Annotated in this window: 54 protein-coding genes and 1 tRNA gene (1 of these 55 running past the window's edge); 21 read left to right on the top strand and 34 right to left on the bottom strand. The window is 60.1% G+C overall.

Annotation, left to right across the window (positions count from 1 at the left end):
- Positions 1 to 903, bottom strand: the 5' portion of a protein-coding gene (locus ABID12_RS04845; protein ID WP_354433344.1) for a pseudouridine synthase. 582 nt of this gene lie to the left of the window's left edge; the window shows 903 of its 1,485 coding nt (coding positions 1-903); its start codon is at positions 901 to 903; its stop codon lies off the left edge, out of view.
- 100 nt (positions 904 to 1,003) lie between these two features.
- Here ABID12_RS04845 and ABID12_RS04840 point away from each other — a divergent pair, with 100 nt between their 5' ends.
- The gene (locus ABID12_RS04840; protein ID WP_354433343.1) at positions 1,004 to 1,453 is read left to right on the top strand and encodes a nucleoside deaminase; all 450 of its coding nucleotides are present in this window, start codon (positions 1,004 to 1,006) and stop codon (positions 1,451 to 1,453) included.
- A 4-nt stretch (positions 1,454 to 1,457) separates the two neighbouring features.
- On the opposite strand, the gene ABID12_RS04835 is transcribed toward ABID12_RS04840, so the two are convergent.
- From ABID12_RS04835 to chrA, 8 genes are all read right to left on the bottom strand, one after another.
- Entirely contained in the window at positions 1,458 to 1,937 is a 480-nt protein-coding gene (locus ABID12_RS04835) for a GNAT family N-acetyltransferase (RefSeq protein ID WP_354433342.1), read from the bottom strand.
- 23 nt (positions 1,938 to 1,960) lie between these two features.
- Positions 1,961 to 2,626 (bottom strand): hypothetical protein, encoded by a 666-nt coding sequence (locus tag ABID12_RS04830; RefSeq protein ID WP_354433341.1) that lies wholly within the window; start codon positions 2,624 to 2,626, stop codon positions 1,961 to 1,963.
- 185 nt (positions 2,627 to 2,811) lie between these two features.
- Positions 2,812 to 5,694, bottom strand: coding sequence for an isoleucine--tRNA ligase (gene ileS / locus ABID12_RS04825; RefSeq protein WP_354433340.1), 2,883 nt, complete (start codon positions 5,692 to 5,694; stop codon positions 2,812 to 2,814).
- Positions 5,695 to 5,954: 260 nt separating this feature from the next.
- A complete protein-coding gene (locus tag ABID12_RS04820; protein ID WP_354433339.1) occupies positions 5,955 to 6,410 on the bottom strand; it encodes a DUF6691 family protein in 456 nt (151 codons plus the stop codon).
- 12 nt (positions 6,411 to 6,422) lie between these two features.
- Positions 6,423 to 6,839: a YeeE/YedE family protein gene (locus ABID12_RS04815; protein ID WP_354433338.1), complete on the bottom strand. Its 417-nt coding sequence runs from the start codon at positions 6,837 to 6,839 to the stop codon at positions 6,423 to 6,425.
- A gap of 189 nt (positions 6,840 to 7,028) precedes the next feature.
- Positions 7,029 to 8,009, bottom strand: coding sequence for a bifunctional riboflavin kinase/FAD synthetase (locus ABID12_RS04810; RefSeq protein ID WP_106310217.1), 981 nt, complete (start codon positions 8,007 to 8,009; stop codon positions 7,029 to 7,031).
- Positions 8,010 to 8,041: 32 nt separating this feature from the next.
- Positions 8,042 to 8,890 carry a TIGR01459 family HAD-type hydrolase gene (locus ABID12_RS04805; RefSeq protein ID WP_354433337.1) on the bottom strand — a complete coding sequence of 283 codons (849 nt, stop codon included), beginning with the start codon at positions 8,888 to 8,890 and terminating at the stop codon, positions 8,042 to 8,044.
- Between the two features lie 54 nt (positions 8,891 to 8,944).
- Positions 8,945 to 10,255: a chromate efflux transporter gene (chrA, locus tag ABID12_RS04800; RefSeq protein WP_354433336.1), complete on the bottom strand. Its 1,311-nt coding sequence runs from the start codon at positions 10,253 to 10,255 to the stop codon at positions 8,945 to 8,947.
- Between the two features lie 256 nt (positions 10,256 to 10,511).
- Between chrA and groES the strand changes: the two genes are divergently transcribed.
- Positions 10,512 to 10,808, top strand: a complete 297-nt coding sequence (groES, locus tag ABID12_RS04795) for a co-chaperone GroES (RefSeq protein ID WP_106310208.1) — start codon at positions 10,512 to 10,514, stop codon at positions 10,806 to 10,808.
- 81 nt (positions 10,809 to 10,889) lie between these two features.
- Positions 10,890 to 12,542 (top strand): chaperonin GroEL, encoded by a 1,653-nt coding sequence (gene groL / locus ABID12_RS04790; RefSeq protein WP_354433335.1) that lies wholly within the window; start codon positions 10,890 to 10,892, stop codon positions 12,540 to 12,542.
- A 251-nt stretch (positions 12,543 to 12,793) separates the two neighbouring features.
- Here the strand turns inward: groL and ABID12_RS04785 are convergent, their stop codons facing one another.
- The 5 genes from ABID12_RS04785 to hisS form a co-directional block, all read right to left on the bottom strand.
- A complete protein-coding gene (locus tag ABID12_RS04785) occupies positions 12,794 to 13,501 on the bottom strand; it encodes a glutathione S-transferase C-terminal domain-containing protein (protein WP_354433334.1) in 708 nt (235 codons plus the stop codon).
- Positions 13,502 to 13,700: 199 nt separating this feature from the next.
- Entirely contained in the window at positions 13,701 to 14,390 is a 690-nt protein-coding gene (hisG, locus tag ABID12_RS04780; protein ID WP_354433333.1) for an ATP phosphoribosyltransferase, read from the bottom strand.
- Positions 14,387 to 15,514 carry an ATP phosphoribosyltransferase regulatory subunit gene (locus ABID12_RS04775; RefSeq protein WP_354433332.1) on the bottom strand — a complete coding sequence of 376 codons (1,128 nt, stop codon included), beginning with the start codon at positions 15,512 to 15,514 and terminating at the stop codon, positions 14,387 to 14,389. Before ABID12_RS04775 ends, hisG begins: the two co-directional genes overlap by 4 nt.
- 76 nt (positions 15,515 to 15,590) lie before the next feature.
- Positions 15,591 to 15,956, bottom strand: coding sequence for a VOC family protein (locus ABID12_RS04770; protein WP_354433331.1), 366 nt, complete (start codon positions 15,954 to 15,956; stop codon positions 15,591 to 15,593).
- 512 nt (positions 15,957 to 16,468) lie between these two features.
- Positions 16,469 to 18,082 carry a histidine--tRNA ligase gene (hisS, locus tag ABID12_RS04765; protein ID WP_354433330.1) on the bottom strand — a complete coding sequence of 538 codons (1,614 nt, stop codon included), beginning with the start codon at positions 18,080 to 18,082 and terminating at the stop codon, positions 16,469 to 16,471.
- Between the two features lie 155 nt (positions 18,083 to 18,237).
- On the opposite strand from hisS, the gene ABID12_RS04760 reads away from it, so the two are divergent.
- The gene (locus tag ABID12_RS04760) at positions 18,238 to 18,906 is read left to right on the top strand and encodes a DNA-3-methyladenine glycosylase I (RefSeq protein ID WP_354433329.1); all 669 of its coding nucleotides are present in this window, start codon (positions 18,238 to 18,240) and stop codon (positions 18,904 to 18,906) included.
- 4 nt (positions 18,907 to 18,910) lie between these two features.
- Here ABID12_RS04760 and ABID12_RS04755 read toward each other — a convergent pair whose 3' ends face one another.
- Positions 18,911 to 19,798 carry a LysR substrate-binding domain-containing protein gene (locus tag ABID12_RS04755; protein ID WP_354433328.1) on the bottom strand — a complete coding sequence of 296 codons (888 nt, stop codon included), beginning with the start codon at positions 19,796 to 19,798 and terminating at the stop codon, positions 18,911 to 18,913.
- Positions 19,799 to 19,895: 97 nt separating this feature from the next.
- Between ABID12_RS04755 and ABID12_RS04750 the strand changes: the two genes are divergently transcribed.
- Complete coding sequence (locus ABID12_RS04750; protein WP_354433327.1) at positions 19,896 to 20,945, top strand: YeiH family protein; 1,050 nt, start codon at positions 19,896 to 19,898, stop codon at positions 20,943 to 20,945.
- Here the strand turns inward: ABID12_RS04750 and ABID12_RS04745 are convergent.
- Entirely contained in the window at positions 20,942 to 21,589 is a 648-nt protein-coding gene (locus tag ABID12_RS04745; RefSeq protein ID WP_354433326.1) for a DNA-3-methyladenine glycosylase I, read from the bottom strand. The genes ABID12_RS04750 and ABID12_RS04745 overlap by 4 nt on opposite strands.
- Positions 21,590 to 21,776: 187 nt before the next feature.
- Between ABID12_RS04745 and ABID12_RS04740 the strand changes: the two genes are divergently transcribed.
- A complete protein-coding gene (locus ABID12_RS04740; protein ID WP_354433325.1) occupies positions 21,777 to 22,448 on the top strand; it encodes an outer membrane protein in 672 nt (223 codons plus the stop codon).
- A 2-nt stretch (positions 22,449 to 22,450) separates the two neighbouring features.
- Here the strand turns inward: ABID12_RS04740 and ABID12_RS04735 are convergent, their stop codons facing one another.
- Positions 22,451 to 23,776 (bottom strand): hypothetical protein, encoded by a 1,326-nt coding sequence (locus ABID12_RS04735; protein ID WP_354433324.1) that lies wholly within the window; start codon positions 23,774 to 23,776, stop codon positions 22,451 to 22,453.
- A 111-nt stretch (positions 23,777 to 23,887) separates the two neighbouring features.
- Positions 23,888 to 24,799, bottom strand: a complete 912-nt coding sequence (locus ABID12_RS04730; RefSeq protein WP_354433323.1) for a hydrogen peroxide-inducible genes activator — start codon at positions 24,797 to 24,799, stop codon at positions 23,888 to 23,890.
- A gap of 148 nt (positions 24,800 to 24,947) precedes the next feature.
- Here ABID12_RS04730 and ABID12_RS04725 point away from each other — a divergent pair, with 148 nt between their 5' ends.
- Complete coding sequence (locus tag ABID12_RS04725; protein WP_354433322.1) at positions 24,948 to 26,447, top strand: catalase; 1,500 nt, start codon at positions 24,948 to 24,950, stop codon at positions 26,445 to 26,447.
- Between the two features lie 75 nt (positions 26,448 to 26,522).
- On the opposite strand, the gene ABID12_RS04720 is transcribed toward ABID12_RS04725, so the two are convergent.
- Entirely contained in the window at positions 26,523 to 27,473 is a 951-nt protein-coding gene (locus ABID12_RS04720) for a LysR substrate-binding domain-containing protein (RefSeq protein WP_106310357.1), read from the bottom strand.
- A gap of 271 nt (positions 27,474 to 27,744) precedes the next feature.
- Between ABID12_RS04720 and ABID12_RS04715 the strand changes: the two genes are divergently transcribed.
- On the top strand, positions 27,745 to 28,020 hold the full coding sequence (locus tag ABID12_RS04715) for a DUF1127 domain-containing protein (RefSeq protein ID WP_354433321.1): 276 nt from the start codon (positions 27,745 to 27,747) through the stop codon (positions 28,018 to 28,020).
- 188 nt (positions 28,021 to 28,208) lie between these two features.
- On the opposite strand, the gene ABID12_RS04710 is transcribed toward ABID12_RS04715, so the two are convergent.
- From ABID12_RS04710 to ABID12_RS04695, 4 genes are all read right to left on the bottom strand, one after another.
- Positions 28,209 to 28,400 carry a VOC family protein gene (locus ABID12_RS04710; protein WP_354433320.1) on the bottom strand — a complete coding sequence of 64 codons (192 nt, stop codon included), beginning with the start codon at positions 28,398 to 28,400 and terminating at the stop codon, positions 28,209 to 28,211.
- A 313-nt stretch (positions 28,401 to 28,713) separates the two neighbouring features.
- Entirely contained in the window at positions 28,714 to 30,087 is a 1,374-nt protein-coding gene (locus ABID12_RS04705) for a glutamate--cysteine ligase (protein WP_354433319.1), read from the bottom strand.
- 138 nt (positions 30,088 to 30,225) lie between these two features.
- Entirely contained in the window at positions 30,226 to 30,963 is a 738-nt protein-coding gene (locus tag ABID12_RS04700) for a 16S rRNA (uracil(1498)-N(3))-methyltransferase (protein WP_354433318.1), read from the bottom strand.
- A 76-nt stretch (positions 30,964 to 31,039) separates the two neighbouring features.
- Positions 31,040 to 31,510 carry an NUDIX hydrolase gene (locus ABID12_RS04695; protein ID WP_106310152.1) on the bottom strand — a complete coding sequence of 157 codons (471 nt, stop codon included), beginning with the start codon at positions 31,508 to 31,510 and terminating at the stop codon, positions 31,040 to 31,042.
- Positions 31,511 to 31,759: 249 nt separating this feature from the next.
- Between ABID12_RS04695 and ABID12_RS04690 the strand changes: the two genes are divergently transcribed.
- On the top strand, positions 31,760 to 31,924 hold the full coding sequence (locus ABID12_RS04690; RefSeq protein WP_106310149.1) for a DUF1328 family protein: 165 nt from the start codon (positions 31,760 to 31,762) through the stop codon (positions 31,922 to 31,924).
- Positions 31,925 to 31,933: 9 nt separating this feature from the next.
- Here the strand turns inward: ABID12_RS04690 and ABID12_RS04685 are convergent, their stop codons facing one another.
- Positions 31,934 to 32,833, bottom strand: a complete 900-nt coding sequence (locus tag ABID12_RS04685) for a LysR family transcriptional regulator (RefSeq protein ID WP_106310146.1) — start codon at positions 32,831 to 32,833, stop codon at positions 31,934 to 31,936.
- A gap of 126 nt (positions 32,834 to 32,959) precedes the next feature.
- On the opposite strand from ABID12_RS04685, the gene ABID12_RS04680 reads away from it, so the two are divergent.
- From ABID12_RS04680 to glcF, 4 genes are read left to right on the top strand one after another with little or no spacing between them, the layout of a single operon-like run.
- Entirely contained in the window at positions 32,960 to 34,393 is a 1,434-nt protein-coding gene (locus ABID12_RS04680) for an FAD-linked oxidase C-terminal domain-containing protein (RefSeq protein WP_354433317.1), read from the top strand.
- Positions 34,390 to 35,613 carry a glycolate oxidase subunit GlcE gene (gene glcE, locus ABID12_RS04675; RefSeq protein WP_354433316.1) on the top strand — a complete coding sequence of 408 codons (1,224 nt, stop codon included), beginning with the start codon at positions 34,390 to 34,392 and terminating at the stop codon, positions 35,611 to 35,613. The genes ABID12_RS04680 and glcE overlap by 4 nt, the downstream gene beginning before the upstream one ends.
- Positions 35,610 to 35,987 (top strand): DUF4870 family protein, encoded by a 378-nt coding sequence (locus tag ABID12_RS04670; protein WP_354433315.1) that lies wholly within the window; start codon positions 35,610 to 35,612, stop codon positions 35,985 to 35,987. Before glcE ends, ABID12_RS04670 begins: the two co-directional genes overlap by 4 nt.
- A 9-nt stretch (positions 35,988 to 35,996) precedes the next feature.
- Positions 35,997 to 37,313 (top strand): glycolate oxidase subunit GlcF, encoded by a 1,317-nt coding sequence (glcF, locus tag ABID12_RS04665; protein WP_354433314.1) that lies wholly within the window; start codon positions 35,997 to 35,999, stop codon positions 37,311 to 37,313.
- 11 nt (positions 37,314 to 37,324) lie between these two features.
- On the opposite strand, the gene ABID12_RS04660 is transcribed toward glcF, so the two are convergent.
- Entirely contained in the window at positions 37,325 to 37,696 is a 372-nt protein-coding gene (locus ABID12_RS04660) for a DUF4186 domain-containing protein (RefSeq protein ID WP_354433313.1), read from the bottom strand.
- An 8-nt stretch (positions 37,697 to 37,704) separates the two neighbouring features.
- Entirely contained in the window at positions 37,705 to 38,772 is a 1,068-nt protein-coding gene (locus ABID12_RS04655; RefSeq protein WP_354433312.1) for an ABC transporter ATP-binding protein, read from the bottom strand.
- A 368-nt stretch (positions 38,773 to 39,140) separates the two neighbouring features.
- Here ABID12_RS04655 and ABID12_RS04650 point away from each other — a divergent pair, with 368 nt between their 5' ends.
- Positions 39,141 to 40,166 carry a LacI family DNA-binding transcriptional regulator gene (locus ABID12_RS04650; protein ID WP_354433311.1) on the top strand — a complete coding sequence of 342 codons (1,026 nt, stop codon included), beginning with the start codon at positions 39,141 to 39,143 and terminating at the stop codon, positions 40,164 to 40,166.
- A gap of 447 nt (positions 40,167 to 40,613) precedes the next feature.
- Here the strand turns inward: ABID12_RS04650 and mmsB are convergent, their stop codons facing one another.
- From mmsB to chvE (ABID12_RS04630), 4 genes are all read right to left on the bottom strand, one after another.
- Positions 40,614 to 41,807, bottom strand: a complete 1,194-nt coding sequence (mmsB, locus tag ABID12_RS04645; protein ID WP_106310345.1) for a multiple monosaccharide ABC transporter permease — start codon at positions 41,805 to 41,807, stop codon at positions 40,614 to 40,616.
- A 12-nt stretch (positions 41,808 to 41,819) separates the two neighbouring features.
- Entirely contained in the window at positions 41,820 to 43,340 is a 1,521-nt protein-coding gene (gene mmsA, locus ABID12_RS04640; protein WP_354433310.1) for a multiple monosaccharide ABC transporter ATP-binding protein, read from the bottom strand.
- Positions 43,341 to 43,418: 78 nt separating this feature from the next.
- Positions 43,419 to 44,492, bottom strand: coding sequence for a multiple monosaccharide ABC transporter substrate-binding protein (chvE, locus tag ABID12_RS04635; protein ID WP_106310122.1), 1,074 nt, complete (start codon positions 44,490 to 44,492; stop codon positions 43,419 to 43,421).
- Positions 44,493 to 44,895: 403 nt separating this feature from the next.
- Positions 44,896 to 45,969, bottom strand: a complete 1,074-nt coding sequence (gene chvE / locus ABID12_RS04630; protein ID WP_354433309.1) for a multiple monosaccharide ABC transporter substrate-binding protein — start codon at positions 45,967 to 45,969, stop codon at positions 44,896 to 44,898.
- Between the two features lie 431 nt (positions 45,970 to 46,400).
- Between chvE (ABID12_RS04630) and ABID12_RS04625 the strand changes: the two genes are divergently transcribed.
- Positions 46,401 to 46,477 (top strand) — tRNA-Arg (locus tag ABID12_RS04625).
- A 192-nt stretch (positions 46,478 to 46,669) separates the two neighbouring features.
- Here the strand turns inward: ABID12_RS04625 and ABID12_RS04620 are convergent.
- Positions 46,670 to 47,785, bottom strand: coding sequence for an MBL fold metallo-hydrolase (locus ABID12_RS04620; RefSeq protein WP_354433308.1), 1,116 nt, complete (start codon positions 47,783 to 47,785; stop codon positions 46,670 to 46,672).
- A 138-nt stretch (positions 47,786 to 47,923) separates the two neighbouring features.
- Between ABID12_RS04620 and ABID12_RS04615 the strand changes: the two genes are divergently transcribed.
- The gene (locus tag ABID12_RS04615) at positions 47,924 to 48,796 is read left to right on the top strand and encodes a LysR family transcriptional regulator (protein WP_354433307.1); all 873 of its coding nucleotides are present in this window, start codon (positions 47,924 to 47,926) and stop codon (positions 48,794 to 48,796) included.
- Between the two features lie 253 nt (positions 48,797 to 49,049).
- Here the strand turns inward: ABID12_RS04615 and ABID12_RS04610 are convergent, their stop codons facing one another.
- On the bottom strand, positions 49,050 to 49,952 hold the full coding sequence (locus ABID12_RS04610) for a LysR substrate-binding domain-containing protein (RefSeq protein ID WP_354433306.1): 903 nt from the start codon (positions 49,950 to 49,952) through the stop codon (positions 49,050 to 49,052).
- A gap of 105 nt (positions 49,953 to 50,057) precedes the next feature.
- On the opposite strand from ABID12_RS04610, the gene ABID12_RS04605 reads away from it, so the two are divergent.
- The 4 genes from ABID12_RS04605 (at position 50,058) to ABID12_RS04590 (ending at position 52,725) form a co-directional block, all read left to right on the top strand.
- Entirely contained in the window at positions 50,058 to 50,459 is a 402-nt protein-coding gene (locus tag ABID12_RS04605; protein ID WP_354433305.1) for a tautomerase family protein, read from the top strand.
- Complete coding sequence (locus ABID12_RS04600; RefSeq protein WP_354433304.1) at positions 50,456 to 50,761, top strand: cupin domain-containing protein; 306 nt, start codon at positions 50,456 to 50,458, stop codon at positions 50,759 to 50,761. The genes ABID12_RS04605 and ABID12_RS04600 overlap by 4 nt, the downstream gene beginning before the upstream one ends.
- Positions 50,758 to 51,318 (top strand): DUF4865 family protein, encoded by a 561-nt coding sequence (locus ABID12_RS04595; RefSeq protein WP_354433303.1) that lies wholly within the window; start codon positions 50,758 to 50,760, stop codon positions 51,316 to 51,318. Before ABID12_RS04600 ends, ABID12_RS04595 begins: the two co-directional genes overlap by 4 nt.
- Before the next feature lie 339 nt (positions 51,319 to 51,657).
- Complete coding sequence (locus ABID12_RS04590; RefSeq protein WP_354433595.1) at positions 51,658 to 52,725, top strand: PQQ-dependent sugar dehydrogenase; 1,068 nt, start codon at positions 51,658 to 51,660, stop codon at positions 52,723 to 52,725.
- Positions 52,726 to 53,016: 291 nt separating this feature from the next.
- Here ABID12_RS04590 and ABID12_RS04585 read toward each other — a convergent pair whose 3' ends face one another.
- On the bottom strand, positions 53,017 to 54,129 hold the full coding sequence (locus ABID12_RS04585; protein WP_354433302.1) for a DUF1176 domain-containing protein: 1,113 nt from the start codon (positions 54,127 to 54,129) through the stop codon (positions 53,017 to 53,019).
- Positions 54,130 to 54,707: 578 nt separating this feature from the next.
- Here ABID12_RS04585 and ABID12_RS04580 point away from each other — a divergent pair.
- Positions 54,708 to 54,923 carry a cold-shock protein gene (locus ABID12_RS04580; RefSeq protein ID WP_024708202.1) on the top strand — a complete coding sequence of 72 codons (216 nt, stop codon included), beginning with the start codon at positions 54,708 to 54,710 and terminating at the stop codon, positions 54,921 to 54,923.
- A gap of 769 nt (positions 54,924 to 55,692) precedes the next feature.
- On the opposite strand, the gene ABID12_RS04575 is transcribed toward ABID12_RS04580, so the two are convergent.
- Positions 55,693 to 55,910, bottom strand: a 218-nt coding sequence (locus ABID12_RS04575; protein ID WP_354433301.1) for an ATP-binding protein, incomplete at its 5' end; no start/stop codon positions are given.

Below are 55,910 nucleotides of genomic sequence, written 5' to 3'. Positions count from 1 at the left end.
CGCCTGTTGTTCGGGCTTTGCAACCGCCGCCTCGCCGTCGTGATAAAGCGGCGCGTCGAAATTGGCACCGGCCTCCTCGATCAGACGGGGACCAAGCTGGTCGCGCAGCGTGCGGCCGCGCACTTCCAGCGCCTGCCCCTCTGCCAGCTCCCCGAGCTGGAACGGCCCGTAGGAAATGCGGATCAGACGCGAAACCTCAAGACCGAGCGCGCCGAGCACGTTCTTGATCTCCCGGTTCTTGCCTTCGCGAAGGCCCATGGTGATCCACACATTGGAGCCCTGCTCGCGGTCGAGCGTCGCATCGATGGCGCCGTACAACACACCGTCAACGGCGATGCCGTCTTTCAGCTTGTCGAGATCGTCCTGCTTGATATTGCCATGGGCGCGCACCCGGTAGCGGCGCAGCCAGCCGGTTGCCGGCAGTTCCAGCACGCGCGCAAGCCCGCCATCATTGGTCAAAAGCAGCAGGCCTTCGGTATTGATGTCGAGACGGCCGATCGAGATCACCCGCGGCAGATCCTTCGGCAGGTTTTCAAACACCGTCGGCCGGCCTTCCGGATCGGAATTGGTGGTCACCAGACCGGCGGGCTTGTGGTAGATCCACAACCGCGTGCGCTCGATCCCGCGAATTTCCGCGCCATCGACCTCGATACGGTCGGCAAGCGTGACGTTCAGCGCCGGCGTGTCGAGCGTCTTGCCGTTGACCTTCACGCGTCCATCAAGGATCATCCGCTCCACATCGCGCCTGGAGGCGACGCCGGCACGGGCCAGCAGCTTGGCAATCCGCTCAGGCGTCTGCCCTTCCGCCTCGACCTTCGGTGCGTCCTGGGCCGGAGCGGGCTTGCGGTCAGGCCTGGCTTTCGGCTTTCCGCCACGCTTGGGGAATTTGTCTTTCTGGTTCATTTCGCTTCGCCTGTTGATCCCTGTCCGCCGGAACGCTTCATTTTAGGATTGAAACGCTCTAACAGGACAGGGCGAATTGGTTAAGAGGAAACTTGTCAAAATGGCTGAGCGCCGCGATTTCATGGCACTGGCACTGGAAGAAGCCGAAAAGGCGGGCGCGCGCGGCGAAGTGCCGATCGGCGCCGTCATCACCCATGAAGGATCGGTCATCGCCTCGGCGGGAAACCGCACGCGCGAACTGAACGACCCGACGGCCCATGCCGAAGTGCTGGCAATCCGCGCGGCCTGCGAAAAGAATGGCTCCGAACGCCTGAACGGTGCCCATCTCTACGTCACGCTCGAACCCTGCGCCATGTGTGCGGCGGCAATCTCCTTCGCCCGCATCGAACGGCTCTATTACGGCGCGGCCGATCCAAAGGGCGGCGGCGTCGACCACGGCGGACGCTTTTTCGACCAGGACACCTGCCACCACCGTCCCGATGTCTATTCCGGTTTTTCCGAAACCCGCGCGGCTGCCCTTCTCAGGGACTTCTTCAACGAACGCCGGTAAAACCTCAACGCCCGGCAAAGGCCATCAGCGTCTCGTCTTCCAGCCGGTAGCGGATCCATTCGCTCTGCGGCTTGCCGCCGACGGCATCATAGACGCGGATCGCACCGACATTCCAGTCCAGTACGCTCCATTCCATCCGCCCGCAATTCCTTGAAACCGCAACATCGGCGACCGCGCGCATCAGCGCCTTGCCAAGCCCCGCGCCGCGAAATTCCGGCGAGACATAGAGGTCTTCCAGATAGATGCCGTTGCGGCCCTGCCAGGTTGAAAAGGTGAAGTAATAGACGGCAAAGCCTGCCGGCTTGCCATCGATCTCGGCAATCAGCCCTTCGGTGACGGAGCCATCGCCGAAGATCGCCTCGGCGAGGCCCTCTTCGGTGGTTTCAACCTTGTCCAGCGCCTTTTCGAATTCGGCAAGCTCGCAGACAAAACGATAGATGGTGGCGGCGTCGGCACGCACCGCCGGACGGATCGAATACGTCATGATATCCCCGGTATGAAACGCGCTTACTGACCGGCGTTCTTGGACGATTCGAGGAAGTCTTCCGTCTTGCCGCTCTTGCAGTTCAGGAACAGGAAGCAGCGATCGGGGTTCTTGCCCTCGGCCAGTTTCTGGCGGCGACGCTCCTTGGCGCGCTCCGGCTGACCGAGATCGTTCAACGCTTCCGGACTGGACGGCTGACGATACTGTTCCGGCGGATCGATCAGGTAACGGCTTTGGGTGATGTCGATCGTATTGGCTTCGGCGCGCGCCTTGCGGAAAGCTTCAAGCTGTTCCTTCTCGGTCATGTTGTCGCGGTTCTTGCCCACCAGAAGCGGCGATTCGTAGAACGGATTGTCCTTGTTGTCCTCGGCTTCCTGGTAGACCCGTTCGCGCTGTTCTTCCGGCGATTCGATCCAGTTGGGATTATCAGCCGAAGCCACCGATTTCTGCGGCGGTATCAAGGTTCGGCCCGCCACGTTCTTACCGGGCTTCACCAGCTCAGGCCGCGCCTCATAGGTGATGTCGGGATCATCGGGATTGATCACCAGAACAGCCTCGCCAAGGTCCTCGACAAGCTGGGTGGTGGCGGATTTGCCAGTGCCATAGGTCGGGCCGCTGACACAGGATGCGAGCGCGGACACGCCCAAAAGAGCGATTGCAATTTTCATCGAACGGGTAACAAAAGTCATGCGCTCTATAACCACTCCTCGGCGTCGCTGGCGCCACTCACACTACGCCATCTGCCATATTTCGGCGATAAATCCGGCGAAAACGCGACATTCCTACCGTAGAACTGTCCTTTTCGCAATTATTCTCAGGGAGAATAACGGGCTTGGGGCAGCCGGGCAATGATGCGCCCGGCTGCCATTATCGATCAGGCCCCGGCTGCAAGCTCCCTGAGGGCTGCAGCGTCGCGCGCGGAGACATCCGGATAATCGGGATCAGAGCCGACATCATCGGTGATTTTCCACGAGCGGGCACATTTGGTGCCGCTTGCCAGTTCGGGCACGACGGCAACGCCGGCGACGTCAGGCAGGCGGAAGGCATCCTCCGGGCCGTCGCCTTCCTTCACCGTGATGGCCGAGGTGATGCAGATTTCCTCGAAATCACGGCCTCCCAACGCTTCGAGCAATGCCTTGTCGCTGACATAGACCACGGGTGCGGCCTCCAGCGAGGAGCCGATGCGCTTTTCGCGGCGCTCGATTTCCAGCGCGCCGGTGACGACCTTGCGGACTTCGCGGATCTTGGCCCAGCGAGCGGCAAGCGCCTCGTCCTTCCAGTCTGCCGAGACATCCGGGAACTGTGCCAGATGGACGGAAACCGCCTCCGGATTGCGCGAAAGCCAGGCCTCTTCCATGGTAAAGGGCAGCATCGGCGCAAGCCATGTCACCAGGCAATCGAACAGCTTGCGGATGACGACGAGGGCCGAACGGCGGCGCATGCTCGATGGCGCATCACAGTAAAGCGCATCCTTGCGGACATCGAAATAGAAGGCCGACAGCTCGATATTGGCGAAATCCGTCAGCGCGCGGGCGATCTTCTTGAAATCGAAGTCGTCATAGCCCTTGCGGACCAGCGCATCCAGTTCGGCCAGGCGATGCAGCATCAGCCGTTCCAGCTCCGGCATGTCGGCGGCAGCGATATCCTCGCCCTCGTCATGGGCCAGCGTGCCGAGCATCCAGCGCAGCGAGTTCCTGAGCTTGCGATAGGTATCGACATTCGTCTTGATAACCGTGTCGCCCAGACGCTGATCTTCCCAGTAATCGGTGGTCATCACCCACAGACGCAGGATATCGGCGCCGGATTTTGCCATCACGTCCTGCGGGAAGACCTGGTTGCCCAGCGATTTCGACTGTTTGCGGCCCTTTTCGTCCATGGTGAAGCCATGGGTCACAACGGCGTTGTAAGGCGCACGACCGCGCGTGACGCAGCCTTCCAGCAGCGAGGAATGGAACCAGCCGCGATGCTGGTCGGAGCCTTCGAGATAGACATCGGCCGGCCATTTCAGGTCCGGACGGTCTTCCAGAACGAAGGTGTGCGTCGAGCCTGAGTCGAACCAGACATCGAGAATGTCGGTGACCTGTTCCCAGTCTTCCGATGCACGCTCGCCAAGGAAACGCTCGCGCGCGCCTTCGGCAAACCAGGCATCGGCCCCTTCCGCCTCGAAGGCTTCGAGGATGCGGGCATTGACGGCCTCATCGACGAGCACTTCGCCCTTCGCATCGCAGAAGATGCTGATCGGCACGCCCCATGCGCGCTGACGCGAAAGCACCCAGTCGGGCCGGGTCTCGATCATGCCGCGCAGGCGGTTCTTGCCGGCGGCGGGCACGAAACGGGTGTCATCGATGGCCGACAGCGCCCGCGAGCGCAGCGTCGACGCATCGCCGAGGTCGCGGTCCATGTAGACGAACCACTGCGGCGTGTTGCGGAAGATCACCGGTTTTTTCGAACGCCATGAATGCGGATAATCATGCTTGATGCGGCCACGGGCAAACAGGCGGTCAGCGGCGATCAGCGCCTTGATGACACGCTCATTGGCATCGCCCTTCTTGCCGTTGTCATCCATGACGCGCGCGCCCTCGAAGCCCGGCGCCTCGTCGGTGTAAAAGCCGTCATCGCCGACAGTGAACGGGATTTTTGAGGAGATGCCGCGCGCTTCCAGATCGCGCGCCTGTTCCATCCATGCGTCAAAGTCCTCACGGCCATGACCGGGCGCGGTGTGGACGAAACCGGTACCGGCATCATCGGTGACGTGATCGCCATCGAGCAGCGGGACCTTGAAGTCATAGCCAAGGTCGATCAGCGGATGGGCGCAGATAACGCCGGAAAGTTCGGTCGCATCGAGATCACGCACAAGCTTCATTGTCAGCTTGGCCTTATCGGCGCATTCATCAGCCAGGTTCTTTGCAAACAGCACGCGTTCGCCCGGCTGCGGACCGAAATCATTGGCCGCTTCGGTGATCTCGTAGAGCCCGTAGGCAAAACGCGACGAAAACGACACGGCGCGGTTGCCGGGGATGGTCCAGGGCGTGGTCGTCCAGATGACGACGAAGGTTCCAAGAAGATCATCGGGGCCTTCGACAACCGGGAATTTCGCCCAGATCGTGTCCGACTGAACCTCGTGATATTCGACTTCCGCTTCCGCCAGCGCCGTGCGTTCAACCACGGACCACATCACCGGCTTGGAGCCGCGGTAAAGCTGGCCCGACTTGGCGATTTTCAGCAATTCGCCGGCGATGCGTGCTTCGGCGTGGAAGGCCATGGTGGTGTATGGCTTTTCGAAATCGCCCTCGATGCCGAGACGCTTGAATTCGCCCGTCTGCACGTCGATCCAGTGCTGCGCGAACTCGCGGCATTCGCGACGAAATTCGTTGATCGGCACCTCGTCCTTGTTCTGGCCCTTGGCGCGATAGGCTTCCTCGATCTTCCATTCGATCGGCAGGCCGTGGCAATCCCAGCCGGGAACGTAGTTGGAATCGAAGCCGCGCATCTGGAACGAACGGGTGATGACGTCCTTCAGGATCTTGTTCAGCGCATGGCCGATATGGATATTGCCGTTGGCATAGGGCGGGCCGTCATGCAGCACGAATTTCTCGCGGCCCGCAGCGTCTTCGCGCAGCTTCTTGTAGAGCCCCATTTCCTCCCAGCGGGCAACGATTTCGGGTTCCTTCTTGGGAAGGCCCGCTCGCATGGGGAAATCGGTTTTCGGCAGATAAAGGGTTTCGGAATAGTCGACGGTATCGTTTTTGTCGGTCATCTCTTGTGCATTCCTGCTGGGCAGCGCCACCATAAAGGCAGCGCGCAACTGTTCAGGTAAAACTGGTAAAATGCATCCTTCTCGGACGCCAAAATCCCGGACCCTCGGGCATGCTCAACACGAGCGCCTCAAAGGGCCGGGCTCATAATTCGGAAAATGACGACCAGAACTTTTTTCAGCATAGCGGCGGTTGTTTAAGCGGTTTTGCCGCAAATGGAAAGAGGGCGGGCGCCAAGAATCTGCCCGCGCCCTCACATGTTTTACGGCTTGTGCGGCAAAGGCCTGGCCGAAGAGGATGGCAGCTTGAAGTTTTGCAGCAATCGGGCAATGAAAATCCCGGCCAGAAGCGCAACGACGAAGATGACCGTCGACGTGTGGCCAAGCCCCAGTGTCGGAATGGCCGCCCCCGGGCAGAAACCGGCAATCCCCCAGCCGATACCGAAGACCGCAGAGCCTGCGACCAGTTTCGCATCGATCTTCCGTGTTCCGGGAAGACGGAATTCATGATCGAAGACCGGCTTGTTGCGGGATCTGAAAATCAGGAAATAGCCGGGAACGGCAACGCAGAGAGCGCCCGCCAGAACGAAAGCAAGGCTCGGGTCGAACGTGCCGAACAGATCGAAGAAATTAAGCACCTTGGCGGGGTCGGCCATGCCCGAGATGACGATCCCGAGACCGAAGATCGCGCCGATGACGGCTGCAACCAGATAACGCATCACGATTTCCATTCACAGAAGATGGCGGATAACAAACACGGTCAGAAAGGCGAAGCTCATGAAAGAGAGCACCGCCACGGCCGAACGACGGGAGAAGCGGGCAAGCCCGCACACGCCATGCCCCGATGTGCAGCCCGAACCGTAGGTCACGCCGATACCGGTGATCACGCCGCCGACAATGATCGCCGCCGTGGAGACCGGCATAGTATAGGCAACCGCGCCGCCGAACAGACGGAACAGCAAAGCGGCGACAATGGCGCCCGCGATGAAGCAGGACTTCCAGGCAAGGTCACGGTTGAACGGCGGCAGCAGGCCGCCGAGAATGCCCGTCATTCCGGCAATCCGGCCCCATGAAAACATGAGCAACACAGCCGACAGCCCGATCAGCAGACCGCCGGAAAATGACATGAGAGGGGTGAATTCAGTCATGGGAGGACCTCGAAACTTTCGCAATCAATGCACGACCGGTCTAAACCGGTTCGCATTGCCAGCCTGGATATAGGTCAAACAACGCACATTCAAACAGACAAATTTTCGCATTTATGAAGATATAATGAGAAAATCCAACTACTGCCGAGGCATCGGCAGGCAAGCAGGGCAAACCCATGCCGGATTTGGCTAAAACGCGATCTTCGCATCCAGCGGCGAGAATGGCTGGACAGACGACAGCAGCGCCTTGGCCTGGTCGGCATCGCGGTGCATCTGGGCGACGAGGGCCTCGAGACCATCGAATTTCAACTCGTCGCGCAGCCGGCCGAACAGGGATACCGCGCCGGTTTCGCCGTAAAGATCGCCCTTGAAGTCGAAAATATAGGTCTCAAGCAGCGGGCGCCCGTCCTCGACAACGGTCGGCCGGCGACCAAAGCTTGCAACGCCGTCATGCAGCGTGCCGCATGGCCGGCGATAGCGGACCGCGTAAATGCCGGGCCGCAGCTTGGCATGCGGGTCGAAGGCCATGTTGGCCGTGGGGAAGCCCAGCGTCCGGCCAAGTTTTTCGCCGTGAATGACTTCGCCGCTCACCGTATAGCGATAGCCCAGAAGGCCGGAGGCCTCGACCACCTCGCCGCGGCTCAACAGGTCGCGGATACGGCTCGAGGAGACGACATCGGCATTTTCGTCGCGAAAGGCATCCATCAGCGTGACGCCGAAATCGAAGCGTTTTCCCGCCTGCATCAGATAGGCCGGACCGCCTTCGCGGTTGCGGCCGAAATGGAAGTCGAAACCGGTCACCACTTCGCTTGCCCCCAGCCAGTCGACGAGGACCGTGGTGACGAATTCTTCCGGCGAGCGCTGCGAAAACGTCTTGTCGAAGGGATATTCGATCACGGCGTGATAGCCCATCGCTTCCAGCAGCTTCGCCTTCATCGGCGCGGGCGTCAGGCGGAAAACCGGCGCCTGCGGATTGAACACCGTGCGCGGATGCGGCTCGAATGTCAGCACCAGCGCCGGCACGCCGCGCTCGGTTGCGATATCCCGCGCCCGCTCCAGCACGCTCTGGTGTCCGCGATGGACACCGTCGAAATTGCCGATGGCGACAACGCCCCCCTTCAGTTCGGAAGGGAGGGGTTCCAGAAATTCGTTACGATGAAATACCGTCATTGCTCAGGTCCAGATGGATGTCGATGGCCGTCTCAGGCCAGATCCGGCATCCAGTATTTCGGGGTTGCGCCCTTGTCCGTCAAGAAGCGTTTCAGCAACGCTTCGTCAACGGTGCCCTCCCTGGTATAGTCGGCGGCATGAATGCCCTCGGCGATATAAAGCAGGTCGAGGCCGTAATTCATGGCACCCAGAACGTCGGTCGGCATGCCGTCGCCAATGGCCAGAATGCGGGCCTTGTCGACAGCGCCGAGAAGCGTACGGGCCTTTTCCAGCGCCGCGTCATAAATCGGCTGATGCGGTTTTCCGGCAATCAGCGTGGTGCCGCCAAGCTCCTCATAAAGCGCGGCAAGAGCGCCTGCGCAGGGAATAAGGCGATCGCCGCGTGTGACGATCAGGTCCGGATTGGCGCAGACGAGCGGCAGGCCGCGCGCGGCAAACCCGGTCAGCATGTCGCGGTAATCCTCCGGCGTTTCCGTCTCGTCGTCGAAAAGGCCGGTGCAGAGGATGCTTTCCGCCTCTTGCGCCTCAACCAGTTCAACGCCGGTCTCGCTGACAAGACCGATATCGCGCTCCGGCCCGAGGAAGAAAAGCTTGCGCGGCCCTTCACTGACGATCTTCTTGGTCACATCGCCGGATGTGACAATACCGTCATAGGCGGCATCCGTGACGCCAAGATTGACCAGCTGTTTTGAAACCGCAGGGGAAAGACGCGGCGAATTGGTCAGCAGAATGACGGTCTTGCCTGCGGCCCGGGCATCAGCCAGCGCTTTCTTCGCCGCATCGAAAGAGGCAACGCCATTGTGCAAAACGCCCCAGACATCGCACAGAATGACGTCATAGGCATCGTAAACGGCGCTGAGCGCGGGAATGGATCGGGCCATGAATATCCTCATTGATCAGAATGCAGTCGGGCGGGCGCGCACAAAAGGTCACAATCACGCGCCGATGGCAAGCCCCGCAACGCCCGCCGCCACAAGCAGCGGGATGACGCCAAGGCGAAACCGGAAAACGCCAACACCGCCGGCAACGGCGATTGCCAGCGATGACAGGCTGAGGCTTTGCCACTGAGGCCATACCAGCGCGGCATCGAGGAACGGATGAAAAGCAAATAATTCAATACGGCCAACGGACGGGAAAAGGACGTGAAGGGCAAACCAGAACGTTAGATTGGCAATGACGCCGACCGTAGCGGCGCCGATGCCGGCAAGCGCACCGGATAAAGCCGGTTTCTTCCGCACGCTTTCGACATAGGGAGCGCCGGCGAAGATGAAGACGAAGCTCGGCACGAAAATCGCCCACGCCGTCAAAAGCGCCCCGAGAATACCGGAAAGGACGGCACTGCCGAAAACCGGCGCGCCGAAGGCCGCAAGAAAGCCGACGAAAGAAAGCACCAGCACCAGCGGCCCTGGCGTCGTTTCCGCCAGCGCCAGCCCGTCCAGCATTTCAGCCGGGGTCAACCAGTGATAGGTGTTGACCGCTTCCTGCGCCACATAGGACAGAACCGCATAGGCGCCACCGAAGGAAAAGACGGCGATTTTCACAAAGAATGTGAAGATTTCGGCCAGAGTGCCGCCGCCGAAAACCATGAAAAGGCCCAGCGGCGCAAGCCAGACGAGCACCCAGACGACCACGCTTGCAAGGGCGCGCCACCCGTGACCGCCATCGTGCGGGGCCACCGCATCTTCATCATCGGCGTCCGCGATTTCAGCCTGCAGCAGCAGATACCCGCCAAGCGCGGCAAACAGGATGACCAACGGAAACGGAATGCCGAAAACGAACAGCGCCAGAAACGCCAGACATGCGAAACCGGCATAGCGCGGCCCCTTCAGCGACTTTTTCGCCATGCGCCACAATGCCTGCGCGACAATGGCCAGCACGGCAGCCTTGAGACCCAGAAAAACGGATTGAAGCCAGCCGGTATCGGCAAAAAAGGCATAGGCCAGCGCCAGGGCGATGATGACGACAAGCCCGGGCACCACAAACAGAATACCGGCGACAACGCCGCCACGGACGCCAAAAAGCAGCCAGCCGAGATAGGTCGCGAGTTGCTGGGCCTCCGGGCCGGGCAACAGCATGCAGTAGTTGAGCGCATGCAGATACCGGCTTTCGCCGATCCAGCGTTTTTCATCGACCACGATGCGGTGCATCAACGCGATCTGGCCGGCAGGCCCGCCGAACGACAGCATGCCGATGCGGAAAAACACCGCGAGAAATTCACGAAAGGAGGGGCCGGTTACATTCGCCATGCCACGTGCCACAATATCCCCGCATTACAGATAGAGGTTTCGTTGCATCTATCGCGATGATACGAAGGCTTTGTGAAAACGACGTGCCGCCCTCCTTCACCGGTACTGGCAAAAAATCTTTCGCCAATTTCTTGACACTCAGTCACCCCCTGCCTAAATGTCCGCCATTAGCACTCAATAGAGGAGAGTGCTAACACCATATCCAGGCCGCCGGCACATGCCGGCTGCGAGTGTCATTTGATCGAGGGTATAGACAATGGCAAGCATTTCTTTCCGCCCCCTGCACGACCGCGTTGTCGTACGTCGTGTTGAGTCCGAAGAAAAGACCAAGGGCGGCATCATCATTCCCGACACCGCCAAGGAAAAGCCGCAGGAAGGCGAAATCGTCGCCGTCGGTTCCGGCGCCCGTGACGACAGCGGCAAGGTTGTCGCGCTCGACGTCAAGGTCGGCGACCGCGTTCTGTTCGGCAAATGGTCGGGTACTGAAGTCAAGCTCGACGGCGAAGACCTTCTGATCATGAAGGAAGCCGATATCATGGGTGTTGTCGCCTGATCGGCGGTCATCCCTGACGCTTACCATTCCATTCAGCCGGGCTTTAAGCCCATCAAGGTTTGAGAAACCAGGAGTTTTCAAATGGCTGCCAAAGAAGTCAAATTCGGCCGTACGGCGCGTGAAAAGATGCTCGACGGCGTCGACATTCTCGCCAACGCTGTGAAGGTCACGCTCGGCCCCAAGGGTCGTAACGTTGTTATCGAAAAGTCCTTCGGCGCTCCGCGCATCACCAAGGACGGTGTTTCGGTCGCCAAGGAAATCGAACTCGAAGACAAGTTCGAAAACATGGGCGCCCAGATGGTCCGCGAAGTTGCTTCGAAGACCAACGACACCGCCGGTGACGGCACCACCACGGCGACCGTTCTGGCCCAGGCCATCGTCAAGGAAGGTTCGAAGGCTGTTGCAGCCGGCATGAACCCGATGGACGTCAAGCGCGGTATCGACCTCGCTGTTGCCGAAGTTGCCAAGGAACTCGTTGCCAAGGCAAAGAAGATCAACACCTCTGCTGAAGTCGCTCAGGTTGGCACCATCTCCGCCAACGGCGAAAAGCAGATCGGTGAAGACATTGCCCACGCCATGCAGAAGGTCGGCAATGAGGGCGTGATCACGGTTGAAGAAGCCAAGACCGCCGAAACCGAGCTGGAAGTCGTTGAAGGCATGCAGTTCGACCGCGGCTACCTGTCGCCGTACTTCGTCACCAACTCGGAAAAGATGATTGCCGAGCTGGAAGACGCCTACATCCTGCTGCACGAAAAGAAGCTTTCCAACCTGCAGGCCATGCTGCCGGTTCTGGAATCGGTCGTTCAGTCCAACAAGCCGCTCATCATCATTGCTGAAGACGTCGAAGGCGAAGCTCTTGCAACGCTCGTCGTCAACAAGCTGCGTGGCGGCCTGAAGATTGCTGCCGTCAAGGCACCGGGCTTCGGCGATCGCCGCAAGGCCATGCTGGAAGACATCGCCATCCTGACGGGCGGCACTGTCATCTCCGAAGATCTCGGCATCAAGCTCGAAAATGTCACGCTCGACATGCTCGGCACGGCCAAGAAGGTCTCGATCACCAAGGAAAACACCACGATCGTCGACGGCGCCGGCCAGAAGGCCGACATCGAGGCACGTGTTGCCCAGATCAAGGCTCAGATCGAGGAAACCACGTCCGACTACGACCGCGAAAAGCTGCAGGAACGCCTTGCGAAGCTCGCCGGCGGTGTTGCCGTGATCCGCGTTGGCGGCTCCACGGAAGTCGAAGTGAAGGAAAAGAAGGACCGCGTCGACGACGCTCTGAACGCAACCCGCGCGGCCGTTCAGGAAGGCATCGTTCCCGGTGGTGGTCTTGCTCTCCTGCGTTGCTCGGCTGCCGTTACGGTCAAGGGTGAAAACGAAGACCAGGATGCCGGTATCGCCATCGTTCGCCGCGCTCTGCAGGCTCCGGCCCGCCAGATCGTCACGAACGCCGGTGACGAAGCTTCCATCGTTGTTGGCAAGGTTCTTGAAAACAACGACTTCAACTTCGGCTGGAACGCCCAGACCGGTGAATATGGCGACATGATCACCATGGGTATCGTTGACCCGGTCAAGGTTGTCCGCACCGCTCTGCAGGACGCAGCCTCGGTTGCTTCGCTCCTGATCACCACCGAAGCCATGGTTGCCGAACTTCCGAAGAAGGAAGCTGCCGGCGGCGGCATGCCCGACATGGGCGGCATGGGTGGAATGGGCGGCATGGGCGGCATGATGTAATCAGGCGAAAGCCTGATTGCGTAGAGCCCAGCTCGACCATTCGAAATTTCAGAAAGGCGCTCCTTCGGGGCGCCTTTTTTTTGTTACATACAGATCTCGATGGCCCGGGTATTCAGGCTCTGCACTGCGCCCTCAGATACCGATACCCCCTTCCCTTTTATGGGCCCCGCCTCCCAAGACATGATCCTGCCAATAAAAAAGCGCGGCCGCCCGGCCACGCCTTTTATCGTTTGTACTGTCCTGAGACCGGCTCAGTTCTTCGCCGGAACCGTCAGACCTTTGACACTGGCCGGACGCTCGGAACAGCGCTTGACCCAGGCATTGACGACCTTGAAATCGGAAAGCCGCAGGGTTTCCTCTGCATCATAGCCGTTAGACAGGCCACGCACCCAGGGGAAGATCGCGATATCGGCAATCGTATACTCATCGCCCATGATGAACTGACGGTCGAGCAGTCGGCCTTCCAGAACACCCAGCAGACGGCGCGCTTCCTTGGTGTAGCGCTCCACCGGATAGGAATTGTTGGCAACCTTGTCGGCGGCATATTTGTAGAAATGGCCGAACTGACCGAACATCGGGCCCACGCCCCCAACCTGGAACATCACCCACTGGATCGTCTCATAGCGCCCGATCGGGTCATTGGGGATCAGCCGACCGGCCTTTTCGGCGAGGTAAAGCAGGATGGCGCCGGATTCGAACAGGCCGATGGGCGTATCGTCCGGCCCGTGCGGGTCGATAATCGCCGGGATCTTGTTGTTCGGATTGAGCGACAGAAACTCGGGCGACATCTGATCATCGGTATCAAAGGACACACGATGCGCCTCATACGGCAGTTCCAGCTCTTCCAGAGCGATAGAAACCTTCACGCCATTCGGAGTGGGAAGAGAATAGAGCTGAATGACGTCGGGGTTTTGTGCTGGCCATTTCTGGGTGATCGGAAATGCGGACAAGCGTGGCATGGATGTTCCTGAAAAGTTATAGGGATAGGTGCGAGATGTGCAGTGCAAAAAGGAATCGCAAGCCCACACTTGTCACTTTATTGGCAAAACGGTGTCACAACGCCAAAAAAATGACGTTTTTCCGGAAACATCACTTAAAATTTACGCACCGCCTGCCTCACCGCAGGAAAAACGACACGGGTATTGGCCTGCGTGCCCCTCAGCTGCGCATCGCCGTGAGGATTTCATCAACCACCGGGTCGCCCTCATGCGCGGCCTTGCGGGCGCGCACGAAACAGGCCTCTGACTTCAGGATCACGCCATCGGAGAGGATCTTCAGGTGGTTGGCCGCAAGCGTCGAACCGGTGGAGGTGATATCGACGATGATATCGGCCTGGCCGGCCATCGGCGCGCCTTCGGTGGCGCCCAGGCTTTCGACGATCCGATAGAGCTGGATGCCGTGCTTGGCGGTGAAGAACTGCTGCGTCAGCCGCCAGAATTTTGTCGCGATTGCCAGCCTGCGGCCATGACGGCTGCGGAATTCGGAGGCCACATCGTTGAGATCGGCCATGGTGTCGACATCGAGCCAGATTTCCGGCACGGCGACGACTACATCGGCCTGACCGAAACCGAGACGGGAGATAAACTCGACGCGGGCATCGGCTTGGGCTACGTTTTCGCGCACCACATCCTCGCCGGTGACGCCGAAATCAACTGCGCCGTTGCCGACTTCACGGGAAATCTCCGAGGCCGACAGAAAGGCAATCTCGATATCCGGGCGTCCGCGCACCTGGCCGCGATAGGAGCGGTCATTGCCATTGGTCTCGACCGGGAACCCGGCCTTTTCAAGGGCCTTTTCCGCGCCTTCCTTGATGCGCCCCTTGGAGGGCAGTGCGATGGTGACGGTCATTGTTGTTCTCCGGCGCGTTCGATCCGGTCGAGCCACAGCGAAAAGCCGACGGCGGGAATATGATCGCTGGCGCCAAGCAGCGTCAGCAGGCGGTCATAGCGTCCGCCACCGGCCAGCAGCGCACCGCGCGCGCCGGTCTCCGCGATCTCGAACACCAGGCCGGTATAATAATCGAGCGGACGGCCGAAGGCAGCGCGGTAGGTGATCGCCGCAACGTCAACATCGGCGGCCCGCAACGCGGCGATGCGCCGCTCGAACACGCCGATGGCCGCACCGATATCGAGACCGAATTTCTCCGAAAAGGCAGCCAGTTCGGACGATGCGGCATCAAGGCCGACTTCAAGCGACAGGAATGTTTTCAGCGCTTCCAGCGCCTCGCGGTCGAGACTGGTGACCGACAGCGCCAGTTTCTCCTTCAGCCGCCGGGCAATTTCCTTCGGGCTGCGGCTGGCATTGGTGGAATAGCCGGTTTGCTGCATGGTCCGGTCGATATGATCGATCAGCCCCGCCTCGTCGCCATCGGCGAGAAAGGCGGCCACGCGGCGGTCGAGCCCGGAAACCGGCTGCGGGCGGGCCAGCGCCTCCAGAAGGGCTGCAAGACGGGCATGGTTGCCGAAAGCCTGGATCAGCCGCTTCTGCCAGCCGCCGGGAAGCCCGAGTGCTTGCACCACGGCCTCGAAGATCGCCTGATCGCCCAGCGTCACGGAAAAACGCGCACCCGGCAGGCAGGCGCCGAGCGTGCTCCACGCATCGGCGATGGCGCGTGCATCGGCGGCGGCCACATCCACCGTGCCGAGGTCTTCGATACCGGCCTGAAAGAACTCGTCCGCGCCGTCCTCGCGCGCCTGACGGAACACCATGCCGCAATAGGCATAGCGCTTCGGCGTTCCGGCATTGTCGGTGATATGGTGGCGACAGACGGGAATGGTGAATTCGGGGCGCAGGCACAGGCTTTCGCCGGTCTCGCTCTCGGTCATGAAGATACGGCGGCGCAGCGCCTCGCCGGTCATGTCCAGAAACGGCGCGGCGGGCTGGATCACCGGTGTATCGGTCAGGACCGTGTCGCGCGCGGAAAAAGCGGCAAGGATGGCGCCGGCGCAATCCGGCAGGCTGGTGGAGGGCATCGTTGTCCCATCGTCATTCGAGTTTCCGCATCCGATGACCATCCTTTGCGGCAAAAGTCAACGATTGCGGCCAGCTTCAGCCCAAAACCTGCATCAGTTCGATCCGGTTACCGAAGGGATCGTAAACATAGGTCCGCAAAAAGCCCTCAAGCGACGCGTCCGGCTTCACCACATAACCGGCCTTTCCCACCGCCGCCGCAACCGCCGCGACATCATCGACCAGAAACGCCGGATGCGCCTTTTTCGCGGGCCGGAAATCCTTCTCGACGCCCAGATGGATGCGCAGGCCATCCGCCTCGAACCAGCACCCACCGCGCGCCTTCAGATTGTCAGGCTTTTCCACCTCCGGCACGCCAAGCACGCCGAAATAAAACGCCCGCGCCTCATCTTCCCGGCCCTCGGGCATGGCAAGCTGGATGTGATGGATGGATTTGAGAAACATAAAGCAATGTGGTCGGAACAAGACGATGCCGTCCGTTACACAATCCTCAATGGTTATGACGGGCACGCCAAAGCTGGAAGCCAAGCATTCCCAATGCCGGGACCAGCAGGATCAGCGGTATCGTGATATAGACCTGTTCAAAACTCATGGCTTACCTCATCGATAGGATTGTCATCCTAGCCGCTATATGTAGCACGATTGCCGGAAAATCGCGACGAACGCCGAGGCCACCATTCTCACCCTTGAAGGAACGGCCATCGAGATGACTTTGCCGCACAGCCCCCAAATCTTCTCGCCCCGGAGGGGAGAGATGTCGCGACAGCGACAGTGAGGGGGAACGTATCTACACGGACGCCTTCACGATTTTGAAACGCTGCTTCACCCTCACTGCCCCTTTCGGGGCATCTCTCCCGCAAGCGGGAGAGAGTATTGGGAGCGAGATCCAAAGCCATCTGCGATAGCCCTGCCCTCACGAGGGGGAGGTTGCGAGAGCCGACGCCTCCCCCGCTGCATCATCCGGCCCGACGCCGGTCTTCCGCCTGCGCTTCCAGCATCTGGCGCACCTTTTCGACCAGATCGCCTTCCGGCACGGTTTCCTGCGCCACGCGGGCCTCGCGCCATTCGGCATTGTCCTCGATTTCGCCGGACAAGCGCTTGCCCTCGATCAGGTCCTTGATCTGGACGACGCCCTCGGCGCGCTCATCGCCGCCCTGAATGATGGCGATGGGGCAGCCGCGACGGTCGGCATATTTGAGCTGGTTGCCGAATTTCTTCCAGTTGCCCTGATACATCTCGGCGCGGATGCCGGCGGCGCGCAGTTCCTGCGTCATCTTCTGATAACGGCCCATGGCCTCGGCATCGCCATCCATGACGGTGACCAGCACCGGCTCGACCACCTCGGAGGCGCCGAGCTTGCCGAGGTTCTTCAGCGCCGTCATCAGCCGCGACACGCCGATGGAAAAGCCCGTTGCCGGCACCGGCTGGCCCATGAAGCGCGACACCAGCCCGTCATACCGCCCGCCGCCGCCGACCGAACCGAACACCACCTTTTCACCCTTTTCATTGGTGACGTCGAAGGTGAGTTCGGCTTCGTAGACAGGGCCGGTGTAGTATTCGAGACCTCGGACGCACGATGGATCAATTGCGATGCGGTCGTCATATCCTGCTGAAGAAATCAACGCAGAAATCTGCTGTAATTCCTCAATCCCTAACCGCGTCGCCTTATGCCAACCAAATGCAATATCCAAAGCCCGAATCCGTGACGAATTCGTTGACGACACCTGAGCCATCCGATTTTCGTTGGTCTCGGTTCGCTCACTCCACTCCACCGGAAAACCATCTCCAACTTGCTTGGACGCAATTGTTGTATTTGTCCAATCAACAAGTTTTATCACCTGTTCGATCTGCTCCCCACTCAACCCAGCTCCTTTGGTGAAGTCGCCACTCTCATCCTTACGCCCCTCACCCAGCAGCAGCTTCACACCTTCGACGCCAAACTTGTCCAGCTTGTCGATCGCCCGCAGCACCGTCAGCCGCTGTCCGGCATTCTCCTCACCACCGAGGCCGATCGCCTCCAGCACGCCATCCAGCACCTTGCGGTTATTCACCCGGATCACATAATCTCCGCGCGGAATGCCGAGGGCTTCCATGGTGTCGGCCATCATCATGCACATTTCGGCATCCGTCTGGACGCCCGGCGCGCCGACGACGTCGGCGTCGAACTGCATGAACTGGCGGAAGCGGCCGGGGCCCGGCTTTTCGTTGCGGAACACGTAGCCCGCGCGATAGGTGCGGTAGGGCAGCTGGATGTCGTTGAAATTTTCCGCGACATGACGGGCGAGCGGAGCCGTCAGGTCGTAGCGCAGGCTCATCCACTGGTCGTCGTCATCGGTCAGCGAAAACACGCCCTCGTTCGGGCGGTCCTGATCGGGCAGGAATTTTCCCAGCGCATCGGTATATTCGAACAGCGGCGTTTCCACCGGATCGAAGCCGTAATTCTCGTAGACCGCCTTGATCTTCGCCACCATCTCTTCCGTCGCGCGGATATCGGCGGCCGAGCGGTCGACAAAGCCACGCGGCAGGCGGGCCTTCAGTTTCTGCGGTTTCTTTTTCTTCTTGTCGCTCATGGGATCCGTATCTCTCGGTCAAAATCTGGCGGCAGTCTTAGAAGATGCACGCCCGTGCGGCAAGGCTTTGGAACCGGAAGTCCGGCCGAAGATCAGCTTTCCAAATGCCGCGAAAGCCGTATTCTGCCCGCAACGACACCCAAGGACGGAAAGATATGCGCTCATTCGACGAAATCCATGCCATCGCAGAGACCCGCAAGGGCGGCGCGGAAGCGGTGGAAGCGGTGCTGCAGCGCCCCTCCCCCGCAGATGAAATCCGCGCGCGGCCGGATGACCGCTATCTGTCGCTGATGACGCGCTGCATTTTCAATGCCGGTTTCAACTGGAAGGTCGTCGAGGCCATGTGGCCGGGTTTCGAGGCGGCTTTTTCCGGTTTCGATATCGGCCATTGCCTGATGCTGCATGACGAGGATTTCGAGCGGCTGGTCTCCGACACCCGCATCGTCCGCCACGGCCAAAAAATCCGCGCCGTGCAGGAAAATGCCCGGTTCATCGCAACCCTTGCAGAAGAACACGGGTCCGCGGGCGCATTCTTCGCCGATTGGCCGGCGGAGGACTATGTCGGCCTTCTGGACGTTTTGAAAAAGCGGGGAAGCCGGCTTGGCGGCAACACCGGGCAGTATTTCCTGCGGTTTTCCGGCGTCGACAGCTTCGTGCTGTCGGCCAGCGTGATTAACCGGCTGATCGCCGAAGGCGTGGTCGACAAGGCGCCGTCTTCAAAATCCGCCATGGCGGCGGTGCAGACCGCGTTCAACACATGGCGGGCGCAATCCGGCCGCTCGCTCACCGAAATCTCCCGCGTCCTGGCGGTCAGCATCGACTGAACGCTCAGGCATCGAGCGAGAAGGCCACCAGTTCGTTTGCCGCCTTGCTCAGGTGCCGTTCCTTGTGGCTCAGAAGCTGGAAAGCGCGCGACGGCAGGTCGAAATTGACCCGTTTCAGCTCGCCCGAGGCCAGCCAGGGGGCGGCGACGGCGCCCGAAATCGCCGTTGCCGCATGGCCGGAACGCACAGCCGACAACACCGCCTCGTTCGACGGCAGCACCATGACCACATTGAGATCGGCCGTGGAAATGCCGAAATCGGCCATGGCATGCTCGAACTCAAAGCGCGTGCCGGAGCCTTCCTCGCGCAGCACGAAGGCGACGTTGCGGGCGAGTTCGCCGGGGGTGACCGGCCTGCCATCGGCCAGCGGATGGGTGGGGGCCACCCCCACCATCAGCGCGTCGTCGGTGAGGTGCCGTTTGGCCAGAAGCGGATTGTCGAGCGTGCCCTCGATATAGCCAAGCTCCGCCTCGCCATGGGCCACCGCATCGGCCACCCGCATGGTGTTGCCGATCGACAGTTTCAGCTCGATGCCGGGATAGCGCGCGTGAAAGCGCATCAACACCTGCGGCAGCCAGTAGCTGGCGATGGTCTGGCTGGCGAACACCGAAAGCGCGCCGCGTTCCAGCCCGCCAAGCTCGCCCAACACGCGTTCGGCGGCGCGAACCCGCGCCAGTGTTGCCCGCGCCTCGTCCAGAAAGGCCCTGCCCTCCGCCGTCAGCACGATTCCGCGCCCGACACGATCGAACAGGGTGACGGAATAAAAATCCTCCAGCTTGCGGATGGCGCTGGAGACCGCCGACGGCGTCAGATGCAGGCTTTCGGCCGCCCGCGTCAGATGCTCACGCTCGGCGACCGCCACGAACACCACGATTTGCTCAAGCGTCATCATGGCAAAACATTCGCCTTAATCGAACGAAACGTCAATTATTATTCGATGGAAGGTTATATTTGAGCATGACATGCTTTGCGTAACACAGGATTTTCCGATGCGCATTGCTCTTCAAAACGAAAACACCCATCCATGGGCCGCCCCCTTTCTGTCGCTGGCGCCCGGCATCGTGCTGTCATGCATCGTCGCGCTGGCAGCCTTCGGGCTGGAGGCGGTCGAAGTGCATCTAACCGAACATCGCTTCGTTGAAAACCTGGTGCTCGCCATCCTGATCGGCACGGCGATCCGCTCGCTCATCAACCTGCCGGCAGCATTCACGCCCGGGATTCGCTTCTGCGAGAAATTCGTGCTCGAAGTCGCCATTGTGCTGCTTGGCGCGTCGATCAGCATGCAGGCGCTGAAGGCAGCCGGCCCGGCGCTGGTGCTGGGCATCGTGTTTACCGTGGTTGCGGCCATCGCGATTTCCTACGGGATCGGCCGAGGCCTCGGGCTGAAACACAAGCTGGCCACGCTGGTGGCCTGCGGCAACTCCATCTGCGGCAATTCGGCAATTGCCGCTGCCGCCCCGGTCATCGATGCGGAGCCGGAGGATATCGCTTCGGCCATCGCGTTTACCGCCGTGCTCGGCGTCGTCATGGTGCTGGCGCTGCCGCTGGCGCTTGTCGGGTTCGGGCTGACCGGGCCGCAATATGGCGTGCTGTCGGGACTCACCGTCTATGCCGTGCCGCAGGTGCTGGCCGCCGCCCAGCCGGGCGGCGTGATCGCCGTGCAGACCGGCACACTGGTCAAGCTCATCCGGGTGATGATGCTCGGCCCCGTGCTGTTCACGCTTGGCATGAGCGCACGCGCCGCCTCCAACGGCGCCGGGGCAAAGGTGAGGCTCAGGCATGTCGCCCCGTGGTTCATCATCGGCTTTGCGCTGATGATGGCGCTGCGTTCGGCCGGCGCCATTCCCGAGGCTGTTGTGCCGTCGTTGGCCCATACGTCGAATGCGCTCACCGTGCTTGCCATGGCCGCCCTCGGGCTTGCGGTCGATGTCCGCTCGCTCGGCCGTGCCGGCGGCCGGGTGATCGCCACCGCGATCCTCTCCATCCTCGTGCTGACGGCGATCGCGCTTGGCCTGATCTTCGTATTGCAGATCGGCTAAGCCGATCTGATCGCCGGGCGGACCAGTTCCGCCCTCAGCCTTTCCACCTCGCCCCGGCAGCAGCAGCCTTCGAGGTGGTCGTTGACCAACCCCATGGCCTGCATGAAGGCATAGACGGTTGTGGGGCCGACGAATTTCCAGCCACGCTTTTTCAGTTCCTTCGAAATCTTCACGGAAACCGGCGTCGTCGGATTGGCGACAAGCGTCTGGCGGTCGACGGTCTCGGGCCGTTCGTCCGGGCCCGGCTCCCGCGCCCAGAACCAGGCGGCAAGCGAGCCGAATTCGCGCTCCATCTCGATGGCGCGGCCGGCATTGTTGATCGTCGCCTCGATCTTGCCGCGATGGCGGATGATCCCGGCATTGCCCAGAAGCCGCTCGACATCGGCTTCGGAATAGCGGGCGACCTTGTGAAAATCGAAACCGTCAAAAGCGTCACGGAAGTTTTCGCGCTTGCGCAAAATGGTCAGCCAGGAAAGCCCCGACTGAAACCCTTCAAGGCAGATTTTCTCGAACAGCCGAAAATCATCGGTGACGGGACGGCCCCATTCCTCATCGTGATAACGCAGATAATCCGGCAGATTGCCATGCCAGAAACAGCGAAGCTTGCCATCTTCGCTCGCGATCAGACCCGGTTTATCCGTCACGTATCTCTCCTGATTCCACCAAGAACAAAACAGAAACATGTTTTCGGATCATTCGCAAGGCCGCGTTTGGGCGCACGCTAGAGAAGTGTGGATAACACAATTCTGAATTGCATTTTAAGGCAATTTTAAACATACTATATTCAGGTTGCATGCAGTATAAAATCCTCTCCCAAGAGTACCGTTGCCAATGCTTTCTCCATTTTTGCAAAGAGCTTCCCTCATCTCCCTCGCTTTTGCCGCGATGGCGGGATCGGCGGGTTCTGCCGCGGCGGAGATGGCGCTTTCGCTTTACGGCGGCTATCAGTCCGCCCCGTATTCGGAAATCGATATCGATGGCGTGCGCGCATTTACCGCCGGCTGGGAAGGACGTTCCTTTACGTGGCCCGTCTACTGGGGCGCGCGCGGGACGCTGTGGCTGGATGACTATCAGATGCCCAATCTCGGCATCGCGCTCGATTTCAGTCACACCAAGGTCTATGCCGATGATGAAACGCTGGCGAAAGCAGGCTGGAGCCATTTCGAATACTCCGATGGCCTCAACCTGCTGACGCTGAACGCGCTCTACCGCTTTCCGCTGAATGACAGCAAATGGACGCCCTATGTCGGCCTTGGCGCCGGCATCAACGTGCCGCATGTCGAGGTCACCCGGCCTTCGGGCAGAACCTACGGCTATCAGTTCGGCGGGCCGACCCTTCAGGCCCAGGCCGGCCTCGCCTACAGCTTCGCCCGAAACTGGGACGCCTTCCTTGAATACAAGGCCAACTATTCCTGGGTCGATGTCAATATCGACAGCGGCGACAGCATGAAGAGTAATATCTGGACCAACGCCGTCAATCTCGGCGTCAGTTTCAGCTTCTGACGTTACGGCTGTCCAGCCGGCCCCTCGCCGTTCTCGCGCGCCGGGGCACCTTGCGGCTCGATGTTCTCCGGCGCGGTCGCGGCCGGACCATCCTTTCGCGAGAGCATCCGCCGGCCGCAGACGGCAGCCAGCGCGCCAAGCCCCATCAGAACCACGGCGAGATTGATGATCCAGCCGAAGAACCAGAGGTAGTGTGTCATCGACAAAAGAACGATACCCGCAGCCGTCGCCAGCAGCTTGTTGGTCAGCGATGGGGATATCGGTTTGATCCGCGACAGGATCGCCCAGGCAAAGGCATAGGCTGCCACCAGATAGGCCAGCACGCAGCCAACGAAGATCGCCAGCACCACAAAGGGAATGAAGACGATGCCGACAATCGTGATCGCCGCAACCGGCACCGCGCCCACCAGCATGGACAGCGCCAGAAAGCCGTAGCACAGCGACGCAAGCGGCTTTGCCATCAGGCGCGCGCGGGTCGCCTCTGTGCGTATGGGCACAAAGTTGAAGAAGATCGCAGCGACGATAACGTAGGCGATCAGCGTCACCAGAAAACCAGCCAGCAGCGCCCAGAAACCGTCGTCGTGGCCGAAGGTCTTTTCCCCGGCGATCTTCACCGCTTCCTTGCCTGCGGCAATTTCGGCTGCCGTGCGCACGGTGCCGTTTTCGCGCAGGTCATGCAGCGCTTCGCCCGCCGCCGTCATCTGCGCCAGCGAGGAGAGCGCCGCACCGGCAACCCGCCGGTGGATGACGCGATCGGCCGCGATCACGCTTTCGGGGATTTCGATATTCTGCGGCCCGACATAGGACAGCAGTCCTGCAATCTTCGCATCGGGTCCGAAGGTCAGATTGTCGACCGCCAGCATCACATCGCCGGTGATCGTACCGTTGATGGTGACATCCTGCGCCACCGCCAGCAGGCTGCCGGCAAGATCGGAGTCAATCTCGACCGAGCGGGCAGCGATCCGGCTGTTGCCGCCGACCGTGGCTTTCGTTTCGACCGCGACCGAATAGGCCGAGACCGACAGATCACCGCCGACCGGACCATCGACCGCAACCCAGACACCGGCCGCATAGAGGTCGCCGGAAACGGGCGCATCGACGCTGACATGACCGCCGGCGATATGGGCGTCCTTGGCCACCGGGCCGTCAAGGGAGGCTGAAAAACCCGAGACGAAAGCGCTGCGCGGGCTGTCCGTATCGAGGTTGGACATTTTCCCGCTGGCATAGGTATCGCCGCCAAAGACCATGACATCATCATCGGCAAACACCACCGATGGTATCAGTGCCAACAATGCTGCAGTGAGCAGCCGTTTTGCCGTATCGATCATGATGTCCCTCTCCTGAATGCGGGGGCGACGCCAAGCCCCCGGCGCCCGTCACCGCAATCATGCCGTGTCTGTAGAGAAATAGCTATCTCTGTTGACACCCCGGTGACACGATCAACGCGTTTTATGCGGCGGTGACGGCTGTCGGCAGGCCATAATGGCCTCTGTAAGCGCGGTCATGTCGCCTTTGCGCGCATCCGAACGCCGCCAGGCAAGGCCGATGGAGCGCGCCGGCATCGGGTCCGCAAAGGGCAATATCGAAAGCGCGGTGCGCGCGGTTTCCGCCGCAATGGCCATCTCCGGTATCAGCGTCATGCCCATGTCGTTTGCAACCATCTGCAGCAGCGTCGTCATCGAGGTGGCGCCGACATTGACAATGGCCCGCCGCGGCGTGCGGGTGCAAAGCGCCAGCGCCTGATCGCGCAGGCAGTGCCCCTCCTCCAGCAGCAGCAGCCGTTCGGGCGCAATACTCGCCTGTGTCAGCGGAGAGGCCAGCACGGTCGTGTCATTGCGCGCGACGGCCATGAAGAACCGGTCCTCGAACAGCTTTACGGTTGAAAGCCCGTCGCGCTCCAGCGGCAGCGCGGCAATCACCACATCAAGCGTTCCCGCCTCAAGATCATCAAGCAGCCGGTCGGTGACCGCCTCCCTCAGGGAGACCTCGGCATCGGGAAAATGCGTGTTCAGATAGGGTACGAGCCCGGGGATCAGATAGGGCGCAACGGTGGGAATGAGGCCAATGGCGAGAGGGCCCGAAAGCGGCGTGACGGACGGCTTTGCCGCACGCTCCAGCGCAGCCATCGCCGCAAGCACCGTGCCCGCATGGCCAAGCACGCGCTTGCCCTCCGGCGTCAGCAGAACCTGTCGGCGGCCGCGCTCGACAAGCCGCACACCCAGATCGGCCTCCATCTCCATGATCTGCGCGGAAAGTGCGGGCTGGCTGACATTCACCGTCTCGGCGGCATGGCCAAAATGGCGTTCGCGCGCCAGCGCTTCGAAATAGCGGAGTTGTTTGAGCGTTACCATAGGTTTTTCTTATCTAAAAATACAGAAATCACAATTGGAAATTATTCCAAACCAATGCGATGATTTTACTGCGTCCCCAAGTTTGCGGCACACGCCGTGAAAATGCCGTGTTTTCGGCATGACAATATGTCCAGAGAAGGAGGAAACCATGACCGACAAGAAACCGACATTGACGACGACGGCCGGCGCTGCGCTGCCGGACAACCAGAACTCGATCACCGCCGGCCCGCGCGGCGGCGTGATGATCCAGGATTATCAGCTGATCGAAAAGCTCGCCCACCAGAACCGTGAGCGCATCCCCGAGCGCGTGGTGCATGCCAAGGGCTGGGGCGCGTTCGGCACGCTGAAAATCACCGGCGACATTTCGCAATACACCAAGGCCAAGTGTCTCCAGCCGGGGGCGGAAACGCCGATGCTCGCGCGTTTTTCCACCGTCGCCGGCGAACTGGGTGCGGCAGATGCCGAGCGCGATGTGCGCGGCTTTGCCCTGAAATTCTACACCGAAGACGGAAACTGGGATCTGGTCGGCAACAACACGCCGGTGTTCTTCGTCCGCGATCCCTACAAGTTCCCGGATTTCATCCACACGCAGAAGCGCCACCCGCGCACCAATCTGCGCTCCCCGACGGCAATGTGGGATTTCTGGTCGCTGTCGCCGGAAAGCCTGCATCAGGTCACCATTCTGATGTCCGACCGCGGCATCCCGGTCGACCCGACCTTCATGAACGGCTACGGCTCGCACACCTATTCGCTGTGGAACGAGGCCGGCGAACGCTTCTGGGTCAAGTTCCATTTCAAGACGGAACAGGGCCATCAGCACTACACCAATGATGAGGCCGAAAAGCTGGTCGGCAAGAGCCGCGAAACCTATCAGGAAGCGCTGTTCGACAAGGTCGAGACCGGCAAATATCCGCGCTGGAAGCTGCAGGTGCAGATCATGCCGGAAGCGGACGCCGACAAGACATCCTATAACCCGTTCGATCTCACCAAGGTCTGGCCGCACAGCGACTATCCGCCGATCGATGTCGGTTATATGGAATTGAACCGCAACGCCGACAATTACTTCGCCGAAATCGAGCAGGCGGCGTTCTCGCCCTCCAATATCGTCCCCGGCATCTCGCATTCGCCGGACAAGATGCTGCAGGCGCGCATCTTCTCCTACGCAGACGCCCACCGCTACCGTCTCGGCACCCATTACGAGGCGCTGCCGGTCAACGCGCCGAAATGTCCGGTCCATCACTACCACAAGGATGGCCAGATGAACTTCTTCGGCCAGAAGACCGGGGCAACTGATGCCTATTACGAACCCAACAGCATGGGTGGCGCGGTCGAGGACAAGTCGGCCATGGAGCCGCCGCTCGCAATCGAAGGCAATATGGGCCGGTTCAATCATCGTGAGGGCAATGATGACTTCTCACAGCCCCGCGCATTGTTCGAACTGTTCGATGACGGTCAGAAGGCGCGTCTGTTCGCCAATGTTGCCGCGGCCATGGGCGGCGTGCCGGGCGAGATCATCGAGCGCCAGCTCGCCCTGTTCAAACAGGTCCACCCCGACTATGAGGCCGGCGTGCGCGCCGCGCTGAAGGAAGCCCACGGCTACGAGGCCAACGCGATCTCGACGCCGGGAACACCGAACGCCGCGGAATAAGCTCAGCCGTTGAAAACGGTCCGGAGGCCGGCGTCATCCGCGTCGGCCTTTTTTTGTGTAGCGATCGGCCAGCGCCTACCAGCTGGCAGAAACATGTCCCTGCTTCATCCGCTGCGGACGCGACAGCGCCTTCACGCCCAGATCGATATCCGAAGACACGTCCACCGCGCTGATGTTGTCGAGCGAGGCGATGATGTGGTTGGAGAGCGCATTTGTCAGCGAAACAGAAGCGCCGGGCCGCTTCATCAGGCCGATCTGAACCGGCGGCAGCGGCGGAAAGCCATCGGCCTGGGAAAGCACGCGCATGCCGTTGCGCAGCGCTGATTCCGGCAGGATCGAGATCGCCATGCCGGCAAGCACGGCTGATGCCACCACCGTTGCCGACCAGCTGGTAAACAGAACGCGATATTCGCGATCCACGCCTTCAAGGGCAGAGATCGCCAGCTGACGCCAGCGGCAGTCACGACGCCCGACGGCAAGCGGCACGGGGCGGTCTATCGGCAGGGCGTGGTTGGCAGAGGCAACCCAGCACAGCGGCTCGGTGCGGACAACTTCGGAATTGCGCGTGCGCGGATTGTGGGTGACCAGCGCCATATCCAGCTCGCCCCGCTTCAGCCGTTCGACCAGATCGTTGGAATCCTCGCAAACGATATAAAGCTCGACATTGGGATGCGATTTCGCAAACCGGTTGATGATATCGGGCATGTAGCGGTCGGCATAATCATCCGGCGTGCCGATGCGGATCAGGCCTTCGAGGCGATTGTCATCGAAAGCCGAAATCGCTTCGTTGTTGAGCCGGATGATACGGCGCGCATAATTCAGGAGCTTGTCGCCCTCGTCCGTCAGCCGCACCCCGCGGCCATCCTTGGTAAACAGCTGTTTGCCGATCCGCTCCTCAAGCCGGCGCATCTGCATCGACACGGCCGACTGGGTCTTGAACACCTGTTCTGCAGCACGTGTGAACGACCCGTTGTCCACGATGGAAACGAAGGTCTGAAGCTGATCGATATCCAAAGGCGCAACCATAAAACCACCCATCAACACTATTGATGTTTGATATTAGAAACATTCGTTGGACTGATCAATAAGGAATCACCATTTTGTCAAACAACGAAATGAGCATTCCATTGGCAGCGCAACGCACCCTGGCATGAATCGGGTGGCAGCAGCACGTTTTTTTCGGTTTGCTCACATTTGACCGGACGCAGGCGCATCGAAACGTGCGTGGAGGGAATGCAGCCGGAACTGTTTACCGGGCCGCAACCACAATGGGAGCGGCCGACCGAAGGAGGCGACAATGTCGTTGATTGAAAGAGCGTCTGAAAGCCGGTCTCTGGCGCACCGGCCCCACTTCTGGATAGAAGGACTGCGCGCGTTTCGCGCCGCTGTCGCACGCTTTGTGAGAAACCGGTCGGCCATCCGCTACATGAACGAAATGGACGATGCTCTTTTGAAGGATATCGGCCTTGACCGCGCTGAAGTCGAGCGCGCCTACATGAGCACCGTCAAGGAAGACCCGATGGTGGAGCTGCAGCAGGCAGCCTGCAACCGCGCCCAGCGCATGGTGCTCTGACAGCCGGCCATTGATGGCAGGCGGGCTTTATGCCCGTCCGGTTCTGCGCATCCGACATCGCCGGTATTGCGCATTGCTTTTGAAGATTTGACGTCGGTTTGAAGGTCGTATTCCCAACCACGGCCGGAGATAAGCGTCATTTTCCCCGCAGAGTGGTTCAGCCTTCACTCTGCATTTTGCCCGGAAACTCATGTTTCCGGGCTTTTTTGTCCGCGCGTGTCCGGCTGCCAGAGTTCGAGGGGATTGCCTTCGGGATCGTGAATGCGCGCGAAGCGACCGACACCGGGCATATCCCAGTCGGGATTGGTGATCACCGCAATACCCGCCGCCCGCAGACTGTCACACAGCCCGTCGAGGTCGTCGGTACGCAGGTTAAGCATGAAGCTGCGATCTTCCGGAAAATAATCGGAATCGGCCGGAAACGGCGCAAACACCGAAGGGCCGGATGCCGTCTCCCAGCTTCCGTAGGGCACCGAGCCAACATCGAGATGTTCGGCATACCAGACGCGAAGCGCCTCCTGATCACGCGCCCGGAAAAGAAACCGCCAATCCCTGTAACACCCATCGCAAAGCCTCCGCTCAAAACCGGATGCGGCGACTATAGACCGGCAACAGGTGCCTGTCGTTTGGAAATTGACGACTGTTCAGCAGCGGATTTTGGAAAGACCAGTTTCCGGCTCTTTGTCCCGACTTCTAGTACTGAAATTCAGCAAACAGCGGATCGACCGAGCCGTTCCAGCGGCCGTTATAGAGCGCGAGAAGATCCTCTGCAAAGGTCGCCTTCTTGGCGATGATCTCGTCAAGCGTCATCAGGAACACCGCCTCGCTCTGACCGCTGGCATTGAGATTGTTGCGGGCTTTCAGTCCCGCCCGCGCGATCTCGATCACATCGCGACCGACATCAAGCAGCGAGCGGCCACCCATTTCGGCCTTCAGCGCAAGACGGGGAACCTCATCACGCAGGCGGTGGATATCGGCAATCGACCAGTCCGCCGTCAGCTGTTCAGCCTGATCCATGGCGCCTGCATCGTAAAGCAGGCCGACCCAGAAGGACGGCAGCGCACAGATGCGCCGCCAGGTGCCGCCGTCAGCGCCGCGCATTTCCAGAAAACGCTTCAGCCGCACATCGGGAAACAGCGTCGAGAGGTGATTGGTCCAGTCGCCCATGGTCGGCTGCCATGCCTCGATCTCGCCCTTCAACGCACCGGCCATGAACTGGCGGAAGGTGATGTCGGTGCAGTCGCGATAGCGCCCGTCGCGGATGATGAAATACATCGGCACATCCAGCGCCCATTCGACATAGCGCTCGAACCCGAAGCCCGGCTCAAAGGCGCAGTCCAGCAGGCCGGAACGGTTATTGTCGGTATCGCGCCAGATATCGCCGCGCCACGACAGCAGCCCGTTCGGTTTTCCCTCGGTGAAAGGCGAGGACGCAAACAGCGCGGTTGCCAGCGGCTGCAGCTTTTGCGACAGCGCCATTTTGCGGCGCATGTCGGCTTCCGAGGAGAAATCGACATTCACCTGGATCGTGCAGGTCCGATACATCATGTCGAGGCCCTGGCTGCCGACTTTCGGCATATAGCGGGTCATGATCTCGTAGCGCGATTTCGGCATGCGCGGGGTTTCTTCAAGGCGCCATTTCGGGCTGCCGCCGACACCGAGGAAACCGATCCCCATCGGTTCGGCCACGGCGCGCAGCACCGCCAGATGCCGGTTCGATTCCCGACAGGTCTCGTGCAGGGTCTTCACGGCGGCGCCCGAAAGTTCGAACTGGCCGCCCGGCTCCAGCGAGATCGCGCCCATGCCGGCGGGTTCGGCAAGACCGATGATATTGTCGCCATCCATGATGGCATCCCAGCCGAGCTTTTCCTTCATGCCCGCCAGAATGGCGGAAATCGAGTGCTCGCCCGCATAGGGAACCGGCGAATTGTCGGCCTTGAAGAAAGGAAATTTCTCATGCTCGGTGCCGATCCGGAATTCGGCTTCGGGCTTGCAGCCGGTTTCCAGATAGGCAGCGAGTTCTGCCGTGTCGGTAATCGGCGTGTCGTCGGAAATGTCACGGGCCATGGAAGCGTCCTCGATATCAAATGCCGGTTCGGGCCGGTCGTCCCCGCTATTGGCCCGGTTTTTCCGGACGATCAAGTCAATTTCCTTGATTGGGGCGTAAATGCACGTGGACGTGACCCGTTTGTGTGCGCGCTGATTTCACATCCAGTCGCCGATTGTGGCCTGAATGACGGCAAGGGCGGCAACGGCAGCGGTATCGGCGCGCAGAATGCGCGGACCGAGCGGTATTGGCGTCACAAACGGCTGTGCCCGCAAAAGAGCACGCTCATCATCGGAAAAACCACCCTCCGGCCCGATCAGCAGCGCCAGTTTTTTCTCCTGAATACCCGCAAGCGCGGTTACCGGGTTCTGGTGCGCGTCGGCCTCGTCGCAGAAGATCAGCCGCCGCCCGTCGTCCCAGTTTTCCATAAGGTCTGAAAGCTTCACCGGGTCTTCCAGTTCGGGGACGGCGAGCACACCGCATTGCTCGGCAGCCTCGGCAATATTGGCCCGTAGCCGCTCGGGTTTTGCAGGCTTGCCCTGAACATGCTGTGTCAGAACGGGCTGGATGCGCCCTGCCCCCATCTCGACGGCTTTTTGCACCATATAGTCCATCCGCCCGACCTTCAGCGGGGCGAACAGATAGGTCAGGTCAGGCAAAGGCGGCTGCGGGCGGGTTTGCTCGATCGGCTCAAGCACGATCTTCTTGCGGGTCGGATAGGAAAGCCGCGACAACCACTCCCCGTCACGCCCGTTGAAGAGCAGAAGCTCGCTTCCCTCCTCGGCACGGATGACATGGGCAAGATAATGGAACTGATCCTTGTCGGCTTCAAATTGTGCGCCGACGGAGAGTTCGGCATCCACAAAAAGGCGCTGCAGGCGATAATTGGCGCGCATAAAGGCTCCCGCGATTCGAATGCGGGTAGCCTAGTACAAATTATACCGGATCAGAATCCCCGGACAGCAGGAAACCTCAGCCGTCGAGACGGTTGATGAAATCGATCAGCAGGGTTTTCAGTTCGCTTTCCTGCACCAGTTCGGCCGCCTCTTCCGGCGAGGTCCATTTGCGCGTGCGCTCATCGGCTTCGGGATATTTCGATTTGGCCTTGCGCACCCGCAGCGGAAACAGATCGACGATACAGGGAACTGATGTGCCATTGTCGAGCCGTTTCAGGTAGGAAAAATTTCCCAGCGGCTTTTCCGAGACCTTGCCCCGGATGCCGGCCTCCTCGAAAGCCTCCTGGGCGGCAACTTCATGCGGGGCCTTGTCGGCCATCGGCCAGCCCTTCGGCGTCACCCAGCGCCCGGTATCGCGGCTGGTGATCAGCAGAACCTCGATCGCGGTCTTCTTTTTGGTTTTCGTGAGCCTGTAGCAGAGGGCGGCGTATTGCTGGCGGGCTTCGCGCATGGTCTTGTTGGCAGCCAACCTGTTGTCTGATGGCATTTCCCGCTGTTTTCCTTCCGGACGTCATGCCTGCTGAAGCACAGACTGGATATCCTGCAAATTTGATAAAAGATGTTTCTATCACAGCTTGCACAGGCCGTAACGACCGGCAGGTGAAGCTTTTATGAAATTTCGGTTTCGCCCGGCAAAACCATCCCGCCGCGCCGCCGCCAGCACAGGGCATCGCGGAACTTTCCGCCAGCGACGCCGTTTTCATTTCAACATGTGACCTTGAGGAAAGGAAAAACGATGCTTGAGTGGATACTGATATTGCTGATTATCGCAGCAGTTGCGAGCCTTCTGGGATTCCGCGGCGTGGCAGGCCTTTCGGCCGGCATTGCGCGTATCCTGATCTTTATCGTCCTTGTCGTTATCCTGATCTCGCTTGTCACCGGCATACTGATCGTGGCCTGACGATACACCTCACGCCCCCTTGTCCCAATAGGATGCGGGGGCGTAGAGCCTGGCCAGAAAATCGATGAACAGCCGCACTTTCTCGGGCAGGAAATTGCGGCTCGGATAGACGGCAAACAGCCCGACATCGTCCGGGCTTTCATAATCGGGAAGGATCTGAACCAGCCGTCCCTCGGCAAGCTCCGGCCCGATATCCCAGGTGGAGCGCAGTGCAATGCCCATGCCCGCCAGCACCGCTTCGCGAATGACCTCGCTCGAATTCGTGACAAGGCGGCCTTCCGGCCGCAGCGCGACCGGCCCCTCAGGCCCTTCCAGCTTCCAGTGTTCGCCGTTATGCGCCGGCAGGCAGACATGGCGGTCAAGTGCGGCCAGGGTTTCAGGCTGTCCCATGCGCGCGACATAGGCGGGCGCGGCACAAAGGACACGCCGGACGGGCGCAAGCTTGCGCGCCACCAGCGTGCTGTCGCTCAACTCGCCGATGCGGATGGCGACATCGAAGCCTTCCGCGACGATATCGACGAATGAATCATTCAGCAGCAGCTCGATCTGCAGCGCCGCGTGGGCATTCATGAAGGTGGCCAGATGGGGCGCAATGTGCATGCGCCCGAAAGATGTCGGCGCGGAAACGCGAAGCCGGCCGCGAACAGCCGACGTGCGCCCCTCCACAAACGCCTGCGCCTCCTCCGCGCCGGCCAGAACCGGCAGGATGCGCTCATAATAGCCACGGCCGGTTTCCGTCAGCATCACCCGGCGGGTGGTGCGCTGCAACAGTCGCGCGCCAAGGCCGCTCTCCAGCCGTTTGATGCTCTTGGAAACCACGGCGGGCGACAGGCGCAATTCCTGCGCCGCCTCGGTCATGCTGCCGGTTGCCGCCACACGGGCAAAGATCTCGATATCGTTGAGGTTCATAGTCCTCACCATTATTTCCATTTTGGAACAAGTGTTAGCATTTGTCTTGCTCTACAGCCAGTGTTAGAACGCGACAGGAGATCGAAACGGCCGGAATGGCGTTTCCTGTTATGCGGAGGTGAGCCCTTGTCAGGCGCAATTGCGTTCAGCACGCCAAAGGCTGAAGTTCTGGCGCGGCGGGACGAGATTATTTCCGATCTGCAAGCCCTGCTGCCCAATGACGCGCTGGTTAGCGAGGGGCGCGAACTGGTGCCGTTCGAGACCGACGGTTTCATTGCCTATACCCGCGTGCCGCTGGCTGTCTGCCTGCCGGAAACCACGGAGCAGGTGGCCAGCGTGCTTGCCTATTGCCATGAAAACGGCATTCCCGTGGTCCCGCGCGGGGCCGGCACCTCGCTTTCGGGCGGCGCCATCGGCCAGGAGGATGCAATCATCCTCGGGCTTTCGCGCATGAACCGCATTCTCGACATCGACCTGCCGAACCGCGCGGCCGTGGTCCAGGCCGGCGTCACCAATATCGCCATTTCCGAAGCGGTGAGGCCCGAAGGCTTTTTCTACGCGCCCGATCCAAGCTCCCAGCTTGCCTGCACCATCGGCGGCAATATCGGCATGAATTCCGGTGGTGCCCATTGCCTGAAATACGGCGTGACCACGAACAACCTGCTCGGTGTCAAACTGGTGCTGATCGACGGCACCGTGATTGATCTCAGCGGCAAGGCGCTCGATTCCGGAGGCTACGACCTGATGGCGCTGGTCTGCGGGTCCGAGGGCCAGCTCGGCATTGTTACCGAGGCCACCGTCCGGCTGCTGGCAAGCCCGGAAGGCGCACGCCCCGTGCTGTTCGGTTTCCCGACATCGGAACAGGCCGGTGCCTGCGTCACCGATATCATTGCCGCTGGCATCATTCCCGTCGCCATCGAATTCATGGACAAGCCGGCAATCGAAATCTGCGAGGCTTTCGCCAAGGCCGGTTATCCGCTGGATGCCGGCGCGCTGCTGATCATCGAGGTCGAGGGGTCGGAAGCAGAGATGGAGGCAATGCTGGCCGAAATCGTCGCGATTGCCGAACGCCACGCCGTGATGGCGATCCGTCGCAGCCAGTCGGCAACGGAAGCCGCACTGATCTGGAAGGGCCGCAAGTCCGCTTTCGGCGCCACCGGGCGCATCGCCGACTATATCTGCATGGACGGCACCGTGCCGCTCAGCCAGCTGTCCTGGGTGTTGCAGAAGACCAGCGAGATCACCGACCGTTACGGCCTGCGCGTCGCCAATGTGTTTCACGCCGGCGACGGCAACATGCATCCGCTGATCCTCTACAATATCAACGACCCGGAAGATGCCGCGCGTGCGGAAGAGGCAGGCGCTGAAATTTTAAAACTCTGCGTCGACGCCGGGGGCTGCCTGACCGGGGAACATGGCGTGGGCATCGAGAAACGTGACCTGATGCGCCACCAGTATTCCGAGACCGACCTGCGCCAGCAGATGGCGGTGCGCGCGGCTTTCGATCCGGACTGGAACCTGAACCCGTCCAAGGTTTTCCCGCTCGAGGGACGAGAATGACTGAACGACTGACACCTGAAAGCGAGGCAGAGGCTGCCGGCATCATCGCCCGTCACTTCGAAAGCGGCGTGCCGCTTGCCCTTTGCGGCGGCAACACCCGCTCGGGCTTCGGCAATCCGCCCGTGGCGGAGATCAGCCTGTCGTCTTCAGCGCTTTCCGGCATTGTCGCCTATGAGCCATCCGAAATGGTGATGACGGCGCGGGCCGGAACGCCGCTTGCGGAAATCGAGGCGGCGCTGCACAAAAACGGGCAGTTCCTGGCCTTCGAGCCGATGGACCATCGCGGCATCATGAACACCGAAGGCACGCCGACGATCGGCGGGGTATTTGCGGCCAATGTTTCCGGGCCCCGCCGTTTTGCTCTGGCAGGAGCGGCACGCGACCATCTGCTCGGCGCGCGGTTCGTGAATGGCAAGGGCGAATGCATCAAGGCCGGCGGCCGGGTGATGAAGAATGTCACCGGCCTCGATCTGGCGCGGCTGATGGCCGGTTCCCACGGCACGCTCGGTTTTCTGACCGAGGTGACCTTCAAGGTGCTGCCCGCCCCGAAGGCCGCCGCGACCATCGTCGTTTCCGACCTCACCGAGGATGACGCCATTGCCCTGATGGCGGCCGCCATGGCGCTGCCGCTGGAAGTTTCGGGTGCTGCCCACCTGCCCTACAGTGTCCGCTCCGCGTTCCTCTCCGGTGCACTTCCAGGCGACAGCGCCACCTGCCTGCGGCTGGAAGGCCTGCCGGAATCGGTCGCCGTGCGGGCTGAAAAGCTGAAAGACTATGCAAGCGCGCTCGGGCCGGTTTTCGAACGCGACGGCTCCGACACGAAAACATTGTGGCGCGAAATCCGCGATGTCGCGCCCTATGCCGAAAAATCGCTGCGGCCGCTCTGGCGTGTCAGCGTCGCCCCGTCCGAAGCCGCAAGACTTGTTGCCGCCCTTCGCCTCGAGGCTGCCGTCGATGCGCTTTACGACTGGCAGGGCGGCCTCATATGGATGCGCATGGATGGCGCACCGGAAGCCGAGCGGGTGCGCGCGCTCGTCAAGACGCATGGCGGCGGGCACGCAACGCTGGTGCGCGCAGACCCGCAAGCGCGCGCCGCAATTCCCGCTTTCGAGCCGCAAGCACCGGCAATCGCGGCACTTTCAGCGCGGATCAAACAGAAACTCGACCCCAAGGGGATATTCAGCCCCGGCAAGATCAACACCGAGGAGATGGCAGCATGAGCGACCCCGAAACGACACCGCCCCCACGCTTTGGCGATGGATGGATGGACCCGACCAAGAACAACGTCATCCTGATCTATATCCTCTATCTGGTCAGTTGCGTGATCTTCATCGCCGGCATCATCGGCCTGATTTCGGCTTACATAAACCGGGACAAGGCTGAGGACTGGCTGAAGACCCACTATACCTGGGCAATCCGCACCTTCTGGATCGCGCTTCTGTTCTCGGCGATTTCCTTCGTGCTGACCTTTGTGCTCATCGGCATTCTCGGTTTTGTCGCAACCGGTGTCTGGGTCATCGTCCGCGTGATTGTCGGCCTGCAGAAGGTCAACCGTTCCGAGCCGATCGAGCGCCCGGAAAGCTGGCTGGTCTAGGCAGCCGCCATGCAGACCCGTTTTTCAGACGAACAGCTCGCCGATCCGAAGGTCGCCGAAGCCGAATCCATCCTGCGCAAATGCGTGCATTGCGGCTTCTGCACGGCGACCTGCCCGACCTATGTGACGCTCGGCAACGAACTGGACAGCCCGCGCGGGCGCATCTATCTAATCAAGGATATGCTGGAAAACGGCCGGCCGGCGGATGAGGAAGTGGTCACCCATATCGACCGCTGTCTATCCTGCCTGTCCTGTGTGACCACCTGTCCCTCGGGCGTCGATTACATGCATCTGGTCGACCATGCCCGTGCCCATATCGAAGAGACCTACAAGCGGCCGTTCATGAACCGCTTCACCCGCGCTGTTCTGGCGGCGGTCCTGCCCTATCCCGCCCGTTTCCGCGCGGCACTTTCGCTGGCAAGGCTCGGGCGGCCGTTTGCGGGGCTTTTCGGCCGCGTTGCCGCCCTGAAACCGTTCGAGGCGATGCTGAAACTGGCGCCGGCGCGCCTGCCGCCCGCATCTTCCGTTTCAAAGCCCGCCACCCATGCGGCAAGCGCCGAAAAACGCGGCCGCGTGGCGCTGCTGACCGGCTGCGCCCAATCGGTGCTCGACCCGGCGATCAACGAGGCAACAGTCCGGCTTCTGACCCGGCTCGGCATCGAAGTGGTGGTGCCGGAGGGCGAAGGCTGTTGCGGTTCGCTGGTCCACCATATGGGCCGCGAGGAACAGGCGCTTTCTGAAGCCCGGCGCAATGTCGATGTCTGGTGTCGTGAAATCGATGCCGGCGGGCTCGATGCCATCATCATCACCGCATCGGGCTGCGGCACCACCATCAAGGATTACGGCCACATGCTGGCGCGCGATCCCGCCTATGCCGAAAAGGCCGAAAGGGTCTCCGCGCTGGCCAAGGACATCACCGAATATCTGACCACGCTCGACCTTGCCGAACAGCAGCGCAAGGACATGACCGTCGCCTATCACTCCGCCTGCTCGATGCAGCATGGCCAGCAGATCAAGGCCGGCCCGAAACTGCTGCTGGAAGCAGCCGGCTTTACCGTGCGCGAGCCGGCGGAAGGCCATCTGTGCTGCGGCTCGGCGGGCACCTACAACATCATGCAGCCGGAAATTTCCGCCAAGCTCAAATCCCGCAAGGTGAAGAATATCGAAGCTGTGAAACCGGATGTCATCGCCACCGGCAATATCGGCTGCATCACCCAGATTGCCTCGGGCACCGCCGTGCCGATCCTGCATACGGTGGAACTGCTGGACTGGGCCTATGGCGGCGAGAAGCCCGAAAAACTGAAAGCGCTGAAACATTCCGCCTAACGCAGCCCGCGTCAGTCGCTGCCAGGCGACATCTGGCTGACGATCCAGCGGTCCAGCACCGAAACCACATAGGCGATCTCGTCTTCATCAAGCGCCCGACCCTCATCGATACCGTGCCATTTCATCAGGCAGCCCCGGCAGCAGGTGGCCGTGGCATGCTGGGCGACAAAGGCCGGATGGCCACGCATCGGCGTCTGTTTTCCGTCATTGGCCGGTGCGGCGGGGGCCAGCCGCTTGCGGATAAAATCCTCCGCATGGGCATTCACCTCCGCCCGGCCTTTTGCCGCGGCATAGGCCCTGTCTTTGGCCGAAAGCGCAAAACGGCTTCTGAACCTCGAATGCGACAGCCGATCGAAAAGCGGGTCGAGGTCACGACGGATCATCTTGCGCCTCAGTTCAGTCTTGCGCCGCTTTCCGTGTCGAAGATGTGCATCCGTTCGGCATCGAAGGTAATCGTCACCGGTTGATGACGCTCATAGGGAACGCGCTCCGGGGTCAGCAGCAGCACCTGATCGCCGCCCGCCGTCATTGTCGCATGGGTTTCGGAGCCGGTGGTCTCGGTAAACTCGATCACGGCTCCGGTCCCTGCCTCGGAAAACGCCACGTGTTCGGGCCGCACGCCGATGGTGATCGCAGCCCCGGCCTGCACTGCGGGAAGCGCCGGCAGCGGCCAGAGCGCGCCGCCCTTGCTGCGCAGCACCGGTGCACCGTCCTTTTCCTCGACCATGCCTTCAATGAGGTTCATGCCCGGCGCACCGATAAAGCCTGCGACGAAAACGTTCTGCGGCCGATCATAGAGCTCAAGCGGGGTTCCGACCTGTTCGATCACGCCGGCACGCATCAGCACGATACGCTCGCCCATGGTCATGGCTTCCATCTGATCATGGGTCACATAGATCATCGTCGTCTCGAGCCTGCGGTGCAGCGCCTTGATTTCGGCGCGCATCTGGGCGCGGAGCTTGGCGTCAAGGTTCGACAGCGGCTCGTCGAACAGGAAGGCTTCCGGATTGCGCACCAGCGCCCGGCCCATGGCAACGCGCTGCTTCTGGCCGCCGGACAGCTCGCTCGGATAGCGCTCCAGCTCCGGGGTCAGGCCCAGCATCTCGGCCGCGCGCTCGACGGCGGCATCCCGCTCGGCGCGCGAGATACCGGCCATGCGCAATGCAAACGCCATGTTCTTGCGCACGCTCATATGCGGATAGAGCGCGAAATCCTGAAACACCATGGCAATGTTGCGCTGGCGCGGCTGCATCTTGTTGGCAACCACGCCGTTGACCAGCACCTCACCGCCGGTGATCTCCTCCAGCCCCGAAATCATCCTGAGCAGCGTTGACTTGCCGCAACCGGACGGGCCGACGAGGACAACGAATTCGCCATCGGCAATGTCAAGATCGAGACCGTGGATGACCTGGCGTTGACCGTATTTCTTGACGATGTCGCGCAGCGTGAGACTGGCCATTGTTTTTCTTTCCTCCGGGGCGCTTTCCTGCGACCGCATTAGCGCATTTTGGCGAATGATGAAATTGCATGACGCAATGCGGGATCAAGAAAGGCAGCAGAATTAAATTTTAGCGAATCGGAAACCAATCCGGGAGGATTGCCGTTACATGTCTACCGGACAAGCAGTGCGAGCAAAAAAACTGCGGTCCGGGATGGGTGCGGCCCGCCCCGGCACATGAAATGTGCCGGGGATGGTTTCAAGGGTCAGGAAACGGCTGCAGCGGCTGAAACAGCGCTGCGGCCGGTTTCCGATCAGCCAAGGTCTCCGAAAACGCTGGCTATTGCCGAACAAGCCCTTAAATAGAGGGCATTGGAGCGCGGAGAAACATGGCGACAATCAAGGATGTAGCGAAGGCCGCCGGGGTTTCGGTGACAACCGTGTCGGCCACGATCAATGACAGCGCGCCGGTCAGCGCAACTTTGCGCGCACGCGTCAATGCCGCCATCGCGGCGGTCGGCTATGTCCCCAACCCGGTTGCCCGCAATTTGCGCAGTGGCCGCTCGCGCCAGATCGGTCTGCTGGTGCCCGATATCGCCGCGCCATATGCCGCCGGCATCGCCCGTAGCGTTCAGCAGGTATTGTCCGACAAGGGCTATTCAACGTTTTTCGCCTCAAATGGCGATGATCCGGTGCGCGAGCTTGCCGATATTGCCCGCATGAACGATCATCAGGTGGCGGGCTTGGTGCTGTTGCCGACCTGCCGTGGCGCAAACTATGCCCAAAACATCCTATCGGCGATCAAGTGCCCGACGGTGGTTGTCGACCGCGTCGTTGCGGGCGCGCCGTTCGACTGTGTCGTCGACGACAATGCACTCGGCGCTCGGCTGATCGCCCACCATCTGCTGCAGCTTGGCCATCGCAATATCGCCGTCATTGCCGGGCGCACCGGCATTTCGGCTTCCGATGAGCGGTTGGCGGGGATCCGCACGGCGATGGCAGAGGCCGGATATCCGGTCTCCGACGATTACATCTATACCAACCACGAGCGCGAGGACCAGGCCTTCCGCGCCGCTCAGGACCTGATGTCGCGACCAAAGCGGCCGACAGCAATCGTCACCGTCGATACGGCGCAAACCCGCGGCATATTGCTGGGGCTGCGCTCCATGGGGCTAAAGGCGCCGGATGACGTCTCGCTGATTTCCTTTGACGGGCTGCACCATTCAGCTGGCTTCGATCCCGAGATCACCTCGCTTGATCAGGACATTCCGGCAATCGCCGAAACCGCAGCCGACATGTTGGTCGAGCGGCTGGAGGCAGAAAGCGCTACCGCCCGCGCCGGGTCACCACGGCTCCAGCGACTGCCGGCCCGGCTGATCGTGCGCTCGTCCTGCCGGTCGGTCAGCGGAAACTGAGCCCCTTCGCCGTCCTTGCCGGGTTTCCCACGCGGCGATATATTCTATCGACAGGCTCGACCCGCGCCTACGCCCTCCGTTTCGGGAAGTATTGCACATACGGGGTAAAACGATCACCAAATCAACCATTCGAGCATGCGCATAAGGAGGGATTGCGTTTTCGGCTCGCAATGGAGGTTCCGTACAGTTTGCTCGCGAAACCGGCGTCATACTGGGCTTCATTTCGCAGATCGATCGCGCTCTGCCGTGCCGGAACTGAGCGCAATTCGCCTGCCAAACCCGGTCGCAGAAGCAACGTTTTCCAAAGCCTGCTTCCTCAACGCGGGCAGAACCGAATTGTGAAAGCTTGACCGAGCGGTCACGTCGGATTGACCTGCAAGGCGAAAACAAAGGGGCAGAGCGGAAACCGCCCTGCCCCTTTGGATTGTCAGACCATGGCTTTCGCCGTCAGGCCTTGTTCTTGTTGTAGACGTCGAAGACGACGGCTGCGAGCAGGACGAGGCCCTTGATGACCTGCTGGTAGTCGATGCCGATACCCATGATCGACATGCCGTTGTTCATGATGCCCATGATGAAGGCACCGACAACCGCGCCGACGATCTTGCCCACGCCACCCGACATCGACGCACCGCCGATGAAGACGGCCGCGATCACGTCCAGCTCGAAGCCGTTACCGGCCTTCGGCGTCGCGATGTTGAGGCGGGCTGCGAAGACGAGACCGGCAAGGGCTGCCAGCATGCCCATATTGACGAAGACGATGAAGTTCAGCCGTCTGGTATTGATACCGGAAAGCGCTGCCGCCTTTTCATTGCCGCCGATGGCGTAAACGCGTCGACCGAATGTCGTGCTTTCGGTGATGAAGGTATAGATCACCGTCAGGATGGCCATGGAGACCAGAACATTCGGCAGACCGCGGAAGGATGCAAGCTTCCACGAGACGAACACCAGAACCGCAGCCACGATGATGTTGCGGCCGAGGAAGAAGGAATAGGGTTCATCCTCGATGCCGTAGGCGACATTGCGCGAACGGGCACGCCAGGCGAGATAGACGATTGCGGCAGCGGCGATGATGCCGGCGGCAAGCGCCGTCATGTTCGGGCGTCCGACCCCGAAGATATCCGGAACGAAACCCGTGGACAGCAGTTGGAAGCCGGACGGGAAAGGCCCGACGGACTGGCCGTTCAACAGCCACAGCGACAGCCCGCGGAAGATCAGCATGCCCGCCAGCGTCACGATGAAGGACGGGATTTTCCAATAGGCCACCCAATAGCCTTGCCAGGCGCCGATCAGCATGCCCGCCAGGATACAGGCAGGAATGGCCACCAGAACCGGCAGGTGCCACTGCACGATCATCACCGCCGCAAGCGCACCGATGAAACCGACGATGGAGCCGACGGACAGGTCGATATGCCCGGCCACGATGATCATCAGCATGCCAAGCGCCATGATGATGACATAGCTGTTCTGGAGGAACAGGTTGGTGATATTGACCGGACGCATCAACACGCCGTCGGTCACGATCTGGAAGAACGCGATAATGACGATCAGGGCAAGCAGGATGCCGTAGTCGCGCATTCGAAGGGTCAGGTAAGAGCGGATCGAGGGTTTGCTCTGGCCTGCATTTTCCTCAGGAGTACTCATCGTCATCTCTTTCTATTTTCTGACAATGAAGGACATGATGCGTTCCTGGCTCGCCTCTTCGGCGTCCAGCTCTCCCACCAATGCCCCCTCGTTCATAACGTAGATGCGGTCGCACATGCCGAGCAGTTCCGGCATTTCCGACGAGATCATCACCACCCCGCGGCCTTCGGCTGCAAGCTGGTTCATCAGGCTGTAGATCTCGAACTTCGCGCCAACATCGATACCGCGCGTCGGCTCATCCATAATGAGCACGTCGGGCTGGGTGAACAGCCATTTGGACAGGACAACCTTCTGCTGGTTGCCGCCGGAAAGGTTCACCACCCTCTGGGCCACCGTCGGCGTGCGGATATTCATCGCCTTGCGATAATATTCCGACGTCTTGGTTTCCTCTGCCGTGTTCAAAACGCCATATTTGGACACACCCGGAAGGTTTGCGAGCGTGACATTCTTGGTGATCGGCTCATCGAGCACCAGCCCCAGCGCCTTGCGGTCTTCGGTCACATAGGCCAGGCCTGCAAAGATCGCCTTCGGCACCGTCGAGACATCGACTTTCTGTCCGCCAAGCGTGACTTCGCCCGAGATGTTGCGGCCGTAGCTGTGGCCGAAAACGCTCATGGCAAGCTCGGTGCGCCCGGAACCCATCAGGCCGGCAATGCCGACAATCTCGCCGGCGTGGACGTTGAAATCGACACCCTTGATCACCTTGCGATCGGCCTGTTCGGGATGCCAGACGGTCCAGTTTTTGACCGACAGCAGTTCCTCGCCGATCTTGCGTTCCCTTTCGGGGTAGCGGTTTTCCATCGCACGGCCGACCATGGCCTGAATGATGCTGGCCTCGCTGACCTCTTCCTCGCGGCAGTCGATATTGGCAACCGACGACCCGTCGCGCAGCACCGTGATCGTGTCCGCGATCTGTTCGACCTCGTTCAGCTTGTGGGAAATCAGGATCGAGGTAATGCCCTGCTGCTTGAGTTCCAGCAGCAGGCTCAAAAGCTTGGCGCTGTCGCTTTCGGAAAGTGCGGCAGTCGGCTCGTCGAGGATCAGAAGCCGCACATCCTTGGAAAGCGCCTTGGCGATTTCGACCAGTTGCTGCTTGCCGACGCCGATCTTTTCCACGAGCGTGGCAGGCGGATCACTCAGCCCGACCTTCTTCAAAAGGCCTTCCGTACGCTGATAGGTATCCGGCCAGCTGATCACGCCGGACCTGGCGACCTCGTTGCCGAGAAAGATATTTTCGGCGATCGACAATTGCGGAACCAGGGCCAGTTCCTGATGGATAATGATAATGCCCTTCTTTTCGCTGTCGGCGATATTGGCGAACGACGCCAGTTCGCCGTCATAGTGGATTTCGCCCTCGTAACTGCCATGGGGATAGACGCCTGAGAGCACCTTCATCAGTGTCGATTTCCCGGCACCGTTTTCGCCCACAAGCGCGTGAATTTCACCTTCCTCGACAGCGAGATCGACATCACTCAACGCTTTCACGCCCGGAAAGGTCTTTGTGATTTTTTTCATTTCGAGCAATGTTGTCATGACACCCTCACCCGGCTGGCGCCCGGCACCGCCGCCGACCGTTCAGGCCGGCGGCAGCCCTTGCGCAAACTCTCGGGGTTATTCTTCGATCTGCTGCATGGTGTAGTAGCCGCTGTCGTCGACCAGGATCTGCTTCCAGTTGTCCTGGGTCACGGCGACCGGTTCCAGCAGATAGGACGGCACGACCTTCTCACCATTGTCATAGGTCGAGGTGTCGTTGATTTCCGGTTCCTTGCCTTCGGAAATCGCCTCGACCATATCGACGGTGACTTCGGCCAGCTTGCGGGTATCCTTGAAGATCGAGGAATACTGCAGGCCTTCGATGATCGCCTTCACGTTGGGCAGGTTCGAATCCTGACCGGTAATGATCGGCATCGGCATATCGCCCGAACCATAACCGAGGCTTCTCAGCGAGGAGATTGCGCCCATGGCCAGGTCATCATTGGAGGCATAGACGCCGTGCAGCGGCTCCTGCGTATAGTAGGCCGACAGCAGGTTATCCATACGGGCCTGCGCAGCAGCGTTGGACCAGTTCAGCGTACCGATCTTGTCCATGCCCATCTGGCCGGACGGCACCACGATATCGCCGGAATCGATCAGCGGCTGGATCACAGACATCGCGCCGTTGTAGAAGAAGTAGGCGTTATTGTCGTCGGGCGAACCACCGAACAGTTCGACATTCCAGGGATGAACGTCGGGGAAACGGCTTTTCAGGCCTTCCACAAGGCTGTTGCCCTGGATGACGCCCACCTGAAAATTATCGAAAGTGGCATAATAATCGACATTCGGCGTGTTCAGGATCAGCCGGTCATAGGCAATGACCGGAATACCGGCAGCGGCGGCATTGGCCAGCGGCGCTGTCATCGAACCACCATCGATCGCGGCGATCACGAGGACGTCGACGCCCTTGGTGATCATGTTTTCAACCTGCGAAAGCTGTGCGGGAATTTCGTTTTCCGCATATTGAAGGTCGGTCTTGTAACCGGCCTCCTCGAACTGCTGCACCATGGACGCACCGTCCTTGTTCCAGCGGTCGAGCCCCTTGGTCGGCATGGCAATACCGACATAGCCCTTATCTGCCGCGATCGCAGGCGCTGCAAGTGCCGCAGCGACCACGCCTGCGGCAGCAAGCATAGAGATAACGCTTTTCATGTCTCTCTCCCATTTGGCGGCCGTAACCTCTTGTTCCGGCCTGTCCTCAGAAACGTAAAAATCCGCCGGACACAATGCCGACGCACCTTTCCGGCTCTTTCCGCAAGACACCCGGCAATTGCCGTTCCGGTCACAGCGGACATGATGACGATACAACTTGAGTAACGTAAGTCAAATAAATTTATTCGATTGAATAGTTATTCACAATGCATACAAACGCACTGTATAAAAATGAAAAAATCATCATAAAACAAAATTATACATACGAATGAATTTGAACCCGAAACAATATCGAATTCAAATTCATCAGTCTGTTTATTCTGTAACCTTACGCTTTCTCAAAGATCGAAAAATACTGAAAGGCGGAATGAAAACCCCGCCTTTCATATCGCTCAGTTCAATCTCAGTTCTGAATTTCTTCGAGCGTGTAATAGCCGGCCTGATCGACCAGGATCTCTTCCCAGTTGGAGCTGTCGATGGCGACCGGCGAAAGCAGGTAGGACGGCACGACCTTGACGCCGTTGTCATAGGTTTCGGTGTCGTTGATTTCCGGCTCACCACCTTCAAGCAGCGCCTGAACCATGCCGACGGTGACACGGGCCAGCTCACGGGTGTCCTTGAACACGGTGGAATACTGCTCACCCATATTGATCGACTTGATCGAGGGAAGCTCGGCATCCTGACCGGTCACGATCGGCATTTTCTGATCGTCCGAGCCATAACCGACGCCCTTCAGCGACGACAGGATACCGATGGAAAGACCATCATAGGGGGAAAGCACACCGTGGATGGTTTCATTGGTGTAGTTGGCCGAAAGCAGGTTATCCATGCGGGCCTGGGCAACGGCACCGTCCCAGCGCAACGTGCCGACCTGGTTCATGCCCATCTGACCGGAAACGATGTCGATCTTGCCTTCATCGATCAGCGGCTGCAGCACCGACATGGCGCCGTCGTAGAAATAATAGGCATTGTTGTCGTCCGGCGAACCGCCGAACAGCTCGACATTCCAGGTTTCTTCTTCCGGGAAGCGCTCCTCGAGCCCCTTGACGAGGCTGGATCCCTGCTGAACGCCGACCTGGAAATTGTCGAAGGTCGCATAATAGTCGACATCGCCGCTTTCGCGGATCAGACGGTCATAGGCAACAACCGGAATACCGGCGGCGGCCGCGTTGGCAAGCGCGTTGGAAAGCGTGGTGCCGTCAATCGAGGCGACAACCAGCGCGTCAACACCCTTGGTGATCATGTTTTCGATCTGCGACAGCTGGTTGGGAATATTATCCTCGGCATACTGAAGGTCGGTATTGTAACCCGCCTCCTCGAACTGCCGGACCATGGATTCACCATCGGAAATCCACCGAGCCGATGATTTCGTCGGCATCGCGATACCGATCGTGCCCTTGTCCTGTGCAAAGGCCGGCACGGCAAAACTTGTCACGGCCATTGCCGCAACGGCCAGTGCAGATACTACCAGTTTCATTTCTCTCTCCCAATTCACGAAACGTGCGTTTCGTCTGCCCTTGCGCCGGAACCCCTCAGGCGGCCTCCGCCCTCCCGGCGGGCTGATACGAAGCAATTTGCAAGGGGCAGATCGCGGTTGGAGGTTGGTAGAAGAGGCATGAGCTGTCAAATTGAGAACACCGAAGCAGATATACCAATTCTGCTATATGTCGAAATGACAGGACGGTAAGATTTTGGCAGATATGAGCTTTTCACGGCCACGCGCTTATGTTCGTATTCAATTACTTAAACTTTAGTTTAGTACCTCCGGTATCCACCGATCGCACATAGAAGTCGTTTGCCGCCGTCGTCCCCGCTTTTTCAAAGACTCGACTGTTTTTAAGATTGATGCACGCGGCAAGCTGCGCTAAACAACCCCGCGAAGCAGACGGCGCAAGCCGGCCTGCGAGGGCGCCCGTAGCTCAGCTGGATAGAGTGTTGGATTCCGATTCCAAAGGTCACAGGTTCGAATCCTGTCGGGCGCGCCAATCAAATCAAAAACGTGGACGACACAGTATCTAAAGTCGTGTTGCGCCATGTTGCAACTGATTACCCTTTATTTTCAATACAGTCGTTGTTTCCCTTTTGGGAGCCTTTGATGGCCTCACAACTCGGTCTGTAGTCCAGGCCTCATACAGAGACGGGCAAGGTGAGCCCGCCCCTGCGATGGCTTTGAACTGTTAGTCCAGCAAGCTCAGCTTGCCCTTCAGATTGGTGAAAGAGCCATCAGTGCCGGCGATGTTGGTGTAGAGGATGCCCTGGGCAATGTCCTGTACATGGGTCACGTTGGCACCCGTGCTGTTTGGCTCGGACCAGTAAACCATGAACACACCCGGCCGGATGGATACGGCGGTGTAATTCACCGTATCGCTGATACCGCCGAAGGCGCCGGTCAGGTCCGTGAATGTCATTTGACGGTGATCCTTGAAGTCCAGCTGGAAGGCAAAGTCGCCAAAGTCGGCCTTCGCCTTGTGCCCGACGAACGGATAAAGCTGGGCGACCTCCCACGGGATTTCGCCGACGAAGGCTTTCGCCCCCATGTCCAGAAACTCTCGTGCCGGAAGGTCAGAATATTTGGCAGCCATCGGGTCAATGATCTCGCTGGAGGACTTGGCATTCGCCGCGGCCGCACGCCAGTCACGCAGATAACCGGTCAGGAAGGCCACAATTTCGGGTGAATCCGAATATGCGCCGATAATATGCCCGCCGATAACCTTTTCCGGCGCGAGGGCGGCAATATCTTCAAGTCGCGAAATCCATTGATCGACCGCCGCCAGATCGGTCGTGTCGGCCAGCCACGGGTGCGCTCCGGTGAAGACCGAAATCCCGCCCAATGCTGTTTTCAATGCGGGAACCCACAGGAAGATATGGGATGGATCGTCGCTGGCCTGACGGACTTCCACGACCTCGCCTTCGATCTCTATGTTTCCTGTGAAGGCGTCCGGCGTGATCAACTCTTGCGGAAGATCATCCCCAAGCTGATCTTTCCAAACCGCCAGCTTGTCATTCTTGGTTGCTTCAATCAGCCAGGCGGTCTGCGGGGTCGCCACGATTTTGACGGCCGGAAATGCAGCGCGCAACGTATCGAGAGCGAAATAATAGTCAGGGTCGCTGTGCGATACGAAAATCGTTGTCAGTTCTCGCCCTGTTGCCTGGATGCGCTCAACCAGTTCGCGCGCCCTGGAGGCCTGAAACTGTCCGTTGACGAGAACCACCTCCCTGTCGCCGTAGATCAAGGTGGAGGCGATCGGGAAGATTGCGTTTTCAGGCACGTATGTTTCTATTTTCAATGACATAATATCTACCTTTCAGGTTCACTCAAAGCTGACGACCAACACTTGGCTTGGTGTGACTGGAAACTTACGGCAAACGAAAGTCTTTCGAAATTGGCGAAAATCGACTATGGTCCATGCGTTTTCGCATGGATATGACATATGGAATGGGACCACCTGCAAAATTTTCTCGCCATCGCCAGGCACGGTAGTCTTTCGGCAGCGGCGCGCGCGCTTGGCGTGACCCAGCCCACCATGGGGCGCAGACTGGCAGCAATGGAGAAATCGACCGGCGCCAGGCTTCTGATCAGAACCCCGGATGGTTTCTTGCTGACGCCGCTCGGCGAACAGATCCTCATCAAGGCCGAAAGAGTAGAAGAAGAAATGCTGGGCGCCGAACTCCTGATCAATGCAAGCGATGTTCACCTTGACGGAGTTGTTCGGGTGACGACCCTCGACATGTTCGGAGGCGATTTGGTTACCCCCGCCCTGGTGAGACTGCAGCGTGAAAATCCCGGCGTGTCCTTCGAGCTCGTTCCCTCCCAACAATCCCTTAATCTGTCACGGCGAGAGGCCGACATCGCCATCAGGACGAGACGGTTTGAGGGCGAGCTCATTGTCGAGCGCAAGATCGGATCGCTGGCCCTTGCCTATTATCAGGCGGCAGACGCGTCCGGTTTCAAGGAAAATCCTGCGCCACAGATCGTGACCGTTCTACAGGATCAATCGCATCTGCCCGAAGCGCGGCGAATCGTGGAACACTTTCCTGAATTGAGGATCGGGCTCCGCTCCAACAACCGTAACGTCCAATACCAGGCCGTCTGCAATGGCGGCGGAATAGGTCTGTTGCCCCGCTTCCGTGCGGACCATGACGCGCGGCTCATGCGGGTTCGAAAAGACCTACCCGACCTCAGACGTGAAATCTGGATGGGCATCCATACCGACCTCCGCAAGATGCCCCGAATGCGCGCCACGATGGACGCATTGATCGAGGCATTCGACCGGAACTCACACCTTCTGGACCCCGACGATTAGCCGACCGCATTCAGCACATATCGAAAATTGCGAACGGCAGCTTTCGCTAAACCTCCCGCCGAAACCCGACGGTCCGTTTCACCGCCCATTCCAGACCTTCAAACATTGCCCGGTTGCACGGAGCACACCTTCGTCGGCTGCTTTGTGCAACGGTGCAATCAACAGGCTTACTGAAATCCAGTGGGGACGATATTGCATAACGGCGGACTATGCCGGATTTGCGTTTCGTTGCGACTGGTGAGCCGTATGTCAGTCACGGCTGTGACATCCATGCTTCCGGCAGTGTGTCGTGAAGCGCCTGGCGGATAATCGTTGCGAGATGGCGGCTCGCTGAACTTTCGGTCCTTGCGGGACGCAGGAGGCTCAGGCCCAGTGACGGCAGTTCGGGCAGGCCATGCTGGAGTGCATCCAGCACGCGCACGTCCGCAGACCGGACGAACGGTGTGCGCAGCGCGACCCCGAGACCCGCCGCCGTTGCCGCCCAAAGCCCGCTCAGGCTTGGGCTTACGAAGGCAATGCGCCAGGCAAGACCTTCGCTGTCGAGGCGATTGCAGGCGAGCGTGCGAAGCAGGCACGGCGCCTCCAGCGTGACAAGTGGCAGCGGCTCGTTTCGCGCTGCTTGCCAAAGCGGTTCCTCCTGTGCGGAACCGAGCCAGCACAGCGGCAGTGCGGCGATCCTTTCGGCATCCGACGAAGCCCCGTCATCCCAGACAAGCGCCAGGTCGAGATGACCTGAGGCAATCTTTTCCCGTAATTCGCTGTTTCTGCCTATGCGGCCCTCGATCCGGACTTTGGGATGCGCCCGGGCAAAGCGACCGAGCACCTCCGGCAAGACGGTCTCGCCGAAATCCTCCTGAATGCCGAGACGAACCCAGCCCTCAAGTTCCGGGCTTCGAACCGCACCGACCGCCTCGTCATTCAGATTGAGAAGCCGTCGGGCGTAGGAAAGAAGCACCTCGCCGCCATCCGTCGGGACCAGCCCGCGCCCCGAACGGCGCACGAGTTCGGTGCCCGTCTGCTCCTCCAGCTTCTTCAGTTGCGCACTCACCGCCGATGTCGAGCGGCCGAGCCGGTCGGCGGCCTGCGCGAAGGAGCCGGCCTCAATGCCAGCGACAAAACTGCGCAGCGCATCCATATCGAGATTGGTAAAACGCATCCTCTTTCCTGAAAAACAGGATATTAAATCCTGAATAATCTGATTATCAGGATGATCGTGCCGCGTCATACTGTGCCTGTCAATCACATTTGATGGAGCCCACATATGCCGTTCACCCGCATTTCTCTTCTGGCCGGCAAGTCGCCGGATTATCTCGCCGCCGTATCCGACAGCCTCGACCGTGCGCTTGTCGATTGTTTCGAGGTTCCCGAGAAGGACCGTTTCGCTGCCATCCACCAGCACCTGCCCGGCGAACTCATTTTCGATCGAAATTATAATGGCGGGCCGCGTTCGGACGACTATATCTTTTTCCAGATCACCACCGGCAAGATGCGCTCGCCGGAAACCAGGGCGCGTTTCTACCGTCGACTGGTCGAAAACCTAGCGGCGTCTCCGGGCGTCCGGCCGGAAGACGTGATGGTCTCCATCGTCAATTCGACCATGGAAGACTGGTCTTTCGCATCCGGCGTTTCCGCCACCGCGCTGCCTGAGGAAGCGCGCCGATGAGCACGGCTTTCGACATGCAGGAACGCTGCCCGTCCATGATGCATATCCATCGCGCCGGCGCCGGAATTGTCGCCGCGCCCGATGATATCGCAAGCGGCTCGTTTCTGGTGCAGATGCTGCTGTCAAGCCGCACGGAGGGCAAAATGACGGCGATGCGTGCTTTCGTGCCGCCGGGCGTCGCGACCCATTGGCACGGTGCATCGCCGGCATGCCCCTTCAGCTATCTCAGTGTCCAACCGGTGAAGAACGGAACGGCGGTCGCATGGTTCGGCCCCGTCAATCAGAAAGGTTTTCAGCAATGATCGCGATGCAATACAGTTTCACCTTGCCGGCCGATTACGACATGACGATCATCGATCGGCGTATCCGCGACAAAGGTCCGTTGCTCGATGGTTTTCCCCGCTTGCGCTTCAAGGCGTATCTGTCGGCGAGAAAGAAGGACGCCGGCTTTTCAAGCAGTGAAAACCTTTACGCCCCCTTCTATCTCTGGGACGAGCCGGAAGGGATAGACAGTTTTCTGTCCAGCCCCGGCTTTGCCACGCTGACACGGGATTTCGGCTGGCCATCGGTCGCAACATGGCTGATCTGGCAAGCCGATCTCGGCCCGGACCTTGCAGCAGCCCGCTTTGCAACGCGGCAGATCCTGCCGATTGCACCTTATTCCAACCTTGCCGACACGCGTAAGGCCGCCTGCGGAGAGGCCCAGGCCGCCCTTGATAAAGGCGCGCTCGCCGTCATCACGGCCTTTGATCCAGGCGCATGGCGGCAATTGCAGTTCTGCCTCTGGCCGACAGTACCGGAACCGACAAATGCGCAAATCTACGCGGTCGGGCATGTATCGCTGCCGAACCCGGAATAAATGCTCAACGACGCTGTAGGCCATTTGCCGACGGAAGCCTGTTTGCAGGCGCCTATAGCGTGGACATCGTTCAAAACGTCACGCGGCGTGCCGTTTTTCTGCAAAACCCGAATATCCGGCACGTCGTTTGCGCCCCGAAAACCGCCGCGTTCCTTCCCGTCTTCGCTTGCGTTGACAACGGCTCACGATCTTGTGTGACAACCACCCCTTGCTGATGCGCGTGCAGGCCCTAGCTTTTTGAACAGGACAACACCACTCACGTTTTGCCCGGGGAGGACGCCTGTGAAAGCCTCGCTTATCGGAATCCGACTGTTCGCCATTGTCGCTACACTCGGCGGGATGCTGCCTGCTTTCGTTGCCAGCGCACAGATGCCACCGCTTGCCGTGGAGGAGATTGCTTCCGGGCTGGCGCATCCCTGGTCCGTCGAACCGCTGGAAGACGGCGCCTATCTTGTCAGCGAAAGGCCGGGCCGGCTGAACATCGTCACCGCCGATGGCACGATACGCGCCGTTTCCGGCCTTCCCGACTTTTACGCCGCCGGTCAGGGCGGCCTTCTGGATGTGGCGCTTGATCCCGATTTTGCGACCAACGACACCATCTACTTCACCGCATCCGTTTCCGGAAACGGAGGTCAGGGAACCGCCGTCTTCCGCGCGCAGCTGAACCGCCGTCAGGCCAGTCTTCAAGCCGTCGAACAGATTTTCGTCATGAACCGCCTTTCCGGAACCAACCGGCATTTCGGCTCCCGGATCGCATTCGATCGCGAAGGCAATCTGTTCTTCGGCATCGGCGACCGAGGAGAAAGCAACCGGGCTCAGGACGGCAGCGACCATGCAGGCTCAATTCTCAGGATCCGCCCCGATGGCGGCGCGCCGGCGGACAATCCCTTCGCAGGCTCGGGCGCGGCGCAGCCTGAAATCTGGTCAATCGGCCACCGCAATCCCCAGGGCATCACCACCGACCCGGAAACCGGCACGCTCTACACCGTCGAACACGGCGCGCGCGGCGGCGATGAAATCAATACACCCGAAGCAGGCGCCAATTACGGCTGGCCCGAAATTTCCTATGGCGTGCACTATTCCGGCGCAAAGATCGGTCAGGGCACCCATGCCGAAGGGCTGGAGCAGCCGCTTTATTACTGGGACCCGTCGATCGCACCCGGCGCCATTGCCGTCTATCGCGGCAAGATGTTTCCCGAATGGGACGGCGACTTTCTCGTCACCGCGCTGAAGGACCAGCTTCTCGCCCATATCGCGGTGGACGAAAACGGCATGCCGACGGCGGAAAACCGCCTCTTTGCCGGCGAATTCGGCCGGCTGCGCGACGTCAAGATTGCGCCGGACGGCGCCGTTCTCGTAACCACCGACGAGCCCGACGGGGGCTTGCTGCGAATATATCGGCCGTAGAGCCCTTCAGGTTTATATGGAAGCAGTTCTGTTTGCCCAAACCGGTCATTCCACGCGAAGAAGCCCGCGCGGCATAGCCATAGCTATGGCGAAGGGCTTCGACAAAGTGGAGGGCCGGTTTCGGCAAACCCTGAAGGGCGGCATGAATTTGCGCCATTACCGGCGGTCTTCGGCTTGGACATAGCTTCGGCTATGCCCTGCGCCAAAGCCCTTGATCCCGGCGCAAATTCCTTGCCGCAGAACGATTCCATATAAAACTGAAGGGCTCTAGCAGCCCTTCAGGGACTGAGCCTATTTGTCCGCCGTTGTGTCGGCTTCATTAGCGTCGCCCCCGATATCCGAGCGCCATGTCACCGGCCACTTGGCGGCACCGACATCACTGCCGTCACACGCGCTCTTGGCGCGCTCATGGGTCAGCACCAGCGGGTTGCCGGTCGCCTTTGCGTCGAGGCTCCAGTAGTGCGCCAGCCCGCAATCGCCAAGACCGCGTCCGAGATAGACGGATGAAAGCTTGCGGTTTTCCAGATCGAAATTGACGTTGTAGACCGTATCGAGAACCGTGATGCCGGCTTCGCTGACATTCGGGAATTCGGCGCGACGAAATTCCTGATCCTTGCCGACATAGAGCTGGTAGGGCTGATTATAGGCCCCCGACGGGCCGCAGGGCAGAAGCATAATCGTGCTGGCCCCGGTCGCAAAGGCAAAGGCATCGGCCTGATCGAGATGCGCCTCGTCGGTGTAACAGGCACTTTCCGCGTCGGACAGATTGCGCAGGATCGATTCCGGCAATTGCGCGTAGCTATTGATTGACCACACCCGAATATCCTCGGGCGGTGCAATGTCGCCCTTGTCGGCCAGCGCGTCCGTCCGGTCCTTGCGCCCCTGCAGGTCATCGACGAAGCGCGCACTGTCAAGAAGCCCATCCAGTGCAATCGTCGTCGAAAACGCTCCCAGATCGCCGCTATAGGCAATCGTTGCAGATTGACCGTGCGCCATCTTCGCAAACAGTTGCGGGAGCGCATCGGGATTGTTGACGCCGAACGTGCCGACAGCCTCGTCCCGGATCAGATCGTCGACACCGACCGCAAAGGCTTCCTCTCCGTCAACGCTGATCGTGAACTGCCCGTCGTCATCGCCTCTCTGGAAGAAGCCGGGCGGAGACGGCAGGCTGAGGGTGAGCGGCGCTGAAGGATTGGCCGTTCTGTGCCACTGAATGGCCGCCAGCGCCGCATCCTCGTCCTGGGCCGCCTGCGGATTGAGCGAGATCGTGCAGACATAGGCGTTGTTGCAGCTGACGGCCCATCCCCCGACCTGACGATATTCAAAAGCGCCGGCAGGCAGGCTGGACAATGCGAGCGCGAGCAAGGCAGGTGCAGCAATCCTCAATGATATGTGTCGACGCATGGGCATCTCCCGGAATTTCATCATATGTCATTGCGCACCGCCGGCGCGCGCTCTCGCCCGGAGGCTTCGCCGGCACCACGCTCCTACACCAGCTTCGGGTCAAAAAGCTAGGCCTGGCCCGATCCCCTGCAAAACAACGCACCAATGCCTGCCGCCATCGTGTCCCCGGCGGCCTAAAACAGGAGGATAGTGGCGCCAGTATATCCATGATCGATGTTCTTGCCACAGTATCCGTTAGTCAGCATGAATACAGGACATGCCCCTGCATCGACACGACTTTTCACAAAGCCTCAAAGTTTCGCTTGCCAAAGTCGTGTAAAAACCGCATTCTGATCGCGTTCGGGCATTTTGCGAGCACGGGAAGACCATATAATCTGATGCGCGTCGGAAACGCTAATTTTCCGGGCGGCCCTTGTAGGATTTGGCCTGTAAACGTGTCCAGGCGACAGAAGGCCGCGGTAATAAAGGTACCTTTCCTTAACAATTCGAGAAACGCCTGCGCTGCCCACAAGGGCAAACGAGCATTGGAATATCCGCCCATTTGTGCAAGCGGGGCGGTGAGAAAAGGACCTTGAAGCATGGCCGAAACTGGCACCGTGAAATTCTTCAACACTGACAAGGGCTACGGCTTTATCAAGCCGGACAATGGCGGCGCGGACATTTTCGTCCACATCTCCGCCGTGCAGTCCTCGGGCCTGACCGGGCTGACGGAAAATCAGAAAGTCAGCTACGATACCGAGCCCGACCGCCGTGGCAAGGGCCCGAAAGCGGTCAATCTGCAGGTCACGGAATAGTCTCTGTTCCCTCCGGTCTTCCTTGAAGCCGGATAGGACCGAAGGCGGCAGCCTTCTGGTCACAGTGAACAGATTCAGGCGCGTCTTTCGGCCGCGCCTGGGTTTTCTTTTGTTTTTTCATTGTGCCGCTGTCTCAGTTCGGGCGATACGGTTACGTCTTTGTACTGTGCCTGGCTCGCTATCGCGGCGGGCGGGGTTTTGCATGCCGCCCCTGACTTTTGGCCGGGTTTGAATGGCCGCCCCTTGAGCACACTGCTGCATGTCTTTGTTTCTGACTGCGCTGCTGTGCCTCCAAGAAAGCAAGCTGGCAATGCCGGCAACCTGATTGTCATCCCGCTTCTCGAGCAAGATCCTGTCCGCACATGTCCCGCTGCCGTGCCTCCTCGCTATGGGCGCGTCCTTCTTACGGCCACCACCAAGTCCGAACATAAAAAACCCGGCCTTTCGACCGGGTTCAGACTGCTGACAGAGCTATTCCCAAATTTTTTCGTCATACCGGCCTTGAGCCGGTATCCAGGGCCGCTTGCTATGCGCTTTCAGAAAGAGTCTTTGCGCGCAAGGACTTGGCCCTTACTAGATTCCGGCTCAAGGCCGGAATGACGGCGGGGAAGGAGGCAAAACCGTGATTGCTTGCGGATGTCAACGGCGGTGTAAAAACCGGCCGCGGGGCGGAGCAAAAGTCGGCCACTTTGGACGCAGGCATGAGGGCCGCGGGAGGGCGTAGCCCGAGCGGGGGTCTCATGCCTGCGTTGCGATTTTCTGAAGGGTTTCAGCCGGCCTTTCGGGCGCGGCTTTGGGCGAGACGGTAACTGTCGCCGTTCATTTCGAGAATGTTGACATGGTGCGTGACGCGATCGAGCAGAGCGCCGGTCAGACGCTCGGATCCCAGAATTTCGGTCCATTCGTCAAAGGGCAGATTACTGGTGATCAGGGTGGCACCCCGCTCATAGCGTTGCGAGATCAACTCGAACAGCAGTTCCGCGCCGG

This window comes from Martelella mangrovi, assembly GCF_040545495.1.
GTDB classification, from domain to species: Bacteria; Pseudomonadota; Alphaproteobacteria; order Rhizobiales; family Rhizobiaceae; genus Martelella; species Martelella mangrovi.
Note: the sequence above shows the minus strand (reverse complement) of the source record. Positions and strands in the feature narration are given on the sequence as shown.

What these genes read in the sequence shown, in the direction of transcription:
- ABID12_RS04840 (WP_354433343.1), top strand. Translation starts at nt 1,004, where the DNA reads ATGGCTGAGCGCCGCGATTTCATGGCACTGGCACTGGAAGAAGCCGAA.
- ABID12_RS04835 (WP_354433342.1), bottom strand. Translation starts at nt 1,937, where the DNA reads ATGACGTATTCGATCCGTCCGGCGGTGCGTGCCGACGCCGCCACCATC.
- ABID12_RS04830 (WP_354433341.1), bottom strand. Translation starts at nt 2,626, where the DNA reads ATGACTTTTGTTACCCGTTCGATGAAAATTGCAATCGCTCTTTTGGGC.
- ileS (WP_354433340.1), bottom strand. Translation starts at nt 5,694, where the DNA reads ATGACCGACAAAAACGATACCGTCGACTATTCCGAAACCCTTTATCTG.
- ABID12_RS04820 (WP_354433339.1), bottom strand. Translation starts at nt 6,410, where the DNA reads ATGCGTTATCTGGTTGCAGCCGTCATCGGCGCGATCTTCGGTCTCGGG.
- ABID12_RS04815 (WP_354433338.1), bottom strand. Translation starts at nt 6,839, where the DNA reads ATGACTGAATTCACCCCTCTCATGTCATTTTCCGGCGGTCTGCTGATC.
- ABID12_RS04810 (WP_106310217.1), bottom strand. Translation starts at nt 8,009, where the DNA reads ATGACGGTATTTCATCGTAACGAATTTCTGGAACCCCTCCCTTCCGAA.
- ABID12_RS04805 (WP_354433337.1), bottom strand. Translation starts at nt 8,890, where the DNA reads ATGGCCCGATCCATTCCCGCGCTCAGCGCCGTTTACGATGCCTATGAC.
- chrA (WP_354433336.1), bottom strand. Translation starts at nt 10,255, where the DNA reads ATGGCGAATGTAACCGGCCCCTCCTTTCGTGAATTTCTCGCGGTGTTT.
- groES (WP_106310208.1), top strand. Translation starts at nt 10,512, where the DNA reads ATGGCAAGCATTTCTTTCCGCCCCCTGCACGACCGCGTTGTCGTACGT.
- groL (WP_354433335.1), top strand. Translation starts at nt 10,890, where the DNA reads ATGGCTGCCAAAGAAGTCAAATTCGGCCGTACGGCGCGTGAAAAGATG.
- ABID12_RS04785 (WP_354433334.1), bottom strand. Translation starts at nt 13,501, where the DNA reads ATGCCACGCTTGTCCGCATTTCCGATCACCCAGAAATGGCCAGCACAA.
- hisG (WP_354433333.1), bottom strand. Translation starts at nt 14,390, where the DNA reads ATGACCGTCACCATCGCACTGCCCTCCAAGGGGCGCATCAAGGAAGGC.
- ABID12_RS04775 (WP_354433332.1), bottom strand. Translation starts at nt 15,514, where the DNA reads ATGCCCTCCACCAGCCTGCCGGATTGCGCCGGCGCCATCCTTGCCGCT.
- ABID12_RS04770 (WP_354433331.1), bottom strand. Translation starts at nt 15,956, where the DNA reads ATGTTTCTCAAATCCATCCATCACATCCAGCTTGCCATGCCCGAGGGC.
- hisS (WP_354433330.1), bottom strand. Translation starts at nt 18,082, where the DNA reads ATGAGCGACAAGAAGAAAAAGAAACCGCAGAAACTGAAGGCCCGCCTG.
- ABID12_RS04760 (WP_354433329.1), top strand. Translation starts at nt 18,238, where the DNA reads ATGCGCTCATTCGACGAAATCCATGCCATCGCAGAGACCCGCAAGGGC.
- ABID12_RS04755 (WP_354433328.1), bottom strand. Translation starts at nt 19,798, where the DNA reads ATGATGACGCTTGAGCAAATCGTGGTGTTCGTGGCGGTCGCCGAGCGT.
- ABID12_RS04750 (WP_354433327.1), top strand. Translation starts at nt 19,896, where the DNA reads ATGCGCATTGCTCTTCAAAACGAAAACACCCATCCATGGGCCGCCCCC.
- ABID12_RS04740 (WP_354433325.1), top strand. Translation starts at nt 21,777, where the DNA reads ATGCTTTCTCCATTTTTGCAAAGAGCTTCCCTCATCTCCCTCGCTTTT.
- ABID12_RS04735 (WP_354433324.1), bottom strand. Translation starts at nt 23,776, where the DNA reads ATGATCGATACGGCAAAACGGCTGCTCACTGCAGCATTGTTGGCACTG.
- ABID12_RS04730 (WP_354433323.1), bottom strand. Translation starts at nt 24,799, where the DNA reads ATGGTAACGCTCAAACAACTCCGCTATTTCGAAGCGCTGGCGCGCGAA.
- ABID12_RS04725 (WP_354433322.1), top strand. Translation starts at nt 24,948, where the DNA reads ATGACCGACAAGAAACCGACATTGACGACGACGGCCGGCGCTGCGCTG.
- ABID12_RS04720 (WP_106310357.1), bottom strand. Translation starts at nt 27,473, where the DNA reads ATGGTTGCGCCTTTGGATATCGATCAGCTTCAGACCTTCGTTTCCATC.
- ABID12_RS04715 (WP_354433321.1), top strand. Translation starts at nt 27,745, where the DNA reads ATGTCGTTGATTGAAAGAGCGTCTGAAAGCCGGTCTCTGGCGCACCGG.
- ABID12_RS04710 (WP_354433320.1), bottom strand. Translation starts at nt 28,400, where the DNA reads ATGCTTAACCTGCGTACCGACGACCTCGACGGGCTGTGTGACAGTCTG.
- ABID12_RS04705 (WP_354433319.1), bottom strand. Translation starts at nt 30,087, where the DNA reads ATGGCCCGTGACATTTCCGACGACACGCCGATTACCGACACGGCAGAA.
- ABID12_RS04700 (WP_354433318.1), bottom strand. Translation starts at nt 30,963, where the DNA reads ATGCGCGCCAATTATCGCCTGCAGCGCCTTTTTGTGGATGCCGAACTC.
- ABID12_RS04695 (WP_106310152.1), bottom strand. Translation starts at nt 31,510, where the DNA reads ATGCCATCAGACAACAGGTTGGCTGCCAACAAGACCATGCGCGAAGCC.
- ABID12_RS04690 (WP_106310149.1), top strand. Translation starts at nt 31,760, where the DNA reads ATGCTTGAGTGGATACTGATATTGCTGATTATCGCAGCAGTTGCGAGC.
- ABID12_RS04685 (WP_106310146.1), bottom strand. Translation starts at nt 32,833, where the DNA reads ATGAACCTCAACGATATCGAGATCTTTGCCCGTGTGGCGGCAACCGGC.
- glcE (WP_354433316.1), top strand. Translation starts at nt 34,390, where the DNA reads ATGACTGAACGACTGACACCTGAAAGCGAGGCAGAGGCTGCCGGCATC.
- ABID12_RS04670 (WP_354433315.1), top strand. Translation starts at nt 35,610, where the DNA reads ATGAGCGACCCCGAAACGACACCGCCCCCACGCTTTGGCGATGGATGG.
- glcF (WP_354433314.1), top strand. Translation starts at nt 35,997, where the DNA reads ATGCAGACCCGTTTTTCAGACGAACAGCTCGCCGATCCGAAGGTCGCC.
- ABID12_RS04660 (WP_354433313.1), bottom strand. Translation starts at nt 37,696, where the DNA reads ATGATCCGTCGTGACCTCGACCCGCTTTTCGATCGGCTGTCGCATTCG.
- ABID12_RS04655 (WP_354433312.1), bottom strand. Translation starts at nt 38,772, where the DNA reads ATGGCCAGTCTCACGCTGCGCGACATCGTCAAGAAATACGGTCAACGC.
- ABID12_RS04650 (WP_354433311.1), top strand. Translation starts at nt 39,141, where the DNA reads ATGGCGACAATCAAGGATGTAGCGAAGGCCGCCGGGGTTTCGGTGACA.
- mmsB (WP_106310345.1), bottom strand. Translation starts at nt 41,807, where the DNA reads ATGAGTACTCCTGAGGAAAATGCAGGCCAGAGCAAACCCTCGATCCGC.
- mmsA (WP_354433310.1), bottom strand. Translation starts at nt 43,340, where the DNA reads ATGACAACATTGCTCGAAATGAAAAAAATCACAAAGACCTTTCCGGGC.
- chvE (WP_106310122.1), bottom strand. Translation starts at nt 44,492, where the DNA reads ATGAAAAGCGTTATCTCTATGCTTGCTGCCGCAGGCGTGGTCGCTGCG.
- chvE (WP_354433309.1), bottom strand. Translation starts at nt 45,969, where the DNA reads ATGAAACTGGTAGTATCTGCACTGGCCGTTGCGGCAATGGCCGTGACA.
- ABID12_RS04620 (WP_354433308.1), bottom strand. Translation starts at nt 47,785, where the DNA reads ATGTCATTGAAAATAGAAACATACGTGCCTGAAAACGCAATCTTCCCG.
- ABID12_RS04615 (WP_354433307.1), top strand. Translation starts at nt 47,924, where the DNA reads ATGGAATGGGACCACCTGCAAAATTTTCTCGCCATCGCCAGGCACGGT.
- ABID12_RS04610 (WP_354433306.1), bottom strand. Translation starts at nt 49,952, where the DNA reads ATGCGTTTTACCAATCTCGATATGGATGCGCTGCGCAGTTTTGTCGCT.
- ABID12_RS04605 (WP_354433305.1), top strand. Translation starts at nt 50,058, where the DNA reads ATGCCGTTCACCCGCATTTCTCTTCTGGCCGGCAAGTCGCCGGATTAT.
- ABID12_RS04600 (WP_354433304.1), top strand. Translation starts at nt 50,456, where the DNA reads ATGAGCACGGCTTTCGACATGCAGGAACGCTGCCCGTCCATGATGCAT.
- ABID12_RS04595 (WP_354433303.1), top strand. Translation starts at nt 50,758, where the DNA reads ATGATCGCGATGCAATACAGTTTCACCTTGCCGGCCGATTACGACATG.
- ABID12_RS04590 (WP_354433595.1), top strand. Translation starts at nt 51,658, where the DNA reads ATGCTGCCTGCTTTCGTTGCCAGCGCACAGATGCCACCGCTTGCCGTG.
- ABID12_RS04585 (WP_354433302.1), bottom strand. Translation starts at nt 54,129, where the DNA reads ATGCGTCGACACATATCATTGAGGATTGCTGCACCTGCCTTGCTCGCG.
- ABID12_RS04580 (WP_024708202.1), top strand. Translation starts at nt 54,708, where the DNA reads ATGGCCGAAACTGGCACCGTGAAATTCTTCAACACTGACAAGGGCTAC.